The 57,671-nt window shown below is 42.3% G+C and carries 54 protein-coding genes and 1 pseudogene; 18 read left to right on the forward strand and 37 right to left on the reverse strand.

All coding sequences use genetic code 11. The features are described from left to right. Positions 1–761: 761 nt before the first annotated feature. From HUS62_RS13990 to HUS62_RS14005, 4 genes are all read right to left on the reverse strand, one after another. Positions 762–1,028 (reverse strand): hypothetical protein, encoded by a 267-nt coding sequence (locus tag HUS62_RS13990; protein ID WP_258536781.1) that lies wholly within the window; start codon positions 1,026–1,028, stop codon positions 762–764. Positions 1,029–1,221: 193 nt separating this feature from the next. Beyond that, positions 1,222–1,569 carry a hypothetical protein gene (locus HUS62_RS13995; protein WP_175080018.1) on the reverse strand — a complete coding sequence of 116 codons (348 nt, stop codon included), beginning with the start codon at positions 1,567–1,569 and terminating at the stop codon, positions 1,222–1,224. Between the two features lie 209 nt (positions 1,570–1,778). Then, positions 1,779–2,060: an Imm27 family immunity protein gene (locus tag HUS62_RS14000; protein WP_175080019.1), complete on the reverse strand. Its 282-nt coding sequence runs from the start codon at positions 2,058–2,060 to the stop codon at positions 1,779–1,781. A 222-nt stretch (positions 2,061–2,282) separates the two neighbouring features. Beyond that, entirely contained in the window at positions 2,283–3,467 is a 1,185-nt protein-coding gene (locus HUS62_RS14005) for an NAD(P)/FAD-dependent oxidoreductase (protein WP_175080020.1), read from the reverse strand. 323 nt (positions 3,468–3,790) lie between these two features. Between HUS62_RS14005 and HUS62_RS14010 the strand changes: the two genes are divergently transcribed. Further along, complete coding sequence (locus HUS62_RS14010) at positions 3,791–5,926, forward strand: S8 family peptidase (protein WP_175080021.1); 2,136 nt, start codon at positions 3,791–3,793, stop codon at positions 5,924–5,926. 88 nt (positions 5,927–6,014) lie between these two features. On the opposite strand, the gene HUS62_RS14015 is transcribed toward HUS62_RS14010, so the two are convergent. From HUS62_RS14015 to prlC, 5 genes are all read right to left on the reverse strand, one after another. Further along, positions 6,015–6,488 carry a peroxiredoxin gene (locus HUS62_RS14015; protein WP_063529354.1) on the reverse strand — a complete coding sequence of 158 codons (474 nt, stop codon included), beginning with the start codon at positions 6,486–6,488 and terminating at the stop codon, positions 6,015–6,017. A gap of 106 nt (positions 6,489–6,594) precedes the next feature. Beyond that, positions 6,595–8,520, reverse strand: a complete 1,926-nt coding sequence (locus HUS62_RS14020; protein ID WP_175080022.1) for a methyl-accepting chemotaxis protein — start codon at positions 8,518–8,520, stop codon at positions 6,595–6,597. A gap of 150 nt (positions 8,521–8,670) precedes the next feature. Then, positions 8,671–9,426: a class I SAM-dependent methyltransferase gene (locus HUS62_RS14025; protein WP_062565979.1), complete on the reverse strand. Its 756-nt coding sequence runs from the start codon at positions 9,424–9,426 to the stop codon at positions 8,671–8,673. A gap of 43 nt (positions 9,427–9,469) precedes the next feature. After that, positions 9,470–10,648 carry a two-component system response regulator gene (locus HUS62_RS14030; RefSeq protein WP_175080023.1) on the reverse strand — a complete coding sequence of 393 codons (1,179 nt, stop codon included), beginning with the start codon at positions 10,646–10,648 and terminating at the stop codon, positions 9,470–9,472. A gap of 109 nt (positions 10,649–10,757) precedes the next feature. Next, positions 10,758–12,809, reverse strand: a complete 2,052-nt coding sequence (gene prlC / locus HUS62_RS14035) for an oligopeptidase A (protein ID WP_058583821.1) — start codon at positions 12,807–12,809, stop codon at positions 10,758–10,760. Positions 12,810–12,960: 151 nt separating this feature from the next. On the opposite strand from prlC, the gene gorA reads away from it, so the two are divergent. Continuing rightward, the gene (gorA, locus tag HUS62_RS14040) at positions 12,961–14,322 is read left to right on the forward strand and encodes a glutathione-disulfide reductase (RefSeq protein WP_175080024.1); all 1,362 of its coding nucleotides are present in this window, start codon (positions 12,961–12,963) and stop codon (positions 14,320–14,322) included. Positions 14,323–14,505: 183 nt separating this feature from the next. Then, positions 14,506–15,237, forward strand: coding sequence for a glutaredoxin family protein (locus HUS62_RS14045; RefSeq protein ID WP_175080025.1), 732 nt, complete (start codon positions 14,506–14,508; stop codon positions 15,235–15,237). A gap of 54 nt (positions 15,238–15,291) precedes the next feature. On the opposite strand, the gene tldD is transcribed toward HUS62_RS14045, so the two are convergent. The 9 genes from tldD to HUS62_RS14090 form a co-directional block, all read right to left on the reverse strand. Further along, positions 15,292–16,731, reverse strand: a complete 1,440-nt coding sequence (tldD, locus tag HUS62_RS14050; protein ID WP_175080026.1) for a metalloprotease TldD — start codon at positions 16,729–16,731, stop codon at positions 15,292–15,294. Further along, positions 16,728–17,558, reverse strand: coding sequence for a carbon-nitrogen hydrolase family protein (locus tag HUS62_RS14055; protein ID WP_175080027.1), 831 nt, complete (start codon positions 17,556–17,558; stop codon positions 16,728–16,730). Before HUS62_RS14055 ends, tldD begins: the two co-directional genes overlap by 4 nt. Next, positions 17,548–21,414: a YhdP family protein gene (locus HUS62_RS14060; protein ID WP_175080028.1), complete on the reverse strand. Its 3,867-nt coding sequence runs from the start codon at positions 21,412–21,414 to the stop codon at positions 17,548–17,550. Before HUS62_RS14060 ends, HUS62_RS14055 begins: the two co-directional genes overlap by 11 nt. Then, complete coding sequence (rng, locus tag HUS62_RS14065; RefSeq protein WP_054563357.1) at positions 21,414–22,886, reverse strand: ribonuclease G; 1,473 nt, start codon at positions 22,884–22,886, stop codon at positions 21,414–21,416. The genes HUS62_RS14060 and rng overlap by 1 nt, the downstream gene beginning before the upstream one ends. Before the next feature lies 1 nt (position 22,887). After that, positions 22,888–23,457 carry a nucleoside triphosphate pyrophosphatase gene (locus HUS62_RS14070; RefSeq protein ID WP_054563356.1) on the reverse strand — a complete coding sequence of 190 codons (570 nt, stop codon included), beginning with the start codon at positions 23,455–23,457 and terminating at the stop codon, positions 22,888–22,890. Then, the gene (gene mreD / locus HUS62_RS14075; RefSeq protein ID WP_058583828.1) at positions 23,457–23,936 is read right to left on the reverse strand and encodes a rod shape-determining protein MreD; all 480 of its coding nucleotides are present in this window, start codon (positions 23,934–23,936) and stop codon (positions 23,457–23,459) included. Before mreD ends, HUS62_RS14070 begins: the two co-directional genes overlap by 1 nt. Continuing rightward, positions 23,929–24,771 carry a rod shape-determining protein MreC gene (gene mreC / locus HUS62_RS14080; protein WP_054552786.1) on the reverse strand — a complete coding sequence of 281 codons (843 nt, stop codon included), beginning with the start codon at positions 24,769–24,771 and terminating at the stop codon, positions 23,929–23,931. The genes mreD and mreC overlap by 8 nt, the downstream gene beginning before the upstream one ends. Continuing rightward, positions 24,771–25,814 carry a rod shape-determining protein gene (locus HUS62_RS14085; RefSeq protein ID WP_054552787.1) on the reverse strand — a complete coding sequence of 348 codons (1,044 nt, stop codon included), beginning with the start codon at positions 25,812–25,814 and terminating at the stop codon, positions 24,771–24,773. The genes mreC and HUS62_RS14085 overlap by 1 nt, the downstream gene beginning before the upstream one ends. 132 nt (positions 25,815–25,946) lie before the next feature. Then, entirely contained in the window at positions 25,947–27,974 is a 2,028-nt protein-coding gene (locus HUS62_RS14090) for a formylglycine-generating enzyme family protein (protein ID WP_054563353.1), read from the reverse strand. A gap of 238 nt (positions 27,975–28,212) precedes the next feature. Between HUS62_RS14090 and HUS62_RS14095 the strand changes: the two genes are divergently transcribed. After that, the gene (locus HUS62_RS14095) at positions 28,213–29,112 is read left to right on the forward strand and encodes a 1-aminocyclopropane-1-carboxylate deaminase/D-cysteine desulfhydrase (RefSeq protein ID WP_175080029.1); all 900 of its coding nucleotides are present in this window, start codon (positions 28,213–28,215) and stop codon (positions 29,110–29,112) included. On the opposite strand, the gene HUS62_RS14100 is transcribed toward HUS62_RS14095, so the two are convergent. The 9 genes and pseudogenes from HUS62_RS14100 to HUS62_RS14140 form a co-directional block, all read right to left on the reverse strand. Continuing rightward, complete coding sequence (locus HUS62_RS14100; RefSeq protein ID WP_175080030.1) at positions 29,109–30,809, reverse strand: EAL domain-containing protein; 1,701 nt, start codon at positions 30,807–30,809, stop codon at positions 29,109–29,111. The two genes, HUS62_RS14095 and HUS62_RS14100, sit on opposite strands and share 4 nt — an antisense overlap. 237 nt (positions 30,810–31,046) lie before the next feature. Beyond that, positions 31,047–31,563: pseudogene (locus HUS62_RS14105) on the reverse strand (methyl-accepting chemotaxis protein). Positions 31,564–31,688: 125 nt separating this feature from the next. After that, a complete protein-coding gene (gene murA / locus HUS62_RS14110) occupies positions 31,689–32,948 on the reverse strand; it encodes a UDP-N-acetylglucosamine 1-carboxyvinyltransferase (protein WP_055199193.1) in 1,260 nt (419 codons plus the stop codon). Positions 32,949–32,963: 15 nt separating this feature from the next. Further along, on the reverse strand, positions 32,964–33,221 hold the full coding sequence (locus HUS62_RS14115) for a BolA family protein (protein WP_054554171.1): 258 nt from the start codon (positions 33,219–33,221) through the stop codon (positions 32,964–32,966). A gap of 5 nt (positions 33,222–33,226) precedes the next feature. Then, positions 33,227–33,520: a lipid asymmetry maintenance protein MlaB gene (locus HUS62_RS14120; protein WP_054561094.1), complete on the reverse strand. Its 294-nt coding sequence runs from the start codon at positions 33,518–33,520 to the stop codon at positions 33,227–33,229. Beyond that, positions 33,513–34,190: a phospholipid-binding protein MlaC gene (locus HUS62_RS14125; RefSeq protein WP_175080031.1), complete on the reverse strand. Its 678-nt coding sequence runs from the start codon at positions 34,188–34,190 to the stop codon at positions 33,513–33,515. The genes HUS62_RS14120 and HUS62_RS14125 overlap by 8 nt, the downstream gene beginning before the upstream one ends. Positions 34,191–34,192: 2 nt before the next feature. Beyond that, positions 34,193–34,741, reverse strand: coding sequence for an outer membrane lipid asymmetry maintenance protein MlaD (gene mlaD / locus HUS62_RS14130; protein ID WP_054561096.1), 549 nt, complete (start codon positions 34,739–34,741; stop codon positions 34,193–34,195). Positions 34,742–34,754: 13 nt separating this feature from the next. Further along, complete coding sequence (gene mlaE, locus HUS62_RS14135; protein ID WP_054554167.1) at positions 34,755–35,534, reverse strand: lipid asymmetry maintenance ABC transporter permease subunit MlaE; 780 nt, start codon at positions 35,532–35,534, stop codon at positions 34,755–34,757. Further along, a complete protein-coding gene (locus tag HUS62_RS14140) occupies positions 35,527–36,345 on the reverse strand; it encodes an ATP-binding cassette domain-containing protein (RefSeq protein WP_082401555.1) in 819 nt (272 codons plus the stop codon). Before HUS62_RS14140 ends, mlaE begins: the two co-directional genes overlap by 8 nt. Before the next feature lie 248 nt (positions 36,346–36,593). Between HUS62_RS14140 and HUS62_RS14145 the strand changes: the two genes are divergently transcribed. The 12 genes from HUS62_RS14145 to mgtE all read left to right on the forward strand — a co-directional run bounded on the left by HUS62_RS14145 (position 36,594) and on the right by mgtE (position 45,954). Further along, on the forward strand, positions 36,594–37,562 hold the full coding sequence (locus HUS62_RS14145) for a calcium/sodium antiporter (protein ID WP_175080032.1): 969 nt from the start codon (positions 36,594–36,596) through the stop codon (positions 37,560–37,562). Positions 37,563–37,565: 3 nt separating this feature from the next. After that, positions 37,566–38,537 carry a KpsF/GutQ family sugar-phosphate isomerase gene (locus tag HUS62_RS14150; RefSeq protein ID WP_062566529.1) on the forward strand — a complete coding sequence of 324 codons (972 nt, stop codon included), beginning with the start codon at positions 37,566–37,568 and terminating at the stop codon, positions 38,535–38,537. A gap of 3 nt (positions 38,538–38,540) precedes the next feature. Further along, positions 38,541–39,092, forward strand: a complete 552-nt coding sequence (gene kdsC, locus HUS62_RS14155) for a 3-deoxy-manno-octulosonate-8-phosphatase KdsC (RefSeq protein ID WP_054561100.1) — start codon at positions 38,541–38,543, stop codon at positions 39,090–39,092. Then, a complete protein-coding gene (lptC, locus tag HUS62_RS14160; protein ID WP_062566531.1) occupies positions 39,089–39,643 on the forward strand; it encodes an LPS export ABC transporter periplasmic protein LptC in 555 nt (184 codons plus the stop codon). Before kdsC ends, lptC begins: the two co-directional genes overlap by 4 nt. Next, positions 39,633–40,154 (forward strand): lipopolysaccharide transport periplasmic protein LptA, encoded by a 522-nt coding sequence (gene lptA, locus HUS62_RS14165; protein WP_175080033.1) that lies wholly within the window; start codon positions 39,633–39,635, stop codon positions 40,152–40,154. The genes lptC and lptA overlap by 11 nt, the downstream gene beginning before the upstream one ends. Beyond that, positions 40,151–40,876, forward strand: coding sequence for an LPS export ABC transporter ATP-binding protein (lptB, locus tag HUS62_RS14170; protein ID WP_062566533.1), 726 nt, complete (start codon positions 40,151–40,153; stop codon positions 40,874–40,876). Before lptA ends, lptB begins: the two co-directional genes overlap by 4 nt. A gap of 107 nt (positions 40,877–40,983) precedes the next feature. Next, positions 40,984–42,480: an RNA polymerase factor sigma-54 gene (locus HUS62_RS14175; RefSeq protein ID WP_175080034.1), complete on the forward strand. Its 1,497-nt coding sequence runs from the start codon at positions 40,984–40,986 to the stop codon at positions 42,478–42,480. A gap of 27 nt (positions 42,481–42,507) precedes the next feature. Continuing rightward, the gene (hpf, locus tag HUS62_RS14180; protein WP_036971325.1) at positions 42,508–42,795 is read left to right on the forward strand and encodes a ribosome hibernation promoting factor; all 288 of its coding nucleotides are present in this window, start codon (positions 42,508–42,510) and stop codon (positions 42,793–42,795) included. Positions 42,796–42,798: 3 nt separating this feature from the next. Then, positions 42,799–43,251, forward strand: coding sequence for a PTS IIA-like nitrogen regulatory protein PtsN (ptsN, locus tag HUS62_RS14185; RefSeq protein ID WP_054561106.1), 453 nt, complete (start codon positions 42,799–42,801; stop codon positions 43,249–43,251). Continuing rightward, positions 43,252–44,097 (forward strand): RNase adapter RapZ, encoded by an 846-nt coding sequence (gene rapZ, locus HUS62_RS14190; protein ID WP_175080035.1) that lies wholly within the window; start codon positions 43,252–43,254, stop codon positions 44,095–44,097. A 13-nt stretch (positions 44,098–44,110) separates the two neighbouring features. Continuing rightward, entirely contained in the window at positions 44,111–44,383 is a 273-nt protein-coding gene (locus tag HUS62_RS14195; protein ID WP_054561108.1) for an HPr family phosphocarrier protein, read from the forward strand. A gap of 212 nt (positions 44,384–44,595) precedes the next feature. Further along, entirely contained in the window at positions 44,596–45,954 is a 1,359-nt protein-coding gene (gene mgtE, locus HUS62_RS14200) for a magnesium transporter (RefSeq protein ID WP_054561109.1), read from the forward strand. 37 nt (positions 45,955–45,991) lie between these two features. Here mgtE and HUS62_RS14205 read toward each other — a convergent pair whose 3' ends face one another. After that, positions 45,992–48,169, reverse strand: a complete 2,178-nt coding sequence (locus HUS62_RS14205; protein ID WP_175080036.1) for a YgiQ family radical SAM protein — start codon at positions 48,167–48,169, stop codon at positions 45,992–45,994. 121 nt (positions 48,170–48,290) lie between these two features. Next, a complete protein-coding gene (locus HUS62_RS14210) occupies positions 48,291–50,486 on the reverse strand; it encodes an EAL domain-containing protein (protein WP_175080037.1) in 2,196 nt (731 codons plus the stop codon). 259 nt (positions 50,487–50,745) lie between these two features. On the opposite strand from HUS62_RS14210, the gene HUS62_RS14215 reads away from it, so the two are divergent. Then, the gene (locus tag HUS62_RS14215) at positions 50,746–51,252 is read left to right on the forward strand and encodes an SRPBCC family protein (RefSeq protein ID WP_240701457.1); all 507 of its coding nucleotides are present in this window, start codon (positions 50,746–50,748) and stop codon (positions 51,250–51,252) included. After that, complete coding sequence (locus HUS62_RS14220) at positions 51,221–52,108, forward strand: TIGR03899 family protein (protein ID WP_058585939.1); 888 nt, start codon at positions 51,221–51,223, stop codon at positions 52,106–52,108. Before HUS62_RS14215 ends, HUS62_RS14220 begins: the two co-directional genes overlap by 32 nt. Before the next feature lie 33 nt (positions 52,109–52,141). On the opposite strand, the gene HUS62_RS14225 is transcribed toward HUS62_RS14220, so the two are convergent. The 8 genes from HUS62_RS14225 to HUS62_RS14260 form a co-directional block, all read right to left on the reverse strand. Next, the gene (locus HUS62_RS14225; protein WP_175080038.1) at positions 52,142–52,909 is read right to left on the reverse strand and encodes a TIGR04219 family outer membrane beta-barrel protein; all 768 of its coding nucleotides are present in this window, start codon (positions 52,907–52,909) and stop codon (positions 52,142–52,144) included. Between the two features lie 4 nt (positions 52,910–52,913). Further along, positions 52,914–53,900, reverse strand: coding sequence for a DUF2333 family protein (locus tag HUS62_RS14230; protein WP_062566536.1), 987 nt, complete (start codon positions 53,898–53,900; stop codon positions 52,914–52,916). A gap of 8 nt (positions 53,901–53,908) precedes the next feature. Next, positions 53,909–54,415 (reverse strand): copper chaperone PCu(A)C, encoded by a 507-nt coding sequence (locus tag HUS62_RS14235; RefSeq protein ID WP_054561116.1) that lies wholly within the window; start codon positions 54,413–54,415, stop codon positions 53,909–53,911. 80 nt (positions 54,416–54,495) lie between these two features. Further along, the gene (locus tag HUS62_RS14240; RefSeq protein WP_054554146.1) at positions 54,496–54,822 is read right to left on the reverse strand and encodes a hypothetical protein; all 327 of its coding nucleotides are present in this window, start codon (positions 54,820–54,822) and stop codon (positions 54,496–54,498) included. Positions 54,823–54,831: 9 nt separating this feature from the next. Next, a complete protein-coding gene (locus HUS62_RS14245; protein ID WP_175080068.1) occupies positions 54,832–55,038 on the reverse strand; it encodes a PspC domain-containing protein in 207 nt (68 codons plus the stop codon). Between the two features lie 10 nt (positions 55,039–55,048). Then, complete coding sequence (locus HUS62_RS14250) at positions 55,049–55,723, reverse strand: PspA/IM30 family protein (RefSeq protein ID WP_175080039.1); 675 nt, start codon at positions 55,721–55,723, stop codon at positions 55,049–55,051. A 236-nt stretch (positions 55,724–55,959) separates the two neighbouring features. After that, positions 55,960–56,937 carry a tRNA dihydrouridine(20/20a) synthase DusA gene (gene dusA / locus HUS62_RS14255; protein WP_082422939.1) on the reverse strand — a complete coding sequence of 326 codons (978 nt, stop codon included), beginning with the start codon at positions 56,935–56,937 and terminating at the stop codon, positions 55,960–55,962. A gap of 236 nt (positions 56,938–57,173) precedes the next feature. Then, positions 57,174–57,653: a hypothetical protein gene (locus HUS62_RS14260; RefSeq protein WP_054561118.1), complete on the reverse strand. Its 480-nt coding sequence runs from the start codon at positions 57,651–57,653 to the stop codon at positions 57,174–57,176. Positions 57,654–57,671 lie beyond the last annotated feature (18 nt).

Here is a 57,671-nt window from a genome sequence, read left to right on the forward strand (position 1 = left end):
GCTATCAGCTATCAGCTATCAGCTATCAGCTATCAGCTATCAGCTATCAGCTATCAGCTATCAGCTATCAGCTATCAAAACTATGTAGGGCGTCATTTGTGGTGGCAAGTATTGATTCTTGGTTTTAGGTGCTAGGTGCTAGGCGCAAATAAAAGACATCGAGTTTCTTCTTTGAGTCACTGTTTTTGAAAACAACCCCAGATTCCACTAAGAATATATTTGGATTCAAACTAAGGTAGAATCCTCTTAATTTTTAATCATCAATAAGGTCGTAAAATAATTCTGCTTTCTTAATCTCGAGTTCCAACTCTTTTGTGTATGGCAGCCTTACAATATTTCCCACAAGAATTTCATTCACAGTGGTCTTTGCCTCTACAATCGTCATTTTCAACTCTCGACGCAATACCTTATTAAAAGATATTTTTCTAAAACCCGTGGACCACTTCGTAATTTCAATAATCATTTTCTTCCAGCTTTATACTTACTTATCTAGGTTATTTACATACACATGGGCTTTTGCTTTTTGCCACTACCTCGCCCATGGCATCAGAAAATAATTTAGCTTAACCCCAATGGTTTTATTTAACTACTTACCACCTATCATATGCATGAAAAATAAATGGGTAACCTTATAGTTGTCTAGTTTAGTTACTAGGTGCTAGGCTTTAGGTGCAAATATAAGATATCGAGTTTCTTCTTTGAGCCATGTTTATTAAGAACAAAGCCCGAGAGTGCGAAGCTCTGAATTAAAAAGATATTATCTATTCGTCGTTTGCTACTCCTTCATCAAACCAAACATGTTCTTGCTCTCCACCCAGCATGAATCGATAACCAGGTGGCAAAGCCATATAAATAGCTACTTCAGGTCTATATTTTACAATATGAGTAAAGTGAACCGTTTTTAAACTCGAAATATCTCCATTATATTCGTCAGTGGTTAACCACCAACCGCTCATATGGTCCGGTGAAGGGTAACGAACTCCTTCTAAAGGCAGCCCCTCATATACACCGTCAGATATTACTACCATTTGCTCCTCGTCAACTGGTGTATATTTTGCACTATAGTGTTCACAACACTTCTGTTGAACTTCTAGCAGATGAGTTATTCCTTTCATCTTAAATTGGATACCACACAATTAATTAATCTATCGAGAATATCATCAAAGTTGAAAACAACAAAAAGCCCCCGCGAGTGTGAAGCTTAGAATTCAAACTATGTCGTCAAATATTTAATAAAGACTCATCAAACCAAACATCAACATAATCTCCTGCGATTAAAAACCTATAACCCGGAGGTAGCGCAAGAAATTTTTTGATATCAGGACACCACTCACCTAAATGAGCAACATGAAGAGGAACGAAAAAATCAGGTTCTTCAGAAAACTCATCTCCCCCCCAAATGTACCAACCTGTTGTATCTCCTTCAGAGGAGTGTCTTAGTCCATTAATAGGAATAACCCCTTGCTTGACGTTACGAGAAATCCCAACTTTCATATCTTCGGGAGATGATACAAAGTCAGCATTAAATTCATTACATACCAATCTTTGAATTTTTGTAATTTCAGTCATTAAAAATCATGCACCTTTTTCTGCGCTTTAAACACATGGGAGCAGGTTTTGCTTTTTGTCACTACCTCACCCATGCCAGCAAGCGGTTCTTTTCATTGAGCAGCTTAGCCAGTCTTGAAAACAAAATCCAAGCCACCACAGCTAGAAAAAACAAGGCCCCGCGAGTGCGAGGCTTTTGATTCGACAGCGTTAGCTGTTCATTAATTCTCTTACTTGAATTTGTATCTGTTTTTCGCATTATCCAGCGTTAAGTGAATCAAACTCGGTGCACCTGCGCCATGAGAGCCTGAGTCGTCGTATATTAGCTCCCAGAGTCGCCCATCATTAGGATCTCGCAGTAAAGTTGACCACCCATCATCGGAATATGCAACGACTAACATTACGTTATTTTTTAAATAATCAATTCGCTGTGCCACTTTATCCGCCACAACTTTACCGTTTAAAAAAACATGCTTACCGATTAATTTGTTTTCATCTTTCCTTAGATTCATGTCTTATCAACCTAAATACTGTTCTTCTGGTACTTTTCAGTTTCGGATTACAAATCCCTCCAGCGCGCTAAAGCACGACCTACAAGCAAGTGCTAACCTAGCTCCTAGAGCCTAGCTCCTATGACCTGACCACTAACCACTAACCACTAACCACTAACCACTAACCACTAACATCTTTCCCCTAGAAGCTAGCAACTCGCAACTAGCAACTAGCAACTCAAATCAACAATACTGCCCTGCTGCAAAGCCGCAGCTCCAGGCGTATTGGAAGTTGTAGCCGCCTAGCCAACCGGTGACGTCGGTGACTTCGCCGATGAAATACAGGCCCGGTGACTTTTTCACTTCGAAGGTTTTAGAGCTTAACTCGTCGGTGTCTACACCGCCAAGCGTTACTTCGGCCGTTCTGTAACCCTCGGTGCCGTTGGGTTTAATTTGCCAATTGTGAATGTAGTCATGTAATGCGTCGATTTGTGCATGGCTTAGCTGGTTTACATTGCAATCAGGGATCGCTTTCGTGTCGTGCAGCATTTCAACAAAACGCTTTGGTAAAATTGTCGCAAGGGTATTTTTTAGTGACTTTTGCCCTTGGCTTTGACGCCACTGCTCAAGCTGCTGTTTTAAATCGAGCTCGGGTAACAAGTTGATGTACACAGTTTGCCCTGCACGCCAAAAAGAGCTGATTTGCAGAATCGCTGGGCCTGAAAGGCCGCGGTGAGTAAACAAGATGTTTTCTTTAAACTGGGTGCCATCTTCACTGGTAACCAGACAAGGAATGCTGATCCCCGATAACCCATCAAAGCGATCTTTATCGTGCTGGTGCAACGTAAATGGCACTAATGCCGCCATGGTTGGTAGCACTGTTAAACCAAATTGCTCGGCAATTTTATAACCAATTGGTGATGCACCGAGCTTAGGCATGGTTAATCCGCCCGATGCGACAACTAACGATTCGCATTGATAGCTGTCTTGCTCAGTAATAACTTCATAGCCCGCATCGGTTTTTGTCACGCTGAGTACTTCGTTACGCAGCGCTATGTTAACCCCCGCCCACTCGCACTCAGTTAAAAGAATGTCGACGATATCTTGTGCGCTGTTATCACAAAATAACTGACCCAGCGTTTTATGGTGATACGCCAAGCCGTGACGGTCCACCAGCTCTATAAAGTCATGCTGGGTATAACGACTTAGGCACGATTTTACAAAGTGAGGGTTGCCACACAAGTAGTTGTCTGGGCTTGCGTTTTCATTGGTGAAGTTACAACGCCCGCCGCCGCTGATTAATATTTTACGGCCCGGCTTTTTGCCCATATCAAGCACAGTAACATTGCGACCACGGTAGCCTGCTTGTGCAGCACACATCAAACCTGCGGCACCGGCGCCAATCACAATTACATCTACTTGGGTCATTACTCATACTCACTAAAAAAATTTAGCTGATTATAACAAGTTATTGTCGCTGCTGTGTTAACACTGAGGTGTTTTTACAAAAAAGATAAAACCAAAAAACGAAATAAAGTAAAAACTCAAAACCACAAAATTATAACTTTATTATGAGAAAATCACTAAAAAGAACCACAAAAAGACTAGTTTAGACGTCTATACATTTAGTTATAACCAAAATAGAGACAACCATAATAAAACGATATTTTAACTAAATTTACATTTATTTTACCTTTGTCCCCCTTCGCGAAAAACATCGTGGAGATTTACATAACAATCTAGGGATCATTATGACAACTAACAACAACTTGAAGAAGTGCGCAATTGCACTGAGCTTGACTGCGTTGTTTGGGACGACGGCAGCAATGGCTACTCCAAACCAACTTATGTCACCATCTATGCAGGAAACTGCGGCGAAATTACAAGGCCAAGAAGGCTTTGGTACACAATTCATCATCAAGTATAAAAACAACAGTGATGAAATGATGACAATGTCGGCAGCAGAACAAACGCCGACTATGATGAACAAAAAAGCAAAAGGCTTTGTTAAAAACTTCACCAGCAAAAAAGGTAAAGTAAAAGCGCAATATGTTCGTGCAATGGCAATGAGTAATCACCACGTAATGCGTGCTGATAAAAAACTTTCTGCTCAAGAAGCACAAGAATTCATGCAAGAGATGGTTGCATCAGGTAACGTTGAATACATCGAAATCGACCAAATGTTAAAGCCATTTGCAACGCCTAACGACCCACGTTATGACGACCAATGGCACTACTACGAGCAAGCGGGTGGACTTAACCTTCCTACGGCTTGGGATACAGCAACGGGTAGCGGTGTAGTTGTTGCGGTACTTGATACAGGTTACCGCCCTCATGTTGATTTAAATGCCAACATCCTTCAAGGCTATGACATGATCTCTAATGTTTCTGTAGCTAACGATGGTGGTGGTCGTGATAGCGATGCACGCGATCCGGGTGATGCAATCAGCGCTAACGAATGTGGTTACACACATGGTGCGCAAAGCTCAAGCTGGCACGGTACGCACGTTGCGGGTACTGTTGCAGCAGTAACTAACAACGGTGAAGGTGTTGCCGGTGTTGCTTACAACTCAAAAGTTGTTCCTGTACGTGTACTTGGTAAATGTGGTGGTTTAACTTCTGATATCGCTGACGGTATTATCTGGGCTTCAGGTGGTTCAGTTTCTGGCGTACCTACAAATGCTAATCCTGCTGATGTTATTAACATGAGTTTAGGTGGTAGCGGTTCATGTAGCTCTACAACACAAAACGCTATCAACCAAGCGCGTAACAACGGCTCTGTAATTGTAATTGCAGCGGGTAACGATAACGATAACTCTGCAAACTACAACCCAGGTAACTGTAATGGCGTTGTAAACGTTGCATCTGTTGGTCGTAACGGTGGTCGTGCTTACTACTCAAACTACGGTAGCAATATTGACGTTGCAGCACCGGGTGGCGCACAAAGCTTTGCGAATGATTCTGAAGGTGTGTTATCAACACACAACTCAGGTTCTACAGGCCCAAGCAGCGATTCATATCACTACTCGCAAGGTACGTCGATGGCAGCACCACATGTTGCGGGTGTAGCAGCGCTAATCAAGCAAGCTAAACCATCTGCAACGCCTGATGAAATCGAAAGCATCTTAAAATCAACAACTCGTTCTTTCCCAGCAACATGTACAAGCTGTGGTACAGGTATTGTTGATGCAGCAGCCGCTGTTGCAGCTGCATCAGGCACAACACCGCCACCACCAACAGGTAACGTATTAGAAGATGGTCAAGCACTCACTGGTTTAAGTGGCTCTGCTAGCAGCCAAACTTTCTACACAATGGAAGTGCCAACAGGTGCAACTAACGTAACCTTCACAATGAGTGGCGGTACAGGTGATGCTGACCTTTACGTTCGTGCAGGTAGCGCACCAACAACGTCAACCTATGATTGTCGCCCGTATGAAGGCGGTAACAACGAAGTATGTTCTATCGATAACCCAACAGCAGGCACTTACCATGTAATGCTGAATGGTTACTCTGCATACTCAGGTGTTAGCCTTGTGGGTGATTTAACAACTTCTGGCGGTGGTTCAGGCTCAGGTTCACCACAAGCAGGTGGCGGTACAGTGACTGATATCTCTGCAAGTGCTGGTCAATGGAAACATTACACGCTAGAAGTACCAGCAGGTATGGCAAGCTTCACTGTTACGACGTCTGGTGGTTCGGGTGATGCTGACTTATTCGTTAAGTTTGGTAGCCAACCAACGTCATCTAGCTATGACTGTCGTCCGTACAAAAACGGTAACGCAGAAACATGTACATTCAGTAATCCACAAGCAGGTACGTGGCACTTAAGCTTAAATGCTTACCGTACTTTCTCTGGTGTAACATTGGATGCACAGTATCAACCTTAATAGTTGATCTCCCCAGTATCCCCCTGGGACTTTTCAGCCGGACTTACGTCCGGCTTTTTTATACTTACATTAATAAAACGAATTGCTATTAAAGCTTTTCAAGCACAGCTTCAGCGCGGCTCACTACAAACTCTTTGTCTTGTTCAACAAACAGCCCTGTCACCGTTTGGTTTTCAACGATCATCGCATAACGCTTTGAACGTACGCCACCAAAGCCAGCTGTGTCTTTATCTAGACCAAGTGCTTTAGTAAAGCTTGCATCACCATCAGCTAACATACGAATATGCTCAGCGTTATGAGCTTCACCCCATGCTTTCATTACAAATGCATCGTTCACCGATACGCAGTAAATTGCATCAACGCCTTTCGCGGTAATTTTATCGGCTAGCGTAATAAACTCTGGTAAGTGGGCATTTGAACAGGTTGGCGTAAATGCACCTGGCACCGCAAATAGCACCACTTTTTTATCTGCAAATAATGCCTCTGTTGATAGGGTTTGCATGCCCTCGCTGGTTAATTCGCTAAGGGTTGCTGCAGGTAAAGTTTGGCCTTGTTCAATCATCGTGATTCCTTGAAAGAAAATAAGAGTACAGAGTATATACCCAAAAAATTGAATACCGCATGATTTAAGGGCAAACAATGCAAACCATTGCTCGCCCCTTGAAGAGTTATAAACCTAAGCTGGTTTTAATGGTGTGCATTTGCTCTTGTAGGCGCTGTTGAATATCGCTCACAAGAACATTTGATTCGCTTACTTGGCCTTTCATGCTATGCATTGATTGGCTAAAGTTTTCGAGTAAGGCATTTTGCTGTTTAGCAAGCTCCATAGCATCAAACGCGACTTTATTAGCATCTTGCGCGTTATCGGCAACGCCTTCTGAATTCCGTTTAAGCTCTTGAGCATTTTGTGTTTGTAGCTCGGCATCGGTAGCCAGTGCACTAATTTGCTCTGATACCATGGTTGAGTTTTCACTTAGGCGGTTTAGCTGATTGTTGATATCATCAAGCGAGCCTTGCGTTTGTCTGGCAAGCTTTCGTACTTCGTCAGCGACAACCGCAAAGCCTCGACCATGCTCACCTGCACGTGCCGACTCAATCGCCGCATTCAATGCCAGTAGATTTGTTTGCTCAGCAATGTTTTTGATCACCTCAATAACTTGGCCAACATCATCAACGCCTTTTAATAGCTCTTTTAAGCTATCTAGACCTTGCTCAACGCGCTCTTCAGTGCGAGAGCTTGCGGTTAACATGCTCTCGGCAAAGCCTAAGCTCTGCTCCATCGCACCAAAGGTTTGTTTGGCGTTATCAGCAACTTGACCATTAATGTTATTGACCTGCTCACCAATGTGTTGAATATCAGTAAGTAAACCTTGGTTTTGTTCAACCTGAGAGTGACTGGCATCCGTTTGCTGAGCAATGGTATGTAAGTGCTCGCTCATTTCTAGCATAAAGTCATTAATAACCTTAAGCATTTGTGCTCGCTCTTCTGCCTCACCACGCTGGCGTTCAATTAATTGATTAAAGTAATGAGCAATTTCACCAACTTCGGTTTTCGGGTTTTTACTCTCAATGTTTTTAAGCTCATTACTTTCAATCAAGAAGGCAAAGCCATCACGCAATTGGCGCAGAGGGTTAAGCACTTGGTTACGCTGTACAAAATACACACCCGCCGCTAAAACCACCAGCATGCCAATAGCGACACAAAACACGATAAACACTTGTTGCTTAAGGTGACTTTGTTCATCTTTTAATTTTTGCTCTGCACCGAGCACCGTTGCAGACAACGCGCCGATTTGTTCGCGCAGTGCTTGCATGCCGGTTTGTCGTTGCTCAGCTTGCTCAAGTGTTGATGCTAAATCACGAGGGAAACGTTTAGGCCAGCTTGTTAGTTCAGCTTTAATATCACCGGCTAAATCTTCTGCTTCTTCACCAAAAAATAAAGCGTCTTCATCCACTTCACTCATTACACCTAGGTTTTCGAGTCTGTCGATTTTAGTAGCAAGGGCATTTAAGTTTTCAACACTTTGATTAAGGCTGTTTTTAGTGTCTTGATCAAAGTTGATCACTAACTTGTAAGTATATAAAGCAAGTGATGTCACTTCGCTGTAGTAGTCAGCAGCAAGTTGATAATATTCAAGCGCAAGCACTGTTTGTGGCTGTGCTTTACGTGCATAGCCAATTAATGATGAGGCAGAGCCTGCCATTTGTCTTAACGAGTTATCGAGCAGTGCCATTTCGTTACCCGATAGCTTACCTAAAGCGCGATACTTACCGTTAATGTCTTTATCGAGGGCCGTCAGTTGGCTATTTAGTTGACCCGCTAGATCTTTAGGTAGCTCAGCTAAATGCTGCTTTTTAACATCGCTTATCAGCGTTGAGGCTTTATTTAAGTGTTGGCTGTCACCTTGCTCTAAATAATCATCAAGGTAACTTTTTAAATCAATAATGATGGTGTTTTTCAGCTTATTATAAGCGTTATCTTGCTGCTCTAAGCCGAGTAAGGTTTGACTAGCCCAGAACAGAGTGGCTGCCAGTAAGATACTGGCGAGTGTGAGTAAAACGGCCAATAGCCGAGTAAATGATGACACGCGCATAAACGATATTCCCAAGTAACGTTACGCGCGTAGAATATTAACCTTTTATGACAATTTGATGTAAACCGTAAAAAATAACAGGTAAAAGCGAGAGCAACTAACCCAAAAGGGTTAAATAAATACCAATTCGCTTAATATTGCGGATTAGTATCAGACCATTGCAGCTTTTACGTATACATCAAAGCGGTTCTTCTTGGTTTTGATTTGCATACTCGGGGTTTTGTCATTTAGAAATGGGGCGTAATCAGGGCGCTTCACAACGACTCGCTTACTAGCAAGCGGATAAGCAAATTCTAATAGATCATCGGCATCGCTATCTCCGCCAACAAGCTCTTGGAATACTCGCATTTCTTTTTTAACGAGGGCTGATTTTTCACGATGAGGAAACATAGGATCTAAGTACACAACATCAGGAGTATCACTACACTGCGCCAGTAAAGTATGGCTTGAGCCAAACACTAGGCTCATGTTTTCTTTCATCCAAGGGCCGATTTCTGCATCGTTATAGGCGCGTTCTAGGCCGTCAAATAATAGTGCAGCTACCACTGGGTGGCGCTCATGCAAAATCACTTTACAACCTAGTGATGCCAGTACAAAGCCATCGCGGCCAAGGCCTGCAGTGGCATCAAGCACAACAGGCGTGGCACCTTTGTTTAAGCCAACCGCTTTTGCGATAGCCTGCCCTTTACCACCACCAAACTTGCGTCGATGGGCTGCAGCACCCGTTACAAAATCAACATGAATAGCACCAAGCTTTGGCTCGTCCTTTTTCTTCAGGCTAAGACCTTGGTCGTCATAATGAAGCGAAAAACCTGCATTTTGCTCAGCCCACTTAGCCAAACCAAAACGCTGTTCAATCGCATCTAAATAAGGACGCATTTCTTTAAAAGGACAATGAATTACCACGCAAAACTCCGAGCTATATTATTCGCCGCCAGTATAGCATGGCTTAAAATAGCTCGATATCCGTTTGTGAGGTCACATCTTCGGTCTCACTCGGCTCAGCCATTTTTTGTAAGCTCGCTAAAAGCTCACTACGCGATTCGATAATATGCTTTAGCTGAAACTTTATAAACGATAAGTCTTCATTGAGTGAGGTAAAAATCAGCTGAGTTTGCTTTAATTGCTGCAAGTGAAATGCGACTTCGTCGCTGCCCGATAAACCACTTTGCTCAATAGACTTATTTAGCTCATCAAGTTGGGCGGCAAGTTTCTCTACAGCATGTTCGCGCGAATCACTGTTTTGGTACATTTGATCAGATAACTCATTAAACGAGTTACCAATTTGCTGCGCCTGAGTCATTGCCCGCTCATTGTTTTCCATGTCTTGTACTTTGGCGTTAGTCACCTCAAGAATATGCGGGAATAGATCTTTATAACGACCATAAAGCTGGGCATCATCAAGTGGCATGTTTTTGATCAGCATCGACACTTTAGGGTAATTAATAATAGTGCGATGGCTAAAATCAACAAAGCGATTTGCATCACGATGTTTTTCGAGCAGCTCTTGCTCAAGTGGACACACCCCACCCTCAGCACTACAAAATATGCCTACATCTTGATACCAAAACGCCAGTACGACATCGAGCTCCATCGGATTAAAAAACTCAAACATATGCTCAGATAACGCTTTGATATCGTGTGCATGATAGCTTTGCCCAACATAGCGCATTATACGACCCATATCACCTGAATCTGTCATCGCGATTTCGGCAGTGATTTGCGCTCGCTCTACATCACTTTTAAGCTTTTTAGAGTGCTGACGATATTGATATAACACGCGAATACGTGCCATGAGTTCTTCAGCATTAAATGGTTTTACAATGTAATCAGCAGCACCTGCGTTATAGCCTTTTACACGGTCTGGTAGGTCAGCTTTACCCGATAAAAACATCACAGGTGTGTCTTTTGTTTGCGGGTTTGCTTTTAATTCGTTACATACCTCAAAACCTGTTTTACCCGGCATTTCGATATCAAGTAAAATGATGTCCGGGTTGTACTTTAACGCCTGTCTTAATCCTTCGTCGCCATTTTTAGCATGGATCAGTGTGCAAAAGCCCGATAGCGATTCCTCAATCACATGATGGATATATTTATCATCATCAATGGCTAATACAAGTTTTGACATGCTTAATTCCTATAAACTCTTTTTTAAGAAGGATAGTACGAGAGCGTGATTTTGCGAAGAAATATTAATAAAAAAAGCGCCTTACGGCGCTTTAGATCAACAAACTTTATTATGCAGCAATGCCGCTATGTCTAAGTAGTGCATCAACTTGTGGTTCGCGTCCGCGGAACTTTTTAAATAGCTCCATTGGCTCTTCACTGCCCCCTTTCTCTAAAATGTTCTTTAAGAAAGCTTCGCCCGTGGCTGGGTTAAAGATGCCTTCTTCTTCAAATTTAGAAAACGCATCAGCCGAAAGTACTTCAGCCCACTTGTAAGAGTAATAACCTGCGCTGTAACCGCCAGCAAAAATGTGGCTAAAGCCATGTTGAAAGCGGTTAAATGCTGGCGCTTTAACAACGGCCGTTTTACTGCGCACATCATCAAGAGTTGCTTGAATGTTACATGGCTCACCCGCTTTGTAAGTATGGTGAATAGTAAAGTCAAACAACGAGAACTCAAGCTGACGCAGCATTTGCATACCTGATTGGAAGTTCTTCGCCGCTAGGAGTTTATCTAATAACTCTTTTGGTAACGGCTCATCTGTTTCGTAATGACCCGAAATAAAGCTCAGCGCTTCTTCTTCGTAGCACCAGTTTTCAAGGAACTGGCTTGGTAACTCAACCGCATCCCATGCAACACCGTTAATACCTGCAACTGGTGCAGCATCAACTTGTGTCAACATATGGTGAATACCATGACCAAATTCATGGAATAACGTAGTCACTTCGTTATGCGTAAACAAAGCAGGCTTATCACCCACAGCTTTATTAAAGTTACACACTAAGTACGCAACAGGGGTTTGTAATTCGCCGTTAGCACGTACTTTACGACCCATACAGTCATCCATCCACGCGCCGCCGCGTTTGCGATCACGGGCGTATAAATCTAGATAAAAACGACCACGTAAAGTATTACTGCTATCGTAAATTTCGAAAAAACGTACATCAGGGTGGTAAGTATCAAACTCTGTGACTTCTTTTACGCTAATACCAAATAAACGATTTACAGTAGTGAATAAGCCACTTAAAACTTTATTGGCAGGGAAATATGGGCGCAGTACTTCATCAGAAATCGCGTACTTCTCTTGCTTAAGTTTTTCGCCGTAGTAAGCGTAGTCCCATGCAGCAAGCTCAGTCACACCGTGCTTGTCTTTTGCGTAGGCAGTTAGCTCAGCAAGCTCTTGCTCAGCTTGTGGTTTAGACTTAGCTGCTAAATCTTCTAAGAATGAGAAAACTTGCTCTGGCGTTTCTGCCATTTTAGTCGCCAATGACATATCCGCGTAGCTGTTAAAGCCAAGTAACTCGGCAAGTTCATGACGCAGGGCAAGCTCTTCGCTCATAATGGCAGAGTTATCAAACTCACCGGCATTAGGGCCTTGATCAGATGCACGCGTCACAAACGCAGTGTAAAACTCTTCACGTAACTCGCGGTTATCAGCATAAGTCATGATTGGTAAGTAAGATGGAAAATCTAACGTGAATACCCAGCCATCTAGCTCTTTGCTTTTAGCTGTATCAGCACCTAGGGCTAACGCAGACTCTGGTAAACCAGCCAGTTCGCTTTCATCTGTAATGTGCTTTTGCCAAGCGAGTGTGGCATCCATTACATTATTACCAAACTTAGAGGCCAGCTCAGATAAACGCGCACTGATTTCGCCATAACGCTTTTGTTGCTCAGGCTTTAAAGCAATACCAGATAGCTCAAAATCACGCAGTGCATTAGTAATGGTTTTTTGCTGGGCAATCGTTAGTGTTTTAAATTCGTCACTGTTGTGAAGCTCATTGTAAGCATCGTATAAACCTTGATGCTGACCAACAAACGTTGAATACTCAGATAACAACGGCAAACATTGCTCATAGGCTTCACGTAGCTCGTCGTTATTAACGACAGAATTCATATGTGATACCGGTGAAAATAAGCGTGATAACTTGTCATCAGCTTCTTCAAGCGGAAGCACCAAATCATTCCATGTGTATGATTTAGTTGCCAGTACCTCATCTATTTTGGTACGACACTCAGCAATCGCTGCTTTTAATGCTGGCACTACGTGTGCTGGTTTAATTTTAGAAAACGGCGGAAGCCCTTCTAAACCAATGAGTGGGTTATTTTCTGCAATTGTCATTTTCGTTCTCAAATTTTATGCGAAGATGATTTTGAAGTTGGGGCGAATTGATGAAATACAAGGGGCTTAACCTTGGTCTTTATTATGCTATTATCAACTTATTACTAAATCGATTAATTAATAAAGAATTATCTATTTTTGAGGACAAACTATGGCTCAGCATTTTGATTACATTGCAATTGGTGGTGGTAGTGGCGGTATTGCCTCTGCAAACCGTGCAGCAATGCGTGGCGCAAAAGTCGCTCTTATTGAAGCAAAACACATGGGTGGCACCTGTGTAAACGTGGGTTGTGTTCCAAAGAAAGTTATGTGGCACGGCGCACAAATTGCTGAAGCAATTAACGCATATGCACCTGACTACGGCTTTGATGTTGAATTAAAAAGCTTTAGCTGGGCTAAATTAGTTGAAAGCCGCGAAGCGTATATTGGCCGTATTCACCAAGGTTACAACAAGTACTTATCTAGCAATGGTGTAACTGTAATCAATGGCTTTGCTAAGTTTGTTGATAACAAAACAGTTGAAGTTAACGGTGAGCTATACACGGCAGACCATATCCTTGTTGCTGTTGGTGGTCGCCCTACTATTCCTAACATCCCAGGCGCTGAGCTTGGTATTGATTCAAATGGCTTCTTTGAGCTAGACGCACAGCCTAAGCGTGTTGCTGTGGTTGGTGCTGGTTACATTGCCGTTGAAATCGCAGGTGTACTTCATAGCCTTGGTACAGAAACACATCTGTTTGTTCGTAAAAACAAACCACTTCGTACTTTTGACCCATACATTGTTGATACACTTGTCGAGATTATGGCGAAAGAAGGCCCGACTCTTCACACTGATTGCACACCTAAAGAAGTAGTTAAAGAAAGCGATGGTAGCTTAACAATTCACTTTGAAAATGGTCACAGCCAAAACGTTGATCAAGTTATTTGGGCAATTGGCCGTACACCTACAACTGACAAGATCAATCTTGCAGCGGCAGGTGTTGAAGTAACTGAAGGCGGTTACGTTAAAGTAGACGAATTCCAAAACACCACAGCTGAAAACGTATATGCAGTTGGCGATATCATCGAAAACGGTATTGAACTTACGCCAGTAGCCGTTAAAGCAGGTCGTACTCTATCAGAGCGTTTATTCAATAAAGAATTACCTGATGATTTAAAAATGGATTACGAGCTAGTACCTACAGTGGTATTCAGCCATCCACCAATCGGCACAATTGGTTTAACAGAGCAGCAAGCGATTGATCAATACGGCAGCGATAACGTTAAAGTATATAAATCAAGCTTTGCAGCAATGTACACAGCAGTTACTCAGCACCGTCAAGCATGTAACATGATGCTAGTGTGTGCTGGCGAAGACGAAAAAGTTGTTGGCTTACACGGCATTGGCTTTACCGTCGATGAAATGATCCAAGGTTTTGCCGTTGCAATGAAGATGGGCGCAACCAAAGCAGACTTTGATGCAGTTGTGGCTATTCACCCAACTGGCTCAGAAGAGTTTGTAACGATGAGATAAACTCACGTTGCGAGTCAATTTTAAAACCTTGTGGTGCTGCCACAAGGTTTTTTGATGCTTAAAGCTGGCACAAACCTTGTAACTGTTAATAAAGTAACCAGTTATAGCAAGAATTTGCCCTTGTTTACTGTGTAATTAAGTAACTTTTACGCAGTACTCAAGGCATTTTTACAAGGAGGCACTGTGTCTAAGTCTGCAATTTTATATCGCATGGTGACCGATGAGCATATTTGCCCATTCGGTTTAAAATCAAAAGATTTATTAGAGCGTCATGGTTACGATGTTGATGATCGTCATTTAACCAGCCGTGAGCAAACCGACGAATTCAAACAGCAGCATGATGTAAAAACCACACCACAAACCTTTATCAATGATAAACGTATTGGCGGTTACGATGATTTGCGCGACTTTTTTAATCTACCTGAGGCAGGTCAGCAAGGTACTAGTTACACCCCTGTATTAGCGATTTTTGCAGTGACCATGTTACTAAGCTGCGGTTTTACTTATGCCAGCGGTGAAGCTTTATTTTCTATGCAAAATCTGATGCTGTTCGTGGCATTATCAATGGCGGTATTAGCGATACAAAAGCTGCAAGATTTATTCAGCTTTTCTAACTCATTTATTACCTATGACCTATTGGCCATGCGTGTCGTGCCCTACGCCTATGTTTATCCATTTATCGAGGCGTATGTAGCGATAGGTATGGTGGCTAAATTACCCGCCTTAGCTGTTGCACCATTTTCATTATTTATTGGTGGTATAGGTGCGATATCGGTTATTAAGGCTGTGTATATCGATAAACGAGAACTGAAATGTTCCTGTGTTGGTGGCGACAGTAATGTGCCGCTCGGCTTTATCTCTCTGAGTGAGAACCTATTTATGATTGCCGCAGGTATATGGATGCTATTTAGCTAATACAAAAACGCGAGGGATTACCCTCGCGTTCATTTTAACTATTAGTGAGGATTATTAAGCCGTACCACCCACAGTTAAGTTATCAATTTTAAGGCTAGGTTGGCCCACACCTACAGGAACGCTTTGGCCATCTTTACCACACACGCCAACGCCTTTATCAAGGGCTAAGTCGTTACCTACCATCGAAATTTGCTGCATCACTTCAGGGCCATTGCCAATCAGTGTTGCACCTTTGATAGGTTGTGTGATTTTACCGTTTTCAATTAAGTAGGCTTCAGAGGCACTAAATACAAACTTACCCGACGTAATATCCACTTGGCCGCCACCAAAATTAGGCGCGAAGATACCTTTTTTCACCGAGCTGATGATATCAGCTTGGCTGTGCTCACCACCTAACATATAGGTGTTGGTCATACGTGGCATAGGTAAGTGAGCGTAGGATTCGCGGCGCGCATTACCAGTAGGGTTAACACCCATCAAACGGGCATTTAGCTTATCTTGCATGTAGCCCTTTAAAATACCGTTTTCAATGAGCACGTTATACGCAGCTGGTGTCCCTTCATCATCCACGTTCAATGAACCACGGCGATCAGCAATAGTGCCATCATCCACGACTGTACACAGCTCAGATGCCACCTTTTGACCTACTTTACCGCTAAACGCTGATGCGCCTTTACGGTTAAAGTCACCTTCTAGACCATGGCCTACCGCTTCGTGTAGTAACACACCCGGCCAACCTGCGCCTAGTACGACTTCCATACTACCAGCAGGTGCATCGATTGCTTCTAGATTTACTTTTGCTTGGCGAACAGCTTCTTCGGCGTATTCCATCCAACGCGGTTTGCCATCAACTAATTCTTTAAAATAGCCATAATCTAAACGCGCACCGCCCCCTGCACCACCGCGCTCACGACGGCCGTTCTTCTCAAGTAACACTGAGCAGTTTAAGCGAATAAGCGGGCGAATATCGGTGGCAAAGGTGCCATCACTTGCAGCAATTAACACTTCTTCATAAACCGCCGACATCGAGCTGATCACTTGCTCAGCATCCGGTGCTAATTGACGAATATAGTTTTCAAGTTCGCGTAGCAGGCTTACTTTGTCATCGTTGCTCATGCTTTGAATTGGTTGATGCGGCGCATACTGCTCTTTAGCAGCTACATCACTTAACACCTGAATCGTTTTGTTTTCGCCAGCATTGGCAATACTTCGCGCTGCCGTTGCTGCTTTGTTTAACGCTTCAAGGTTAATCGCATCTGAGTATGAAAAACCGGTTTTTTCACCGCTAACAGCACGCACACCCACACCACGTTCAACGTTGTATGAGCCTTCTTTCACTAAGCCATCTTCAAGCACCCAAGATTCGTGGTGGCTTGATTGAAAATACAGATCGGCATAGTCAACTTGATGTTGATGAATAAAAGCGAGCGTTTTTTCTAATTCTTCTCTCGTTAGTTGGCTGTCATGTAATAAATGCTGTTCAACCGTGTTCATAATAAATGCTCTCTAAATCGTTGCTGAGACTGCACTGGCATGTCTTGGCGAATTGTATTCAAGCGGTTTAAATCAAGCTCATGGCTGATAAACCCGGTACCAGAGGCAAGCTCACTGAGCGTTTCTCCCCATGGTGAAATAATAATGCTGTGGCCATAAGTGTGGCGGCCATTCTCGTGCTCGCCCCACTGTGCTGCGGCAACCACATAGCATTGTGTTTCGATTGCACGCGCAGCTAATAAAATATGCCAATGAGCAGCGCCGGTGACTGTGGTAAAGGCACTGGGCACTAAAATAAGCTCAGCCCCTTGGCGCTGCATGGCGGTGAATAAGCCACTAAAACGTAGATCATAACATACTGCTAAGCCAATTTTACCAAATGGCGAGTCGACCACCACAATATCGTTGCCTGCTTGCGTCGCATCAGACTCTCGGTAACTGCGCGTAGTGTCGGCAACATCTACATCAAATAAGTGAATTTTATTGTACTGCGCAACCACATCGCCTTGGTTGTTAAATAAAAACGAGGCAGCTAAATACTTACCATTTTGCTGTGAAACAGGCAGGGTGCCAGCAGCTAACCAAATATCATGTTGCTTACATAAATCAGCAAGCTTCGCTTTATATGCCTCACTTTGCAGACCTAATTCATAACTTGCTTGGCTTTGCTTACTAAAGATCAAAAAGCTTTCGGGTAAACACACTAACAATGGCCGAGTTGCAGGTAACTGATTCAATGTCTCTGCCAAAAAAGTGAGGTTTTGCTCAGCATTCATGCGTGAGCACATTTGCACAGCAACAACCTGTGGGTGAGGATTAGCCTTCATTGTTATCTAAACTCGCTGAAGATGCGGCATCTTTTAATTTTAGTTGTGTCGACGACTGCGGCTGGCTTTGCGCGGCTTGCGGTAACGTCACTTCACGGCTCTTACGATCCACTTCTTTCACAACAGGGTCATTCATACTACCTGTTACTTTAAAGTTGATTTCTGAGATCACCCGCGCCGAATGAATCACTTTATCGATTGCCAGCGCTGCAAGACCACTTACCGGGTTAACCATCCATGCCACAATAACAGGAATACTCGACGTCACCTGCGGTGCAACCGCTAGGTCGTAATCAATTTCAAAGGTGTTTAAGTTTGTATGGCCTTTGATCGTCAAATCGGCAGGCACACCATCAAGCTTGGTATCTTGGGTGTAAGCTATGCCCTTTTCTAGCTGCATGGTGCCTTGCATACTGTTATAGAAAAAGCCTTTCGAGAATACATCTCTAAAATCCAGTTTCAGCTTACGCACTAACGAATCTAAACTCAGTAAAGAGAATACTCGCGCACCACCATCACTTATTTCTGCAAGGTGCCCTTCACCTAAACGCCAATCTAATTCACCAGCTAAACTTGGTACATCAAAGCTATAAGGTGCGCCTTGCCATGCAAGATCAAACTTAATATTGGCATCAGAGTCTTTTACTGTGGTGGTGATATCAAACTCATCAAATAACTCGCCAATGTCGTCACTTTGTAAGTTACCGCTAAAACGTGTTTGCCCATCAGCAAATTGCCCTTTACCACGTAATACGTGATCGCCTTTGTCGATGACCAGCTCAGTGAACAAGAGTTTATCGTTCTCCCCAACTAAGCTGCTTTTAATTTTATCGAGCTGATACTCAGCCACTTTACAATCTTCACAGTTAAACTCGATGGCTGGGACTCGGGTTAACCAGCTTAAATCTTCTGGTTCTGAGTCTTGCTCTGCTTGCTCTGCTTGCTCTGCGACTTCGTTAAAATTAATACGCAGGTAGTCAGTAAAAATTTGAATTGGTCTGCGTGTTTCACCGGTTGGAATAAGCGCGTCGGCACGTAACTCTTTAGCATTTAGCTTTAACTCTAAGTCTGATTGTTTTGGCGCTAAGCGAAATTCAAAATCATTAAAGTCGATATTGTGTAGTGCCAGTTTATTAAATTTACCCGTTACGTTATTGAACGCAGGCATCACACTTGGTGTATCAGACTTAACTTTGGTAAGCGCAATAATCTGATCAATTAGGCCAAACCAAGGCACTATTTCGGTTTCTGGTAAATCGATAGATACCGCAAAACCTTCACGATTAAGCCCTAAATCTTGCGCACCTAAAATTAAATGGGCGTTACTAAATTTCTTTTCGCCGTTATCTAAAATCGCATTAAAGAATAACTGCTCATCGATATTCGCGGTGATCAAATTAGAGATATGGTCACCCTGCACGACCGCAGTTAATGGCCATTTCTGCTCTGCGCTTTTGTTATAAGGTGCAGGCAGCTGGCTAGTCACACCGATTAAATTACCACTCACATCGGCGCGGTAATTAAAGTCATTCGGTAAAAAGTTAAGCGACACATTAATATCGACATTGCTTTGACCGCTTAAATAACCGGCCAATAAACCATGGGCTTGTTCAATCAAAGGTTCAGCTTCAAGGGCCAGCTTTATCGCAATTTCGGCGCGATAGGTATCAGCCACATTTTCACTGTTGTAGTTGGCAGTAAGTGGCATGCCCATCCAATCTGCTTTGGCATTTTTTAAGTCGATTTTATCGTTATTAAACTTAACTATGCCGGTCATGTGATTAAGAGTGATACCTGGCTGTGCAAGGTAAACCGGAATATTAGCCAATTCAACTTCACCTATCGCATCAACATGACCCGAACGTAAATTAACTAACAACTCAATATCGGCCGTTGCTTCGCCTTGTGGTTGCACAGCTTCAAAAACACTCGCCAAAGGCTTGGCAAGCGGAGTCGCTGTAAAGAACGGGTTAAGCTTGTCGCCATGGGCACGTTTATTAATGGCAACTTTTAGGATTTCTGCATTCATTAAATCAGCAATACTGACATGAACACCCTCCCCCAAAGCGAGGTTAACCAGTTTGCCCGACTTACTATAGATATCCATGCGTTCATTTTCGAAATGTAAAATGACGTTGGCATCTTCAACTTCAGGCCAGCTTGGTGAAAACTTATATTTAGCGTTTTCAACATTCGCTAACACTTCAAATTGACCTTGCTGCTCTTTAAACGGGAAACCTTTAAATGGCCCCGAGAACAGCACTTGAGCTTTATTAACTTCACCGCCCTTAATTGCGCCATTAAGGTAATTAACCAGCTTTTCGCTCATTACAGGTAACGGGAAATAATGCCCAGCGACATTGGCATCAGGGGCATAGGCTTCAGCATATAAATCTAACCGCGGTTCATCGGTCAGGCTTAGCATCATCTCTGCAGCCACAGTTACTTCGTCGTTATCAAGCCAGATATTATCGCTACTAATGCGCCAGCCATCATCGTAATGGTGAAGGTCGAGCTCTACATTTAATTGGTTATAGGCAATATCTTGGCTAAAGCTGCCGTTCGTTAGCAGTTGATTGTTCTCGCCATATAGCTGAATTCGCCCAGCTGATTGATTAATTAAGCCATCAACACGAATCGCCTGACCGCCAGGAATGCCCTGCAGCGACAGCCAATTAATTTGTTCGCCCTGAAACCAAAGTTGCCAGTTATCTTGCTGACCTAACTCAAGATAGGCATCACTTAACTGACCATTGGGTTGACGCGCTAAAAACGGGGCAAGTACTTCAAAGTTACTTAACTGCGATAACTTTGCCAGCAATGCAAAATCAAATTGCTTTAACCAAATTTGGCTTTTATCGCCAAGTTGAGCTTCAAACTGTAAGGTTGGCCATTGTTTTAAGTCACTTTCAAAGGTGAGTCCGGTGCTTTTTAAGCGCCAGCCATTTTGCTTTGGAAATAAATGAAAACCACCTTCACTTAAACTAATTTGGTGCGCTTCTTGGTTTTGTTGCCAGTTAATGAAACTCGGTAGCCACTGCACTTTTACATCGCTGATCAGACCTTTTTCAAGACTAAACCAGGTTTGTAAATTAATGTCGGAATTAAGCTGCTGCTTGTCGGTATTAATATATTGCGCCAGCCACTTAGATACATCAACGTTCGCTGCTTGCACATAGATATCGCCAGCCATGGTTTCGAGGGTCGAACCATTCAGCGCCATGCGGGCGTCAAAACTACCAACAGAAATTCCCGGTAAGGCTAACGTACCTGAACCTTGATGTTGCTCAGGGGTATTTTGCCAGACAATGTTTTCAAGGATCAGCTTGCGCTCTTTACCATCATTGAGGGTAAAATTGAGGCTACTGTCTTGCACCGCAAAGTGGCCCGTTTCACCAAGGAATAAGCCTTCAATTAGTTCTTTTTGCTCAAAGTTGCTGGTTTGCTGGTTATTCCCCAAATCAAGCATAGTGGGTAAATCAACATCAGCATGAAAGCCATTGATCACAAAATAGTTCGATTTAAGCTGACGAGTTTTTACTGACTCCCATAAATTAACTTCAAGGCTCGCTTTATCGATGGTGAGTGCAATCGGTGAGGTTTGGTTATCTTCAAAAGAAATATCTTCGATGACTAAGGCAGGGCCTTGGCCATGCCAACTGGCTGAGATTGAGCCTATTGCTAAATTTACATCAAAGCGTTCATACAAAAACGCTTCAATGTCATCTTTATAATCATTTGCGTATGGCAGTGAATACTTTACCACAGAGACAATAACGGCCAGCAGTACGAGAGTAATAGCAAATACTTGCCATAACTTACGTAAACAATAAAAGCAGACCGTTTTTGCCTTCATTACATCATTACCACATCAAACTGTTCTTGGTTATATAAACTCTCTGTTTGAATACTGACTTGCTTACCGATAAATAGTTCCAGCTCAGCAAGGTTGTGATACTCATCGTTGATCAATGCTTCGCTTACCGAAGGAGCTGCGTAAACCATAAACTTATCAGCTGCATAAGCACGGTTTACCCTAACAATTTCACGCAATATTTCGTAGCAAACCGTTTCTACTGTTTTTTGCGAGCCGCGCCCTGAACACGCAGGACACACATCACAAAGAATGTGCTCTAAGCTTTCGCGGGTCCGTTTGCGGGTCATCTCTACTAAGCCTAGTGCAGATAAGCCGTTTATGTTGGCTTTTGCACGATCTTTTGCAAGCGCAGACTCAAGTGAATGCAATACTCGACGTTTGTGCTCATCACTAACCATATCGATAAAGTCGATGATAATGATGCCGCCTAAATTACGTAAACGTAGCTGACGAGCAATTGCTGAGGTCGCTTCGATATTAGTATTAAAAATGGTTTCTTCTAGGTTACGATGGCCAACAAACGCACCGGTATTTACATCAACGGTTGTCATCGCTTCGGTTTGGTCGATAATTAAATAACCACCCGATTTAAGCTCAACTTTACGATGCAGCGCTTTTTGGATCTCGGTTTCAACATCGAATAAATCGAAAATAGGTCGCTCACCCGGGTAGTATTCTAGTGCTCCCGATAACAGCGGCACAAATTCTTCAGTAAACTCTTTAAGCTCTTGATAGGTTAATTTTGAGTCAACACGAATACGCTCCATGTCTTCACCTACGTAGTCACGTAGAGTTCGAAACGCCAGTGTTAAATCTTCATGCAAGATACTTTCTTTACTGGTTTTTTTGCGCTTAGTGACGATTTTTTGCCAGAGTTTTTTTAAGAATTCCGCATCATGACGTAGCTCAGCTTCCGATGCCCCTTCTGCTGCAGTACGAACAATAAAGCTGCCGTCATCATCACCATATTCGGCAACAATTTTCTTTAAACGCGAACGTTCTTCTTCGGTTTCAATACGCTGGCTTACACCTACGTGTGTTGCATCTGGCATAAACACTAAATAACGAGAAGGAATAGTGATATCAGTTGTTAAGCGTGCGCCCTTGGTTCCTAGCGGGTCTTTAACCACTTGCACCATGATATGTTGACCTTGGCGCACAAGCTCACGAATATCTTGTACTTTTTTGATTGGCTGCTCATCAACGCCTTCTACAATTGAGGCACTGTTTACAATGTCTGATGCATGTAAAAAAGCGGCTTTCTCTAAGCCAATATCGACAAACGCAGCCTGCATACCCGGTAATACTCGGCTGATTTTACCTAAGTAAATATTGCCCACAATCCCAAGGTTGCCAATTCGCTCTAGTTGGATTTCTTGCAGTACGCCATTTTCGATAAGCGCAACGCGACTTTCGCTCGGTGTAACGTTGATCAGTAATTCGGTGCTCATGTTACCCTCTTAAAAATTCGTTTAATAACTGCTCTGTCTCATATAAAGGTAAGCCGACAACCGCAAAATAGCTACCCGAAAGGTGACTAACAAAGCGACCACCTAAGCCTTGAATGCCATAACCACCGGCTTTATCTTGCGGCTCTCCACTATGCCAGTAAGCATCAATTTCAGCATCGCTGAGCGGTTTAAATGTAACATCGGTGACAACAAGGCAGCTTTTTACTTGCTCACTATCAGCAATTGCCACAGCCGTCATCACTTGATGAGTACGGCCAGATAAGCGCTTCATGGTAGCGGTAAAATCAGCTTGGTCTAGCGGCTTACCAAGTGCGGTATCATCAATGACAACCACAGTATCGCTGCCAAGTACTGGGCGGTCAGTGTAACCCATAGCAACGCCTGATTGTGCCTTAAGTCTGGCAAGACGCTCTACATAGTCGCGCGGGGCTTCGTTTGGGAATTGGCTTTCATCTGCATCAACGCTAAATTGAGAAAACTCAACGCCAAGTTGGCTGAGCAACTCTTTTCGACGCGGTGATGCAGACGCCAAATAAATTGCGGTTTGCATTATCTAATCCTGAAATGACGGCGATATTTACGCAAAATTAAGAATATCCACCACCAACAAAGCATGCCGGTTAGTACTGGCCACATATAATGCGGGCTAAAATAAACGCCCATTAAAAAGTGGTTAAGCCAAAACTGCATGAGGTGGTAAAGCGTTAAAAACAAAGCAATTAAAATGCTTTGCTGCCATAAAGAAAAGTTTCTAATTTTTTGGAAGTTACTTGCTGTGATAAATATACACACCGAGTAAGTCAGTGAGTTCACACCGAGTGGCGAGCCTGATGCAAGGTCCATTAATAAACCAACGACCCAAGCTGTGCCAATATTTAAACGGTGTGGCACCGCTAACGACCAATACATTAATACCATTAACACCCAGTCTGGGCGGTATGGTTCAAACGAAATCGGCAACGGCATTAATGCCATTACCAATGCAAAGAAGATACTGATAGCAATCAGCAAAAAGTGACGACTATTCATTGCTGATGCTCTCCTGCTGATTACGCCACAGCACAACCAATAAGCGAATACGGTCAAGTTGCGCAATTGGCTCAGCATAAACCTGCGCAAAAGGACGCCCTTCATCACGATTAATTTCGGTCACCACTGCAACCGGATAACCTTCAGGGAAAGTGCCACCTAGGCCAGACGTAACCAAGATATCGCCAATGCGAACATCAAGGCTATGTGGTACATGCGAAAGTTTTACCACGTTGATTTTGCCAATCCCCTCAACCACGGTACGCACATCGTTACGTAAAATACGCACAGGTGTTGCGTGGGTTGTATCAGTCATCAGTAGTACGCGCGAAGTAGTTGAACCCACTTGAGTGATTTGCCCCACTACACCCATTTCGTCAATCACAGCTTGGCCTTCGCTTAGGCCATCCGTTGTACCTCGGTTAATAACCACTTGGTGGCTATACGGGTTTGAGTGAACAGAGAGGACTTGTGCAATAATTTTACGATTTGATTGCTTAGCCGATGAACCTAACAAGGCGCGTAACTTATCGTTTTCACGAGATAAAAATTGCAGTTGTTGTAGTTGTTCGCTTTGTAGTAACTGCTTCTTTTTAAGTGCTTCGTTTTCAGTTAAAAGCTGTTCGCGGGTATGGAGGTTCTTCGCGCCAATACTAAATAGCTCATAGGGCAAGTTGGCAAGGTAAATAAGTGGGCTAACTAAAGTGTTTAGGCTGGTGCGGATTGTTGTACCACCTTGAGTGTAGCGATCGCCCACTATCAGCACGACACTCAAAAGCACTGCGACAAAAAGTCGCAGTTGCAAAGAGATGGTACGACCAAAAAGTAACTTCATTAGTCGTAACTAAATACGTCACCACCGTGCATATCAATCATTTCTAGTGCCTTACCGCCGCCACGTGCAACACACGTTAATGGATCATCAGCAACCACAACTGGAATACCGGTTTCTTCCATTAATAAACGGTCTAGGTCTTTTAATAATGCACCACCACCGGTTAATACCATACCGTGAGCAGAGATATCAGACGCAAGCTCTGGTGGAGATTGCTCTAATGCAACCATTACCGCGCTCACAATACCCATTAATGGCTCTTGCAGTGCTTCTAAGATTTCGTGTGAGTTAAGCGTGAATGAACGCGGTACACCTTCAGCAAGGTTACGACCACGTACTTCAATTTCAATTGGCTCGTCTGTTTTGAAAGCAGAACCGATTTGGTGCTTGATGTTTTCAGCTGTCGCTTCACCAATTAAGCTACCGAAGTTACGACGTACATAGTTGATGATAGCTTCATCAAATTTGTCACCACCAATGCGTACAGATGAAGAGTAAACCACACCATTTAATGAAATAATGGCAACTTCAGTTGTACCACCACCGATATCAACAACCATTGAACCGGTTGCTTCAGACACTGGTAAGCCAGCACCGATAGCCGCAGCCATTGGCTCTTCGATTAGGTACACTTCACGAGCACCAGCACCCATTGCAGACTCACGAATAGCACGCTTTTCTACTTGCGTTGCACCACAAGGCACACAAATAAGAACACGTGGGCTTGGGCGCATAAAGTTGTTGTTATGCACTTGCTTTATGAAGTGTTGCAGCATTTTTTCAGTCACATAGAAATCAGCAATAACGCCGTCTTTCATTGGACGAATTGCTTTAATGTTACCCGGAGTACGACCTAACATTTGCTTAGCTTCGGTACCTACAGATGCTACGCTCTTAGGGCCACCAGCACGCTCTTGACGAATAGCAACAACTGAAGGTTCGTTTAATACGATACCTTCTTCTTTTACATAAATTAGGGTATTGGCTGTACCCAAGTCGATCGATAGATCGTTTGAAAAAATACCACGGAGTTTTTTAAACATGAGGCTGGATGACCTTTGAAAATTCGTTCTTATACTAGCTGCTCTCACTCTATCATGCTAATCATGAGAAAGCGCAACTGCTTTAATTAAAATGCTAAAAAAGGAAGCATCCATTGCTTCCTTTTTAAATTCTTATCGTTCGCGTACTAAACGGAAACCGATATAGTTTGCACGAAAATCTGGCGCTAAGATTAAGCGCGTTGATACGCGTGCTAGGCTAGGAGCAAAATTCCATGCACCGCCTCGAACAGCCACATCAGACTGTCCTGACTTTTTGTTTGTCCATTCCCACACATTACCTACTGTATCGTATAGGCCAAATGCGTTAGGAGAAAACGACCCTGTTGGTGCAGCGCTCTTGTTTGACCATTCGCTACCACACCAGCCACAGTTCGCTAAATTTTTACCAATTTCGTTACCCCAAGGGTATTCAGTTTCTTTACCTGCACGTGCAGCGTATTCCCACTCAACCTCATTTGGTAAACGAAACAGCTGGCCTGTTTGACCCGATAACCAATCAGCATACGCTTTGGCATCGTTATAAGTTAAACAAACCGCCGGAAAATCACTTTCTTGATCAAAGCCTGGGTTGCGCCAGTTTAAGGTTGCTTCCCACACTGGTTCGCCATTTAAGTAATACGCACAGCCGCGATCTTTTTCTGCTTCTGTTTTATAGCCGGTATTCGCAACGAATTGCTCATACTCACCAACGCTTACTTCTTTGCTTTGCATTGCAAATGAGTTAGCAATGGTTTTTTCTACCACTGGGCGTTCATTCGCTAACCCATTGCCGTTAATGTCACCCATCTTAAATTTACCAGCGGGAATAACTACAATGCTGGCAGAACTGGTTTTATTAACAATACTTGCAACAGGTGCTGTTACAGGTTGCTCTGGTGCCGCAGTCACTTCAGCAACAACAGGCTCTGGCACTTTAACTAGGTTTGCATTAATGGTTTGTGCTTTACGCAGATCAATTCGCGCTTTATAGCTTTTGTAGCCACGTTTGCGAATTTCAATATCATGAAAACCTTTTGGTAATGATGTCGTTAACCTAGTTGCACCATAGCTAACACCATCAATAAACACTTCGTCGTCATAAACATTTGAACGCAGTGTTAATTCAACCATTTTAGATTTTTTTAGATCAGGTAATGGTTCAACCTTTATTGGCTTTTTTACAGAATAATCGCTTACTGGTTGCTCACTCATACGTGAAACCGATACCACCTGCCCATTATCCTGAGAGTCACTGAATGTTAACTGACTATCTGAATAGGTAGTGCCGTAGCTTGGCTGAAAGTTACCAGCCAGTGGCGTGCCATAGTCAGCACAAAAACGATTATCTAAATTAAGTAGGCTACATAAACGGCTGCTGTTTACATCACCGCGCATCGTCACACTTAAGTTAACGTTATAGTTACCTTGGCCACTGAACGCGCTGTTCACGACATGGCTACTTAAAATCTTAACTTGTGCACCGGCAAGGTTACGTTTTGGCTCAACTAAACGCTCTTCAGTTAAGTTAGCAAAAATCTGGTCTACAAAACGTTTAGTGGCTTTTTGTAAGCCCATTTGTTGGCCACGTTGTTCACAGGCAGCAAGTGTTTCGGTGCGCTTACAGTTAATCGTGTGATTAACCTCTAATGTGCCTTCCCGAGTGAATTCGTTACGTAAACGCTCAACACGTGCCGTTGCTAACTGCTCTTTTAAACTTTCTAAGGTGTTTAACTGGGTGTGCTTTGATACACGAATTTGCTCAATGTCTTTTCTATGTGAAGCAATTGCCGCCAATTGCATCGAAATATCATCTTTGTTTTGTTTGTGATCAACCACAGCTTTTTGATAGCGCGACTGCGCATTGCTGATATCAAGAGTTGGGTCATCAATAAGTCGGCGGTACATCTCGTTCATTGCATCTAGCGCTTGGTTTTTTTCTTTATCTAGCTCAGTTGAGCGGGCGCGCAATAATTCGAGTTGTTTTTGTAACTGACTTTCTTCTTTTAGGTGTTTTTCGAGGATTAAGGTCGAGTTATCGTATTCGGCTTGTTTTTTACTGATCTCTGATTCAATGCCAGTTACCGTAGCAGTATCTTGTGCAAATGCACTAGTTGCTAGCAAACTAACTGAAATTAACAGAGATAAAGGAGCAATTCGCATATATTCCATTCCCAAAAAGCGGCAATTATTTGGTCATTATTATTTTTTTATAATTAAACTCTTATGCTATGTACTTGCAAGGCAAAACACAAGCTTTGTTCAATTATTATCTGAGTTTACATCTATTACCTTAGTTGATGCCAGTAAATAACAAAATCATTTGAGTTTAATTGACTAATTTCTATCTGTAAGACGACTTTGCTACAATAAGACGTGTTTTTTTACGAAAATTAATGCCGTGAATAGTTCTTTTGAATCACCAGTACAAACAATTCATCACCCCTTATTAGCTGCACGTAAAATTCAGCTAAGCATCAAGCGAGATGATCTTATTCATCCGCAAATTAGTGGCAACAAATGGCGTAAGCTAAAGTTTAACTTAGATGTTATGCAGCAACAGGGTAAATCTGAACTACTCACTTTTGGTGGCGCATTTTCAAATCATATTCATGCCACGGCAACTGCAGGTAAGTTATTTGGCTTTAAAACCCACGGTATTATTCGCGGCCCTGAGCTAGACGAAGCAAATCCAACACTCAACTACGCAAAGCAATGCGGTATGAGCTTACACCCAGTAAATCGAATTACTTACCGCTTAAGGCACGACCAAACGTATTCAGCACAGTTACAAGCGCAGTTTCCGAATGCCTACATATTGCCAGAAGGCGGCACTAACACAGCCGCACTTTTAGGCTGTAAAGAATTAGCGCAAAGCCTACCAAGCTCTGATGTGATTGTTTGCCCAACTGGTAGTGGCGGCACACTAGCAGGTTTAATCGAAGGTGCACCACAACACACAAAACTGTTAGGTGTCGCAGTACTAAAGCAAGCGCACTACTTAATTGATGAGATAAAGCAGCTAAGTAATAAAGCAAATCAGCAACAAAACTGGCAGCTGCTTTGCGACTTTCATGATGGTGGTTACGGAAAGTTTAGCGATGACTTGTGGCTATTTTGCCAAACCTTTAGTGAGCAACACGCAATCCCGCTTGAGCCAATCTACAGCGGCAAAATGCTCTATGCCGTTTGGCAATTAATAGAGCAAGGTTACTTTAGTCAAGGAACGCATATCATTGCAGTTCATACTGGTGGGCTACAAGGTTTAGACGGCCTTAAGTACCGAGGGCTAATTGACTAGCTGTAAGGTGTAATATCCGCCAGTTTTTGCAATGGCTCAGCAAAGTAAAAGCCTTGAGCTGCAATGACACCTAGATTTTTTAAGGTCGCAAGTTCGTTCTGTGTTTCTACTCCAACCGCATAAACAGGAAAGTTTAGCTCAGTACCCTTAGAAATTATTTGCTTTACAATTTTTTGCTGTTGGGTGTTGGTATCTATATTGTGTATCAGTTCAAATGCTAACTTAATACTGCATACATTTTTGATATTTCTATAAGTTGCTATATGTTCTGCACTACGCACGTTATCAATAACAATACCAGCAGACAGTTTCTCTAAACATTCAAACTGTTCACTGAGCTTTTTATGCTGTTTTAGATAATCGTCTTCGCTTAGTTCAAATTGCAATTTGTCTGCGCTATTAAACCCTTCCATTTGCTGTTTAAACCACAGCCAAAACTCGTCATTAAACCAGTTCATTGCGTGTAAGTTTATACTCACCGTTAATGAGCCCGTTTCGTTCAGCAGCATTTTCTTCACTTGAGAAATCACAGTTTGATCCAATAACAAGACATCTTTTTTACTACTCATATGAGGAATAAAATGCCGAGCCGCAAGCAAGCCTAAACTCTTGTGGCGAATACGGATCAACGCCTCATGCTGTAAAATATCGCCTGTTTGTAAGTCGAACAAAGGCTGAAAAAACAACATAAAATGTTTTTTCTTAATGTACTCAAATAGGTGTTCTTTACTATCAGCAAGCATGCTTGACTGCGTATGACCAAAGGGTAAGCGATGAATGTGCTGCCAAGCACTTTGTTTCGCCAGCGCTAATGCTGATTTAGTAAGCTGATAAACCACGGCCTGATCAGCCCCTGTGCGGTAATTACACACACCAATTTTTATATCAGCGCGAGATAAGTCACTACGATAATTTAAACAAGCTTGATATATAACCTGATGTAATCGCTTAGTGTATTTATCAACTTCGGTGGCAGGCACACTGTTTAAGGTCACGGCAATACCACCCGATGGCAATAATTTCACAGATCGATTTACAAGTTCACCAAACCCTTTTGCAATGACTAACTTAAAGTAATTATCAACGTCGAGATTAGCAGGGAAAGGGTTCTTCCAAAAGAATAGCGCAAATAAATGGTTATAGTTTGTTGGCACACCATACAAAATATTTAAATCCTGATGACCTAATGGTTTAGGTGATGCAACTTTCTTGGCTGTAACCTGAGTGTTTAATTGTTCAAATGGTTTGCTCAGCGGTTTTTCTGTTATTGCCAATTGCTTGAACATTTTTTTCCACCAGCGGAAACCCCAATACCCAGTGCCAAGCAATATTAAATTTAGGAAAATAAATAAGTGACTTTCGACCAACCAAGAAGGCCAATGAAATAAACGCAAATTAACCGTTTTATAGCTAAACACCTCTTGCTCTAAGTCGATAAAGTTTGCAAAGTTATGTGGTACATCACTAGCGCTCATTGCAAAGCCTTGGCTTTTAACTAAGGTAGCAATAATATCTTGCGAGGCAATCGGGTCGAGGTTTAATTCATACACTTGCTTGGCAAGCTCAGTACCGGTGCGATGAACTTTGTCGTGCAACACATCACTTAAGAAAATATTAAAAACAACTAATAGCAAAAAAGCGGCTGCCACATAGATGACCACCGGTTGATTTATTTGTGAAGTTAAGTTTCGTTTCATTTCACAGGTTAGTTGCTCAAACATATACAAAGTGTTGTTCAAGAACCCCATAAATACAAGGCTGCAGGGCGATTTAAAGCAATATCAGAAATATACTAGAACCAGCGCTGTCAAAAGTTTTGTAATTTTAATCACCTAGCCAACACAGTTAATGAGAATTATTTTGTAACCGGCAAACGGCTCAAAGAGTAGTAAGAAAGTTTGCAGTTCTAAAACTTCTCCAAATCAACATAGTCGTTAATTAACTTTAAACACATTTAAGGCATCGGATGTTTTTTGCTGTGCATTTTCTAAATCTGTAATTAACTTCTCAAGTAACGCTAATTCGTTTTGAACATCATGTATGTTGGAAGTGATATTTTGACTTGCTTTGCTCGCTTCTTCAGCGAGCTGGCTTTGCGATTCAATTGCATCGGATACAGTATTTTTTTGGCTACTCACATCAGCAATATTAGCTGTTAAGGTATCTATATTCGATAACGCTTGTTCACTATTATCACTAACCATTTGCGTTGAGTCAGAGGTATTTTCCATATATACCTGAAACTGCTGAACCTGCTGTTTTATATCATCAAGGACTGAAGAGATTTCAAATGTTGAGTCTTGACTACATGTAGCTGAACCACGAACCTCATCGACTACAACAGTAAAGCCACGATTTTTTCCCTGCCCGAGCAGCTTCTATTGCAGTATTGAGGGCAAGTAAATTAGTTTGTTCTGCAATGCTCGAAATCGTATCGAGTACAGATTGAATGGTATTTGTTCAATTTGGCTATACAGCCTAGTGAAGTTATCATGCAATGTTTACGTTATTGATTAACCTTCCGTTTATAAAAAAGGCCTAACAAGTGTTAGGCCTTTTTCATAAGTATTTAGCGATTAGCTTGAGCGACGTTTAATATTGGCACCCAACGCACTTAATTTATCTTCAATACGTTGATAACCGCGGTCTACATGATAGATGCGGTCAACAATGGTCTCACCTTGAGCAACAATGCCAGTAAGAATTAGACTTGCAGAAGCACGTAAATCAGTCGCCATTACCTGTGCGCCCGATAAGCTTTCGGTATCCCCACAAATTGCCGTATTACCTTCTAAGCGAATGTTTGCGCCCATACGCTGTAACTCAGGTACGTGCATGAAACGGTTTTCGAAAATCGTTTCTGTGATGGTTGCACTGCCCTTCGCGACCACATTTAAAGCTGTAAATTGCGCCTGCATATCGGTAGGGAAACCCGGGTGTGGCATAGTCTTAATGTTAACCGCTTTTAGTTCTCGGCCACGCATATCAAGGTAAATGCTATTATCAGTGACTTCAACCAAGGCATTGGTAGCACGCAACTTTTCAATTACAGGATCAAGACTATGGTGGTCTGTATTTTTACAAAGTACTTCACCGCCAGCCATTGCCGCCGCAACCAAGAAAGTGCCTGTTTCAATGCGATCAGGAAGAATGCTGTACTCACAACCCGATAGTGACTCAACCCCTTCAATTTCGATACGGCTAGTGCCTGCACCGCTGATCTTCGCCCCCATCGCAATTAAGCAATTAGCAAGATCAGTAATTTCAGGTTCACGAGCTGCATTTTCAAGTACTGTTTTACCATCAGCCAGCGTTGCTGCCATTAGTAAGTTTTCTGTTGCGCCAACACTGACCATCTCCATAAAGATTTCAGCGCCTTTTAAGCGACCATCAACCTTGGCGTTGATGTAACCATTTTCAACCTTGATGATAGCGCCCATGCGCTCAAGGCCTTGAATATGGATATCAACTGGGCGGGCACCAATTGCACAACCACCTGGCAGTGATACTTGCGCTTCACCAAAGCGGGCAACTAAAGGGCCTAATGCAAGCACTGAGGCACGCATTTGCTTTACCAGCTCGTACGGTGCAAGCGTTTTATCAACCGTCGCACCATCAATGATTAGTTTGTCTTGCTGCCACTCGACATTTGCACCCAGTGTTTTTAACAAGGCTTCTGTTGTGCCGATATCGCGTAAACGAGGAACATTACTAAAGGTACTTTTGCCCTGCCCTAAAAGCGCAGCAAAAAGAATTGGAAGAGCGGCATTTTTAGCGCCAGAAATAGTGACTTCACCTGCCAGCGAGGTGCCACCTTGAATAACAAATTGATCCATTAGGAGGCCCTGCGACTATTGAGGTAAAATAAATTTTTGTTCGCGTTTCCATTCAGTCGGTGTGAACGCTTTGATAGATACAGCGTGGATTGTACCGTCTGAGATTGTTGACATTAACGGAGCATAAACCAACTGTTGCTTCTTCACGCGAGATAAACCATCAAAACACTCACCAACAGCAATCACTTCGTAGTGGCTACCATTTGCTTTAACAATCACTTCATCTAGTTTTAGTTCGTCGCGTAATAACGTTTCGACTTGGCTTGTTTCCATAAATCTCACTCAAATAGGTTTGTGACCTGACCCAACTGCATTAAATTTTGCAATTGTTCAGGGCTATTTTGCAGTTCAAGGTGAATACCTTGCTGCTTTAATTCTGCGAAAGAGTGAATTAACCAAGCTAAGCCCGCCGTGTCAACCCTAGATAGCCCAGAAAGGTCAAAATACCATGTTTTATGGCTAGAATCTGGCTTGGCATTCAGAAGGCGTTCACGGCCAATTGAATTTCGAGTCAGTTCGCCACTGACTCGAAACTGGTTATCTTCAAGTTGAGTAATCTCGACTTTACTCATCACCACCATCACCTCTAAATTGCACTGGCAGTTGGCTCTTCTGCTCTAGTAAGTCACTTACATAATCTAGACCATGTTGGCGTAAAATACCTTGTAATTCACTTTGTTTAGCATCAAGCAAACTAATACCTTCTGCAATCATATCGTACGCGCCCCAGTTACCACTGCGGTCTTCACGTACTTTAAAGTCGATTCTGATATCAGGTTTACCGGCTTCAACAATCTTAGTTTTAACAACCACCACATCTTGGCCTTTGAAAGGCTGTGGTGGTGCAAACTCAACGCTTTGGTTAGTGTATTGAGTAAACACACCTGCGTAAGTTGCAATTAAATACTTTTGGAAAACGTCAATGAAGCGTTGTAACTCTTTAATTGCCTTTGCTTTTTCCTCTTTATCTTCGATAGCACGCACCTTTGACACGTGATTACCTAATACGCGCAGTGCAGCATACTTGTAGTCAATGTAAGGCATTAGCTCTTCTTCTACGATAACGCGAAGATGCTCTTTGTCTTTCGCAATAAGAGGTTGGTCTTTGGTAATACGTGCAAAAGTATTATCTGACACTGTACGAACCATTTTGTACGGGTCTTTTAAATCAACCTTAGGTTCAGCGGCTTGTGCGTTTAGGCTAAACAGCACAGCAATACATAATAAAAACTTCTTAAGCATAATTATTCACCACCCTGGTTGAATAAGAACTGACCGATTAACTCTTCTAAAACAAGCGCTGATTTTGTATCAGTAATGTAGTCACCATCTGCAAGCGCTTTGCTTTCAACACCAAATAGATCATCTAGATCTGTATCATGCTCACTTGCTGTTACATCTTCACCCATACAGCGTTGCTCAGCAGATTCAGGGGCAATAACAGGGTTAATGCCTAAGTACTGTTCACCTAAAATACCTGATGTCAAAATAGAGATTGATGTTGTGTCTGAAAACTTACATAAGTAATTTGCATCAATCGCCATATTTACCACAGGCACAAACTCTTTTGGGTGAATAAAGATTGATTCAACTCGGCCAACAACTACACCACCTACTTTAATCGGCGCACGTGCTTTTAAAGAACCAATGTTTTCAAACTTTGCGTTCAGTTGGTAAGTCTCACCACTACCACTAATGCCGGCATTCGCAACTTTAAATGCTAATAATGCAAATGCAGCGATACCAAGGGCTACAAAAAAGCCAACTAATATTTCTAATTTCCGTGAATTCATCTTTATACCCTAATTAGCTGGTAAACATTACCGCTGTTAAAATAAAGTCAAAACCTAATACTGCCAATGACGAGTGCACAACGGTTTCTGTTGTCGCTTTACTGATCCCCTCTGAAGTAGGAACACAGTCATAGCCTTTGTAAAGTGCAATCCAAGTCACAATCATGGCGAATACAAAACTCTTAATCATGCCGTTCACAATATCTTGTTGAAACGACACTTGCGCTTGCATGATTGACCAGAAGCTTCCTGAGTCAACACCAAGCCAATCAACACCCACTAAATGAGCGCCGATAATAGCAACCGCAGAAAAGATCAATGCAAGCAATGGCATACTGATAAAACCAGCCCAAAAACGCGGTGCAATAATGCGTTTAAGTGGATCAATCGCCATCATTTCTAAACTTGATAATTGCTCAGTTGCTTTCATTAAACCAATTTCAGCAGTAAGTGCACTACCCGCGCGGCCTGCAAACAATAACGCTGTTACTACAGGGCCTAACTCCCGTAATAAGCTCAATGCCACTAAAGGCCCTAAGCTATCTTCGGCACCATAGCCTACTAATACGGTGTAACCCTGCAGGGCGAGCACCATACCGATGAATAAGCCTGACACCATAATGATTAAAAGAGATTGCGAGCCCACCATATATAATTGGCGAACAAGTAAAGGCGTGCCTTTTTTGAAGTTCGGCACATTAACGAGTGCACCAAACAGCATCTGAGTTGAACGGCCAAGCGCGGCAAAGCGCCCTAATGTTTTGTGACCTAACTTCTGGAATAGATCAAGCATTATGCACTCCTAGTAATTCATCATCATACGCAGGAGCTGGGAAATGGAATGGTACTGGGCCATCCGATAAACCATTTAAGAACTGTTGTACAAGTTCAGATTCATGGTTTTGCATTTGCTCTGGTGAACCTTCGCCTATCACCCCTTGATCTGCAATAATGATCACGTGATCAGCAATACTCATAACCTCTGTAACATCATGGGTCACGATAAGTGATGATAAACCTAGCACCTCATTCAGTGATTTTATTAGCTTAACTAACACACCCATAGAGATAGGATCTTGGCCAGCAAATGGCTCATCGTACATGATAAGCTCTGGATCAAGAGCAATTGAACGCGCTAAAGCAGCACGGCGAGCCATACCACCAGAAAGCTCAGACGGCATTAAGTCTTGTGCACCACGTAAGCCGACAGCTTGTAATTTCATTAAAACGACAAGACGAATTAAATCTTCGCTGAGTTGAGTATGCTCACGCAAAGGAAAGGCGATATTGTCAAACACTGACATATCGGTAAATAAAGCGCCACTTTGAAACAGCATACTCATTTTGGTGCGGGCAGCATAAAGTTCCTTGCGAGTCATGCCAGGAATGCTGTTGCCTTCAAATAAAATGTCACCTGAATCAGGTTTAAGCTGACCGCCAATTAAGCGCAACATGGTGGTTTTACCAATGCCGCTTGGTCCCATGATAGCGGTAATCTTGCCTTTCGGAATGTTAAAACTCATATTTTTATATATGATTCTATCGCCCCGTGAAAAGGTTACATCCTTGATTTCTACTATTGATTGCGACAAGTCGCTCTCCATAACGTTTTTCACTAGTTTTGCCATTTTAAGGGTTTTTTAGTCAAGATGGAAAAAACAAATCGTAAAATTTTGTAATATTTTCTATCAATAAATTCTAAAGCTAGCTGCAAAGAGCTTAACGACACCTGAAATTTAGTTTCCTTGCTAAGCACGCTTTATGCTAGCCAGCCCATTCTTTTACTTATACTTTCAGGTTCGCTTTTGTTACTATTTGCAGTCATCTGTATAAGTAATGTTGGCGTATCACAATGGTGACTTCTTTTGTCATTTTAATTATTGGTTTTGCTGCACTCGTTTGGAGTGCCGATCGGTTTGTTTATGGGGCGGCTGCACTCGCGAAAAATATGGGGATCCCCACCCTAATCATTGGTTTAACCGTTGTTGCTATGGGCTCTTCAGCCCCTGAAATGATGGTATCTGCATCGGCAGCACTTGCTGATAAAACAGATACTGCGGTAGGTAATGCGGTCGGCTCTAACATTACTAATATCTTACTTGTACTTGGTGTCACAGCTTTACTACGCCCTCTTTCAGTATCTTCAATGACACTTAAACGTGAAATGCCGCTGGTATTGTTAATCTCAGTAGCCGCTTGGTATGTGTTCTCAGATAACTATTTTTCATTCGCTGAAGGCATTGCCTTGATGATTGCTTTTGCTGTGTTTATTGGTGGTTTAGTTATTGTTTCTCTGCGTGCTAAAAACCAAGATGACCCATTTGTTAGCGAAGCATGTGAAGACGTTCCGAACGATGTCAGTACCAAATCAGCCTTGTTTTGGTTAATAATCGGCATGATTTTATTACCAGTTAGTTCACACTTTTTAGTTGAATCAGCCGTCGATATTGCGAAATATTTTGGTCTATCAGACCTTGTAATAGGCTTAACCATTATTGCTATTGGTACCAGCTTACCAGAGCTGGCGGCCTGTATTGCAGGGGTATTAAAAAACGAAGACGATTTAGCGCTTGGTAATATCGTTGGCTCAAACATTTTCAATTTACTCGCCGTATTACCACTTGCGGGCATTATCAACCCATCAATTATTGACCCTTCTGCGGCAAACCGCGATGCACTTATCATGATTGCAGCAACCGTTGTATTGATTGCCATGTCATTGAACTTTAAAGGTGCTCGTCGTATCAATAGAGTAGAAGGTGGCTTCTTGTTAGTCGCATTTATTGCATATCAGGGCTATATTTTCAGCCAAGTAGGATAATTAATGACACAACCTAGCTTTATCGCGCAGGGTAAGCGCGTACTCGAAATTGAAGCACAAGCTTTACAAGAAATTGAGCAATATATAAATCAAGATTTCGATAACGCTTGCCAATTAATGTTCCAATGTACAGGTCGTATTATTGTGATTGGTATGGGCAAGTCTGGCCACGTTGGTAATAAAATTGCGGCGACCCTTGCAAGTACTGGCACACCGGCATTTTTTGTTCATCCTGGCGAAGCAAGCCACGGTGATTTAGGCATGATCACCCGTGATGATGTGGTGATGTGTATTTCGAACTCAGGCGAAACCAGCGAAGTACTTAGCATTATCCCTGTTATCAAGCGCATTGGCGCAAAAATGATTTCACTAACAGGCAACCCAGACTCAACCATGGCCAAACTGTCTGATGTACATGTGTGCATTAAAGTAAGCCAAGAGGCATGTCCATTAGGCCTTGCGCCAACTGCAAGTACCACAGCGACCTTGGTTATGGGTGATGCAATGGCGGTTGCGTTACTTGAAACCCGTGGTTTCACAGCCGATGATTTTGCGCTTTCGCACCCGGGTGGCAGCTTAGGTAAACGTTTATTACTTACATTAGATGATGTGATGCACGCAGGCGACGCCACGCCAATCGTTAGCGAAACCCAAAGCATTAAAGACGCACTAATCGAAATGTCAGCCAAGGGCCTTGGTATGACCGCGGTGATTGGTGCAGATGAAAAGTTAGCCGGATTATTCACTGATGGTGACTTACGCCGTATTTTAGAACAGCGCATCGATATCCATAATACGGCAATTAGCCAAGTAATGACCCGTTCATGTACAACTGCTCGCCCTGATATGCTTGCAGCTGAAGCTTTAAATATTATGGAACGTAAACGTATCAATGGTTTAATTGTGGTAGATCAAAGTAATACGCCAATTGGTGCCCTTAATATGCAAGACCTATTAAAAGCAGGAGTTCTTTAAGCAATGACATTCGCCGAGCTATACCAGCCTCTTAGCCCTGATGTGAGTCAGCGCGCACAAAAAGTAAAATTGCTAATCTGTGATATAGATGGCGTTTTTTCTGATGGCCGAATTTATTTAGGTAATGATGGCGAAGAGCTTAAAGCATTTAATACTAAAGATGGCTTTGGTATTAAAGCGCTCATTAATAGTGGCTTTGAAGTGGCAGTGATTACTGGCCGCCATTCACAAATAGTTCAGCAGCGAATGACTAGCCTAACAGTTCAGCACATTTATCAGGGACAAGAAGATAAGCTGATTGCTTATCAAGAGTTAAAAGATAAACTGGGGCTGACTGATGAACAAATTGCCTATATTGGTGATGATGGTCCAGACTTACCAGTAATGGAAAAAGTAGGGTTTGCTGTTGCAGTAAACGACGCACACCCACTGATTAAAAAGCTGGCTCATTACACCACATTATTACCAGGTGGCTTTGGAGCTGTGCGTGAATTAACTGATTTACTGATGTTAGAAAACGGTAAGCCGTTAACTAGCGATGGAACCAGCGCATGAATATAGCCCGTATTTTACTGAGTATTGTTTTTGTTTGTTGCATGGTGTGGTTATGGTACCCGTACTTTAACCAATCAACAGACACAATAACTAGTGAAGACGAGATTATCGCAACACCTGATTACACCGCAGTGGCGTTAAAGCAAACAGCGTATGACGAGCAAGGCAAAATTAGTCATAAAGTGGCTGCTGCTAAAATGGAGTTGTATCAACAATTAGGGTTTACCTTTTTTGAGCAACCTATTTTTACTATTTATGGCGACCAGCAGGTTTGGCAAGTAAAAGCCAAAGAAGCCACATTGTATGAAAACGATCAGCTGATTTTTGAAGGGGATGTAGTTGCTAAAAACTTAACCCATAACGGCATGATCGAAGATATAAAAGCAGAAAACATTAATGTCGACATTGATAAAATGACCATGTTTTCTAAGCAACCTGTGACACTAACAGGACCGAATTTAAAGATTACCGGGAAAGGCTTAAAAGCCGATTTAAAAACCGAAATTGTTGAGTTAACTAACCATACACGAACCATATACTATGACCAATAAACTGAAGAAATTACTCCTGCTCCCTAGCTTATTGATTGCCTTTTCGGGCGCAGCTGCCGAGCAAACTGGCGCTCAAATTAGCATTAGCTCAGATCGCCAAGTAGGTAAACTAAAAGATGGCGTTGGCATATTTGAAGGTAACGTAGAGATCGTGCATGGTAATCGTCGTATTACCGCAGAGCGCCTTGAAGCACACGGCGGTGATACCGAAGGTACAGTAGAGTTGATTATTGCCACAGGTAAGCCTGCTTACTTCGAAGAAAAGCAAGCTGATGGCACCGTGATGAGCGCAAGCGCAGAAGAAGTACGTTATGATGTTGCAAAACGCTTCTTAACCTTAAATGGTGAAGCTGAAGTTACTCAAGCAGGTCAAAAAGTAACAGCAAAAAGCATTACCTATGATATGGCACAGCAGCTGATCAGTGCTGAAAAAGACGAAAACTCAACAGATCGTGTACACACTATTTTAGTGCCTGTTGAAAATAAAAAAGATAATAAAGGCCAACCATGAGCACATTAAAAGCAGAGCTTTTAGCTAAAAGCTACAAAGGCCGCCAAGTGGTTAAAAATGTCGGTCTTGAAGTTGAAGCTGGCAGTATTGTTGGCTTGCTTGGTCCAAATGGCGCAGGTAAAACAACGACCTTCTATATGATTGTAGGCCTAGTACCTAGCGACAAAGGTAAAATCAGTATTGATGATAACGATATCACCCTTTTACCAATGCATAGCCGTGCGCGTTTAGGTATTGGCTATCTGCCACAAGAATCGTCAATTTTTCGAAAGTTGACGGTTTACCAAAACTTGATGGCCATTTTAGAAACTCGTAAAGATCTAAATAAAACCACCCGCGAAGAAACACTCAATAGCTTACTCGATGAGTTTAGTATTCAACACATTCGTGACAGCCAAGGTATGGCGCTGTCAGGTGGTGAGCGACGCCGTGTAGAAATTGCTCGCGCATTAGCCGCTAATCCTAAATTTATCCTTTTAGATGAGCCTTTTGCTGGTGTTGATCCAATTTCAGTGTTAGATATAAAGAAAATTATTGAGCACCTAAAAAATCGTGGTATCGGTGTACTAATTACTGACCATAATGTTCGAGAAACCCTTGATGTTTGTGAAAAAGCCTACATTGTTTCTCATGGGGAGCTAATTGCATCAGGCACACCTGAGCACGTATTAGCAGACCAAACTGTACGCGATGTATATCTAGGCGAGCAATTCAGGCTGTAACCATTACGCCAGCGACTAGAGCATCTGCTAGACTTATAACAATGACAATAAATCGATAACTGTGTTTATACAGTTATCGATAACTTAAAAAGGATTGTTAGGGATACATGAGGCAATCATTACAGCTGCGCATGGGCCAGCAACTTACAATGACTCCACAACTGCAACAAGCGATTCGTTTGTTGCAGCTCAGTACATTGGATCTCCAGCAAGAAATTCAAGAAGCGCTTGATAGTAATCCCCTGCTTGAAGTGGAAGAAGCGGATTACAATGAAGAAAGCACCGGCAAGAATGAGCAAAAAGCGGAGCCTGACGATGTGCAAGTCAGCGCGTCTGCCGAAGAAGCACCTAGCGAGTACGAGCAAGAAAGTAGTGATGCTCTCAATAAAGACACCGTAAGCGATGACTTAGCAATGGACGTCACGTGGGATGAGTACATGAGTGCCGCCCCTTCAACATCGTCAGGGCCAATGCCTGAAGATGAATCTATCTATCAGGGAGCATCAACCGAAACCCTTCATGAATACCTAATGTGGCAATTACAGCTCACGCCATTTAGCCCTACTGATGAAGCGATTGCTGTGGCAATTGTAGAAGCTATCGATGACTCAGGTATATTAACGGTAAGCTGTGAAGATATCGTCGAAAGCTTTAATCAAAATAACGATGAAGAAGAAATCGAACTTGATGAAGTCGAAGCGGTCTTAAAAAGAATTCAGTTATTTGATCCTGTGGGTATTGGTGCGCGCAGTTTACAAGAATGTCTGTGCATTCAGTTACGCCAATTCGATGCTAATACGCCATATTTAGCTGAAACTAAAATGGTTTTATCTGAGCATATCGAATTATTAGCGAGTCGCGACTATCGAACTTTGATGAAAAAGACTAAGCTTAAAGAAAACGAGCTTAAAGAAGTGATGACGCTCATCCACAGCTTAAATCCTAAGCCTGCGGATAGCATAGTGCGCGAAGAATCTGAGTACGTCATACCTGATGTATCAGTAAAAAAAGTAAAAGGTCGCTGGGTAGTCGAGTTAAACCCAGACTGTATGCCAAAGATTAGAGTGAACAGCCAATATGCGGCGATGTCTCGCTCTGTTAAATCAAGTAGCGACAGCCAATTTATTCGTTCTCACTTACAAGAAGCTAAGTGGTTTATTAAAAGCTTAGAAAGCCGTAACGATACGCTATTAAAAGTGACCAACTGTATCGTTCAACAACAACAAGCTTTCTTTGAGCATGGCCCTGAAGCAATGAAGCCGATGGTGCTAAATGATGTTGCTGAAATGGTCGAAATGCATGAATCGACGATTTCACGGGTAACAACGCAAAAATATATGCATACCCCACGGGGTATTTTTGAGTTGAAATATTTCTTCTCAAGCCATGTCAGCACCGAAAATGGTGGTGAGTGTTCTTCTACAGCAATACGCGCTTTAATCAAGAAGTTAGTCGCTGCAGAAAACTCAGCTAAACCATTGAGTGATAGCAAAATTGCAGATATATTGGCTGAGCAAGGAATTAAAGTAGCTAGACGTACAATTGCAAAATATCGTGAGTCTCTAGCAATACCTCCGTCTAATCAGCGTAAGAGTCTGATTTAGGCGTTTTACATAGAAGGAAAAATGCTTATGCAACTAAATTTAACTGGTCGTCATGTAGAAATCACAGATTCATTAAGAGACTATGTAAACACCAAGTTTGCAAAACTAGAAAGGCATTTTGACCATATTAATAATGTTCATGTCATTCTAGATGTAGAAAAATTAAGCCAAAAAGCAGAAGCAACTTTACATGTAAACGGAGGCGAATTGTTCGCTTCTACAGAACATCAAGATATGTACGCAGCCATTGACTCACTGATCGATAAACTTGATCGCCAAGTCATTAAACACAAAGAGAAATTAGCTCGACATTAAATTATGAAACTAAGTTCACTTACTAACCAGGACTGCAGCAAAGCTGCGGTCCTTTTTAATAGCAAAAAAAGAATTCTTGAATATATCAGCGAACTGGCCCACCAGCAGCTTCCTCATTTATCGCAACAAGATATCCTAGATGCTTTACTCAACCGAGAAAAACTAGGTAGCACCGGCATTGGCCGAGGTATTGCTATTCCACATGGCCGAATGAGCGGCGCAGATGAGCCTCATGCATTTGTGATAGTGAGTGAATCCCCTATTAATTTTGATGCAATTGATAATCGTCCAGTTGATATTTTTGTGGCACTCATCGTACCAGATGGTGACTGTCAGCTTCACCTAAAGACCTTATCAACAATTGCTGATAGACTTAAAGATAAAGAGTTTTGTAAACAGCTGCGTAGTGCTACTACCGATCAGCAACTGTTTCAGGTCATATCAGCAGAGGCATAAATGGAATTAATAATTATCAGCGGTCGCTCAGGCTCAGGTAAATCGGTCGCTTTACGTGTACTTGAAGACTTAGGCTATTATTGCGTTGATAATATTCCGGTTAATTTACTGCCATCGCTCGTACGAAGTGTGTCTGATAACTACGATAAAATAGCGGTCAGCATCGACGTGCGTAACTTACCGAAAGAGCAGCAAGAATTTAATGATATTCTTGAGTACCTGCCAGGTTTCGCAAACCCAACACTATTCTATTTAGACAGTGATGACAAAACACTGATCAAGCGCTTTTCAGAAACACGCCGCTTGCATCCACTATCTATTGATTCTTTGCCGCTTGATCTGGCCATTAAACAAGAAAAAATCCTGCTTGATGTGTTGATCACTCGCGCTGACTTTATGATTGATACCACTGATCTGAGTGTTCATCAATTAGCAGAATCAATTCGCGAAAAGATTTTAGGTAAAAAAGATAAAAAGCTGATTATTACTTTTATGTCGTTTGGCTTTAAGCATGGTATTCCAAAAGAAGCTGACTACGTTTTTGATGCACGCTTTTTACCTAACCCACACTGGGAACCTGATTTAAAGCCACTAACAGGCCTTGATCAACCAGTAAAAGATTACCTAGCTAGCCACAGCATAGTGCAAAAGTTCACGTGGCAAATACAAACCTTTGTGCAAACTTGGTTGCCACATTTAGAGCGTAATAACCGCAGTTACCTGACCATTGCTATTGGTTGCACCGGCGGCCAGCATCGCTCTGTTTACTTAGCGCAAACAATTGGTGAGAGCTTTTCTAAAACTCATGCTAATGTAAAAATTCGCCACCGCGAACAAGACATTTAATTAGGCACCAACAATGCACGCTGAAGATACCTTTTTAATTCAAAATAAACTTGGCTTACATGCTCGTGCTGCTACTGTTTTAGCGCAATTAGCACTGCAATTTGATGCCAAAATTACGCTTTATCAAGATGATAAAGAAGCTGAAGGCGACAGCGTGTTAGCATTAATGCTACTTGAAAGTAGTCAGGGTAAAGAAGTTCGCGTTGTGTGCGAAGGCCCTGACGCCGATGCTGCATTAACGGCAATCGGCGAATTAATTGCACAACGCTTCCACGAGCAAGAATAGCATTTGCTAAGACTTCAAGGTTTACGGTAAACTTAATTCGGATATTTAAAATTCCCTTTAAATATCCTACTTTTATATCGCTCGCTTTTCTAAATTACAAAACTCTTAATAAATTTATCGCAGTGCGACGATATCTCTGCAAATACACTACAAAGCAACTATGCTGTATTTGCTTAGCCTATTTAAACTTTTTTTCAGTTGTAAGGACGCCAATGCCAGAAGCCTTTGAACAAGATTACCCACTACAACAACTCAAACAAGTGACCAAGTCACTCAATAGTGGTCAATTTGTTCAAGTGCGCGGTATGTTAGCCAAAACGGCACCTTGTGATACAGCCCTTTTACTTGAATCTTCTCCCCATAAAATTCGTCGTATGCTTTGGCAGCTGGTTGATCCAGATGTCCGTGGTGATGTTCTAGAAGAACTCTCTGAAGATGTACGTCTTGGCATTATTGCCCAGATGGAGCCTGAGCACATTGCTGCTGCCACTGAAGATATGGACGACGATGACTTAGGTGAGGTTTTACGTAGTCTTCCTGATACCGTATATCAAGACGTTGTCAGTGCCATGGATTCGCAAGATAGAGAGAGAGCAACTCAAGCACTTTCTTATCAAGAGCGCTCAGCCGGTGCCTTGATGAACAGCGATACGGTCACCATTCGTCCTGACGTTACTCTCGATGTTGTACTGCGCTATTTACGCTTACGAGGTGAGCTACCAGAGGGTACCGATGACTTATATGTAGTTGACAAGCATAACTGCTTTTTAGGCGCGCTTTCATTAACTACATTGCTGACCAGTCCTTCAGATAAAATTGTTCGTGATTTAATGGATGAAGACTGTGAGTCAATCCTAATCTCTATGGATGAAAGTGATGTAGCGCAACTGTTCGAGCGTCACAACTGGATTTCAGCGCCTGTTGTGGATGATAACGCTCACTTGCTTGGTCGTATTACCATCGATGATATCGTTGACGTAATCCGTGAAGATGCAGAGCACAGCATGCTAAGCCTCGCGGGTCTTGACGACGAAGAAGATACCTTTGCGCCAGTGCTAAAAAGTTCGCAGCGTCGCTCTATTTGGCTTGGGGTTAACTTATTAACCGCATTGTTAGCAGCAATTGTGGCAAGCTTTTTCGAAAACACCTTAGCAATCTTGCCTATTTTAGCGGTACTCAATGGTATCGTCCCTTCAATGGGGGGTGTTGCGGGTAGCCAAACCCTAACTCTGGTTATTCGTGGTATAGCGGTTGGTCATATCAACCAAACCAACCAACGCTTCTTATTACTTAAGGAGTTAGCGATTGGCGCACTGAATGGCATTATTTGGTCGATATTAATTGCTGGTGTGGTTGCCCTATGGCAGTGGGACTTTAAGCTCGGCGCAGTGCTGGCCTTTGCAATGTTTATGAACCTTGTTGCCGCTGGTATTGCGGGTGCGAGCATTCCATTAATTCTTAAGAAAATGAAAATTGACCCAGCCCTTGCAGGGAGCGTAGTGCTGACAACCGTCACTGATATTGTTGGTATCTTTGCCTTTTTAGGCACCGCGACTTGGTTATTGATCTAATATAAAAACGGCCCTTTAAGGGCCGTATTTATACCTTTTACTTTGCGCGCTGCTTATTTTTACCTACTCTAGGTTTGGTATTGGCCTTTTTAAACTGGCTAAAACCGGTGTGACGAGTCAGTGCCGCACGGCCTTTACCGCCCTTTCCTCTAGCAGCTTTCTCGTTGCGACCTTCTTCAGGTACCAAACAGTTCGGTCCTTTACCGATTAGATTCGCTTTGCCCATTTTTCTTAGAGCTTCACGGATCATCGGCCAACCAGCCGGATCGTGGTAACGTAAAATTGCTTTGTGTAAGCGACGCTGACGCGCACCTTTTGGAACTGACACTTGTTCAGTATTGTTTTTAATATTGCGCAGCGAGTTCATCTCTGTGTGATAAATCGTGGTTGCATTAGCCATCGGCGATGGATAAAAGTTTTGTACTTGATCAAGTTTAAAGTCATGAGCCTTTAGCCACAACGCCATGTTCACCATGTCTTCGTCTTTCGTTCCTGGGTGAGCAGAAATAAAATACGGGATCAAATACTGCTTTTTACCCGCTTCTTTTGAGTATTTATCAAATAACTCTTTAAACTTATCGTAAGCCCCCATGCCCGGCTTCATCATCTTAGACAATGGACCATCTTCAGTATGCTCAGGGGCAATTTTTAAGTACCCGCCTACGTGATGGGTAACTAACTCTTTTACGTAGCGCGGATCTTCAACGGCTAAGTCATAGCGTACACCAGACGCAATTAAGATTTTCTTGACACCTTTTACATCACGGGCTTTTTTATAAAGCTCAATAGTTGGGGTGTGATCCGTGTCCATGTGCTTACAGATATCAGGATAAACACATGATAAACGTCGGCACGTACTCTCTGCCTTTTTGCTCTTACAACGTAACTTGTACATATTCGCTGTCGGTCCGCCTAAGTCAGAAATAACCCCTGTAAATCCTGGCACTCTGTCACGAATTTGCTCAATTTCATCAATAATTGATTGTTCAGAACGGCTTTGAATAATACGTCCTTCGTGCTCTGTAATCGAACAAAAAGAACAACCACCAAAGCAACCACGCATGATGTTCACCGAGGTTTTAATCATTTCATAGGCTGGGATTTTTTCATCGCCGTAGCTTGGGTGTGGAATACGCTGATATGGCAAACCAAATACGCCATCCATTTCTTCAGTTTCAAGTGGGAATGCTGGCGGGTTAACCCAAATAGAACGATCGCCATGGCGTTGAAATAACGCACGTGCACAACCTGGGTTGGTTTCTTGGTGCAAAATACGCGAGGCATGGGCATAAAGCGGTTTATTTACGCTTACTTGCTCATACGCTGGCAGCTTAACGTAGGTCTTTTCCCAAGGCTTAGGACGAGCTGGCTGAACAGTGATTGGCTTAGCCGCCTCGGCACTTAAATCAATACCTGCTTTTTTAAATTCAGATTTACTACAACCCACATCATCTGCGCCATACGGGTTTGGAATTGGATCAATCTTACCGATTTTATCAATTGCAGTTGAGTCACTACCACGCCAACCCGGTAATGGTTCTTTACGAATAACCGCAGTACCACGAATATCTTGAATTGTCTCAACCGACTCACCCGCAGCAATACGGTGGGCAACTTCAACAAGTGGGCGCTCAGCATTACCGTAAATTAGAATGTCAGCTTTGGCATCAAACAATACGCTACGGCGTACTTTTTCTTGCCAATAATCATAATGAGCAATACGGCGTAAACTCGCCTCAATACCACCAATGATCAGCGGCACATCTTTATAAGCTTCGCGACAGCGTTGGCTGTAAACAACTACCGCACGGTCAGGACGTTTACCGCCTATGTTACCCGGCGTATAAGCATCATCATGACGCATACGCTTTTCAGCAGTATAACGGTTGATCATCGAGTCCATATTACCCGCTGTAACACCAAAGAATAAATTAGGCTTACCTAACGCCATAAAGGCATCTTTTGAGTTCCAATCAGGTTGTGCAATTATACCCACACGAAAACCCTGTGACTCAAGCATACGCCCAATCACAGCCATACCGAAACTTGGGTGATCTACATACGCATCACCACTGACAATGATCACGTCACAGCTATCCCAGCCTAACGCGTCCATTTCTGCACGAGTGGTTGGTAAAAATGGCGCCGTGCCATAGCATTCAGCCCAATACTTAGGGTAAGAAAACAGGCCTCGCTCGGCTTTTAATGCGCTCATAAAGTGTACTCTGCTAACAAAAGGGGCGAATTATACCCCACTCTTATGGATTATTATAGAAAACAAAACGCCCTTCACATGGGAGGGCGCTGTTTAATTAATATGCTTTTGTTGAAACTTTCTATTGTTTAGCTTGCAGGTAGGTAATTAACTCTTTTTCTGGCATAGGCTTAGCATACATGAAGCCTTGCACTTCATCACAGCCAAGCTGGGCTAAATAATCCGCTTGCGCTTGTGTCTCGACCCCTTCTGCTATGGTTTTTAAACCCAGCCTTGCACCTAAAGAAATAATTAACGCAGCAATCGCCTGACAATCTTGACCTGGCAAGTCTTTAATAAAATCGCGATCAATTTTGAGTCTGTCTAGCGGAAGTTTTTGCAAGTAACTTAACGATGAAAACCCTGTACCGAAGTCGTCGATCGCAATCTCGATACCAAACTCTTTGAGCTCTTTTAAAGTTGTGATCACATTCGTAAGCTCATCCATAACCACGCTTTCGGTTACTTCAAGTTCAATATATTGCGGTTCTACATCGTATTTAATAAGCGTGTCTTTTACTTGCTGAGCATAGCCTTTAACTTTAAATTGTGGCACTGAGACGTTTACTGCAATGCTAATTGCAAATCCCATCGCTTCTAGGCGCTTTTGCTGCATACATGCTTGCTCCAGCACCCACTGCCCTATATCGACAATTAAACCGGCATCTTCAGCCATTGGAACGAAAATCGCTGGCGAAATATACTGACCATTTCCTGAGGGCCAACGCAGCAGCGCTTCACAACCTATAATTTCGAGGGTATTTAAATCAAGTTGCGGTTGAAACCACACTTCTAATTTACGTTGCTCAAAATCTTGACGAAGCTGCCTGATGATCCCCAAACGCCATGCCATCTGCTCTTCCATATCTGGGGTATACGTCACCACCATTTCAGAAGATTGTTTTTTAGCTTGGTTTAACGCAATGTAACCGAGTTTTAAGGTCTCGATCCCGGCTTGTTGGAAATCACCTTGGTAACATAAACCAATTTTAAAGTTGATTGGTAAAATGTGTTCACCAGCATTGAACGGCAAACTTAAATGCTCGCGTAGTAGCTCAACATCACATTCACCAACGGGTAACAGTAAGCCAAACACATCTGCACCAATACGCGAGAGCAGCTTTGCATTTGGGTATTCTTGATGTAGCCTATCAACAATGGCATTTAGTAATAAGTTACCAATCTCTTGGCCTAAGCCATTATTAATATCTGAGAATTGCGCAACATCAATTAATAAAAAGACATAGTCACTTTTACCCGGCTGGTAGTAACGCTCCACTTTATTCATGAAATCGTTACGATTCGATAAGCCAGTTAAAACATCTTTATAAGCTGCATCACGTAAACGGTTAAACAATCTAACATTATCAAGACCAACACTGACATTGGTTAAAAATATCTCTGCAAATTGTAGTTGTGAAGGACTTGGAGTGTGCTCGGTTTCTAAGTAAATAGCTGCTTGGCGGTTTTTGCTTTTTAATAAATACGTACTGTCTACATCGGTGTGCTGATGCTCACCTTGGGCTAGGCAGTTGTTAACTTGCATGATAATACGGCCATCATCAAGCTGCTCAATACCCTGGCCAATAAACTCATTATATTCAGCACAACCACCTAAAACATAAACCTGATTGTCATCTTCAATAGAACCACACAGTAAACCTTGCGGTTCGCAATCTAAAATAATTGAGAGCTGCTTAATCACTGCCATCGAAAAAGCTTTGATATCAGTAAAACCAAGAATAGCCTTAGATGCATACAAAATATTATTTAACGCGCGGCTTTGAAATTCGAGCTGACATACTTGCTCATAAGAGCGAATAGCAGTAACCAGGGCGGTGATAAGTTTACTACGTGTTAGCTCTGTTTTTGTTTTGTAGTCGTTAATATCGTATTCGCGGATCACTTTTTCTTCAGGTGCATAGCCTGGTTGTCCGGTACGTAAAATAATGCGCACATTGTGATTATTGAGGCACTCTCTAACCTGCTTTACAACTTGCAAGCCAGCATCATCTGACTCCATAACCACATCAAGGAGTATTACCGAAATCGAATGGTCATTTTTAAGTAATTCGAGCGCTTCTGCACCTGAGTAGGCATGGTGGAATCGCAGCCCTTTATCCCAAAACTCAACGCCTGAAAGAGCAAGCTTAGTAACTGAATGTATTTCTGGATCATCATCGACAATTAATACGTCCCAAAAATCAGAGACAGTTTCATCCACTAACTGTTCGTCATCTTGGTCACTAAACAAAAAGTCGTTACTCTCTGATGCCATTAATAATTCCTTAAAGTGATCCCCGTAATACTGTAACTATGGCGCCACTCCATTTTACAGCGATGCTCAAAATTCTATCACTTATTTAACTATGATACATTAGTGATAGCTTATATAGTATCAAACAAATTATAGTCTATGTTACGTATAATGTTATGAAAGTTATAAAACAATTGCCTGAGGTGAGATTATTAAAATACTCATTTTTACCCTAAAAGCGATTTTTATCAGCATTCTGATCTCACTTGTGATTGGGCTCATGCTTTCACCGCAATATACTGTTCACAAATCAATTAAAGTGAATGCGAGCAGTGCTGAAGTTGCGAGCCTTGTTGGTGACTTTAATCAATGGCCTAAATGGCAACCATGGCAGGCTGTCGACCCGAGTATCGAATTTACCATTGCAGAGCCTAGCCAAGGAGTAGGTGCACATCAATTTTGGCAAAGTCGCTTTGGCGAAGGTGAAATGACCATCACCCAACTCGACAACAGCCAGCTTTCATTTAATATCTTATTTAATAAAGAACACATTGCCCAAGGCACAATTCGCTATTTACCTGAGGGTGATAACGTTAACATTGAGTGTTCATTAAAAGGTGAGGTCAACACCCCTATTATTGGTGGCTACCTTGCTTTACTAAGCCAGTATATTCTCAATAACACAGTAAAACTGGCGCTCAATAACATCAAAACTCATGCGCAGTTAGCAACAACAGGTAAGGACAGTGTGACCGATGACAGTGAAAGCAGCTCAGGCGAGAGTTAATCTTGCTAATATCATAGAAAACCAGCTTGGCTACCCTATTCATAAGGCATCATCGGCTAGGATCAACCATGCTGGTGATGACAGCTACTCAGCACAAGGTCAACAGCAGTTAGCTTATCAAATTAAAGCGCAAGCAAGCCTTTTAGAGCGCGCCCAAACTCGCCAAGAAATTCAATTCATTAAGCGCCAAGAAAATATCGAAACCATTATGGCGATGGCTATGGCGTTTTGCCCCGATGTCACGGGCCAACAACAACCAGATTTTGATTGGATAGAGCGCTTTATTAGTTTATGTGAAGACACAGCTAATTCTTCAATGCAAAAGCTATGGGCAAAAATACTCGCAGGTGAGACCGTGTCACCGGGCACCTTTTCGATTAAAAGCTTACAAACACTTAAACACATGACACAGCGCGAAGCAGATGCCCTTCAGCGCTGTACATCACTGTGTGGCTTCAATGAAAAAGATAACAGCCACTTAATTTTACTTGGCTTTTACAAGAAGCCTTCGCTGTTTGATTTACTTAGAAAAGGTAACAAGGTGTCATTTAATTTAGGGAAAACCCCTGTTAGCTTTCCTGACATTCTTACCCTAATGGATATTAACTTGCTGTATCGAAAAGAAATCGAGTCAGCTGTTTTAAAAGCTGGCCAAGAACTGGTGCTGAGCTTTATGAATCAACGCTTGGTTTTAAAAGCAAAAAGTAATGACTTAGTACTCAGTTATTATAAATTTACACAAACGGGCGACGAGTTAAGAAAGCTAATCGCATCGCCAATAAATAAGGCTTATAAGCAGATACTTTCAACATCATTAGAAGATGAATTTGAAGTTAGCTGGCAAGCTTTAAAATAAAGCTGCCAGCTAAATATAAACCGAAAAACTCGATTAGAAGTGGATTTGAATACCCGCAAATGGGCCTGATGCATCTAAATCTGTGTAGATATCATCAATATCATCAAGCTCTAAAGTCATTGAGCGGTAACCCGCTTTAATGTCCATATCAATTGCTAAGTTATCAAGTAAAGCGTATGCAACACCCGCTTGGTAGTCTTGAACTTTGCTATCGTCGATAGCCAGTAAGCTACCTTCAAAGAATACGCTTAAACCTGTTAACGGCAAGCCAACTTCAGCACGACCATACACTAAAGGTACGAAACCAGAAAAATCAACGCGCTCAGTTGTACTTGGGCCACCTTCTTGCGAAGTACCCGTTACCGTAATTTCACCGTCAAATTGTTTAGCGTTTACACCTAAATCAATTGAAACCAAATCATTATCAAAGATTTCGTAATATAGGATGTAGTCAACATGTGATAAATCACTCACTGTGCCTACTTGTGTGCCTACAACGTAATCAGAACCACCAAAACTAAATGTTTCATCAAGTGTTGTATCACCATTTAACTCAAGTTCAGTGTATTTTAGTTTAATGTTTGGTACTAACGGCACTGGGTGCTCAAGTGCTGCGTAGTAGCTCGTAAACGTTTCATCATCAAATTTAAAGCTTTGTAGATTTCCGTCTTGAGCAAAACTACCGCTGTTATCTGATTGCCAGCCATCAACACCTAGGTATAAACCTAATAATGTATCAGCTTGCGCTGTTGGAGCTAAACAGGCCATTGAAAGGGCAGCTGCTAAACAGTACTTTTTCATCATTTTATCCTTGCGCTAAAAGTTCGCTAAGTTCAATTAGAGCCGCATTGGCTCGAGAAATATAATTCGCCATGACCAGTGAGTGGTTAGCAACAAAACCAAAACCACTGCCATTTAAGATCATTGGGCTCCACACAGTTTCTTGCGTGGCCTCTAATTCACGAATAATTTGTTGCAGACTAACACGAGCATTTTTCTTTTCTAAGACATCAGCAAAATCATATTCAACCGCTTGTAAAAAGTGCAGTAATGCCCACGTTGCACCACGCGATTCATAAAATACATCATCAATTTGCCACCAAGATGTTTTTACTTGGCTTTGCAAAGGGGTGTATGTTGCTTGATGAGCCGCAGTATCGCCAGCTAAATCAGTATTCAAACGATCTTGACCAACACTTGCACTTAAACGCTGGCTTAAACTACCTAAACGCTTTTCAGCTTCTTTTAACCAGCCACGTAAGTTATCGGCACGGGCATAAAACTGGCTATCTCGATCGTTCTGATCCGCAATTTGGGTACGGTATACAATAAGTAAATCAATACCCTTTTGATATTCAGTTTCTGCGCTAGGCCATGCCCATGCTACCGAGCTTATATTAAATTGCGGCTGTGCTTTTTTAAGAGCTTCGTGCTCAGTTGATTGAGACTGTGAACGACTGAAGTCTTTACGCATCGACAACACTAAATCTCGGGTCATCTCAAGCGCGCCGTATTCCCACGCCGGCATGTTATCCATCATTACACTTGGTGGCATCATATCGTTAGATAAGTAGCCGCCAGGCTTATTTAATAATGTACTTGCCACATTGATCAACGTAGTTGTTGTTGTGTAGCCGGTGACAAACTTTTCACCGCGCATTTGCGCTTCCTGTTTTGCCTTGCTAACAACATCCATACGAGCTGGTTCACTACTCCAGTAAACAGCAATCGCGTAAAAAATAATTAGTATAATAAGTAATGCACTGGCTATTTTTCCTTTATGCTCAGACATAATACCTCCTAGTGATGTGAGTGCTCTTTACTTTTTTTTGATGCCTGCTCAGACATTTCTTGTAAAGACACAACCTTGGCTTGAGTAAAAACTCGATTGCCATCATTAAAATATAGCGTGAGTTTTCGTTCTTGCCCTGCTTTTAGTTGATCTTCAGGTTCAAACACCATTAAGTGATAACCACCCGGTTTAAACTCAACACTGCTGTGCCCATCAATCTTTAATGATAAAACCTGTTCCATTTTCATCATGCCATCAACATGAGTATGCTGATGAATTTCAACACGTCCTAAACCATCAAGCTCGGCTTTAGTTAATACCGTTGCATGCTCACTTGGGTTAGTAATAGTTAAATAAGCCACGCTGGCTTTACTGGCTGGTAAAAATTCACGTACCTGCGCATTGCTTACGGTTACTTCGGCAACATCGCTATGATCATGACCACTATGGGCAGATGAAAAAGTACTAAAGAATAAACTTGCGGTAAGAAAAGAGAGTGCGGGCCACAGTTTCATTATGTTTTAATCCTTGTTAAGACATTAACTTACCCGCTAAATTTAGCATATTTTATGTATTAAGGCAGTTTATTAGTACCTTAAGCTGGCGATTTTTTGTTATCGGCAATCAACCAGCATAATGCTGCGATTAGTAAAAGTGGCCATGCAATCATGACTGAGCCAAATAAAAACGCAAGCACAACACCAATCAAAGCAACAACACCTGCGCCTAGCAGCCCAATAGTGAATAGCGCAACACCTGCAACGACGGCAATGACTGCCACTATTGCACCGATGACCTCAAGCCCAGCCCAACTCATATCAGCAATTGATAAAGGTAATTGCCATGAGTCAAACGATACAAATGAAACCGCATCAGTGCATAGTAATAACATTGCCAAAATGATGATAGCTAACGTTTTCATGCTCTACTCCTAGTAACCTTTCACTGGTAAAGTGCAATGAGCCACTAAATAACCCACGCCTATTAACAGGGGCATTTGAATAAGTAATATGATCATGACCAAACGTGTTGACCATACAGGGAAGCCCAAGCGCGCAGCGAGTCCGCTACATACACCCGAGATCTTTTTATTACTCAGATCACGGTACCAGCGTGTCGATGTGCGATAAGTATTCATCATTAACCTCCTAAGCCGACTGCTTCATCGTTGCTTTCAAGTCAGCAAGCTCTTTATCGATTGCTTCATCTTTCTCAAGGGCAGCGAATTGTGCTGCGGTTGAATTTGCGGCATCACTTTGTGTCAGTTCATACGCCTCAACTTGCGACTCAATGCTTTCAACGCGCTGCTCTAAGTAGTCAAAACGCGCTAATGCATCTTCAACTTTACTGCTATGCAGCTGCTCTTTTACTTTTAAGCGTGCTGTAACAACGCGTTCTTTTTGCATGTAAATCAGCTGTTTGGCCTTTGCATCTGCAAGCTTGTTTTGTAAACGCTGACAATCTTCTGTCAATTTAGCGAGTGACTCTGCCACTTTATCCATTTCAGCTTGTTGTGCTTCGATTTCTGTCGTTAAACACTGCTTTTCAACTAATGCTGCTTTGGCAAGATCATCACGATCTTTACTCAACGCTTTTTCTGCTTTCGCTTGCCAATCAGCTACTTTCGCTTCTTTTGCAGCAATTTCACGCTTCATTTGCTTTTCTTGCGTTAAGAATGTCGCAGCAGTTGCACGGCATTCAGTCAGTGCATCCTGCATTTCTTGCACGAGTAGATTAAGTAACTTTTCAGGAACTTCAGCTTTGTCTAATGCTGCAGAAAGGTTTGCCTGAATAATGTCATTTACGCGATTTAATACACCCATGTGACTCTCCTGTTGATTATTGGGTTAATACAGCTAGGAGATTCCAATTCTTGTGCCAACTAACGAATAAATTAAAATTATCATTTATATACAATAAGTTGAGTCAATTAAATTTAGATTTAGGCTGACTAGTGACTGAATGAAAAATAACTAATTTGACTAAAAAATTAACTTTTTCACTAAATTTTAGGATCAAAAAAAGCCACAAAATGTGGCTTTTTTAATAGGGTAAATGATTAGGCTTCTGGGACAAAACTTAAGGCTTTATCCATAACAGATAAATCGGCCGCTTTGCCATGGCCTTTTTCTGAAAGGTGGCGTCTAAAACCACGCGCACCAGGTTGGCCTTGAAAAATTCCCAACATATGGCGAGCTATATGCCAAAAGTTAGCGCCTTTACTCATTTCGTCTTCAATATAGTCGTACATCGAGCGTACAACCTGATGACGACTTAGCGTAAAGGCTTCATCACCATAAATGTTTTCGTCAACCTCAGACAAAATAAACGGATTACTATACGCCTCACGACCAATCATAATGCCATCAACATACTCAAGGTGAGCTACGCTATCAGCAATTGTTTTCACGCCACCATTTAAGCTTAAGTGAAGTTGCGGATAATCTTTTTTCAACTGGTAAACCCGCGGGTAATCAAGAGGTGGGATCTCACGATTCTCTTTTGGGCTTAAGCCATTTAACCACGCTTTACGCGCATGAATAATAAAGTCATCACAGCCAACATCATGACTTGCTTCGATTAAAGCACATAAAAACTCATACGAGTCTTGCTCATCAATACCAATGCGAGTTTTAACAGTAACAGGAATAGTCACTTCGGCCTTCATTGCAGCAACGCAATCAGCAACCAGTTTAGGCTCAGCCATTAAACAAGCACCAAAACGACCATTTTGCACACGATCAGACGGACAGCCAACATTTAAATTTACTTCATGATAGCCGCGCTCCGCCGCTAACTTTGCACACTTAGCCAACGCTTCAGGATCTGAGCCACCAAGTTGCAATGCCACTGGCCCTTCATGCTCATTAAAGTGTAAGTAATCGCCTTTACCAAATAAAATAGCGCCGGTTGTCACCATCTCAGTGTAAAGCACAGCATGCTTAGTCATTTTGCGGTGAAAGGTTCGACAGTGACGATCAGTCCAATCTAACATGGGTGCCACGGAAAAACGGCGGTTTAATGTCGTTGTGCTCATAACATGGCCCCTTTAAAGATCAATGCATTTACTTGCAACTTAAATTACCTAATACGATTAACGCTTAATATAGCGATGACACATACCCTTTAGGTATGCACCGAAATGAAAAATTGCGACCATTATACCACCGAAGCTGGCTCGCGGCATGGCTTAATCAAAGATCAGATAATGAAAAGAGGCGAAGAAGTGTACTGCAATCTCACTTCTTTGATGAATAAGGTAAAATGCTAAGTCTACATTTTTACTTTACTTAGGAGATGTTCAAGGTTTTGGCCCGTAAGCTCCAAAATCGTAATTTCAAGCTCTTTGTAGTCCTCGTTTTTCAGGTTAACTAACTTAGCACCCACTGCAATTCGCGCTACTTTCTCAACGGGGTCCATTTCGACAATTTCAATTGATGCACGCGTATCATGATCTTTTGATTGCACATAATATTCACTAAAGAAGGTACCATCTGCACGTACATTTGGATTACTGTCAGACACAGACTGCAGGAGCGTGCCTTTCTTTAAATCACTTTTACGAAGTGAAAAGCTGTATTCCGCCACATTGGCATGACCAACAATTACGGTTACTGCGCTTTCACCATTAATTTTAAAATCATGATCTGTTACTTCAATGACTTTTAGCTTACCACTATCATAGGTCGGCTCCATGCAAGCACCTAAACTAAAAATCAGAAAAACAGATAAGACGACATTTTTGATTAGCATTCTTTGTTCCTTAAATTT

The organism is Pseudoalteromonas sp. 0303 (assembly GCF_013349995.1).
Lineage (GTDB): Bacteria > Pseudomonadota > Gammaproteobacteria > Enterobacterales > Alteromonadaceae > Pseudoalteromonas.

What these genes read in the sequence shown, in the direction of transcription:
- HUS62_RS13990 (WP_258536781.1), bottom strand. Translation starts at nt 1,028, where the DNA reads ATGGTAGTAATATCTGACGGTGTATATGAGGGGCTGCCTTTAGAAGGA.
- HUS62_RS13995 (WP_175080018.1), bottom strand. Translation starts at nt 1,569, where the DNA reads ATGACTGAAATTACAAAAATTCAAAGATTGGTATGTAATGAATTTAAT.
- HUS62_RS14000 (WP_175080019.1), bottom strand. Translation starts at nt 2,060, where the DNA reads ATGAATCTAAGGAAAGATGAAAACAAATTAATCGGTAAGCATGTTTTT.
- HUS62_RS14005 (WP_175080020.1), bottom strand. Translation starts at nt 3,467, where the DNA reads ATGACCCAAGTAGATGTAATTGTGATTGGCGCCGGTGCCGCAGGTTTG.
- HUS62_RS14010 (WP_175080021.1), top strand. Translation starts at nt 3,791, where the DNA reads ATGACAACTAACAACAACTTGAAGAAGTGCGCAATTGCACTGAGCTTG.
- HUS62_RS14015 (WP_063529354.1), bottom strand. Translation starts at nt 6,488, where the DNA reads ATGATTGAACAAGGCCAAACTTTACCTGCAGCAACCCTTAGCGAATTA.
- HUS62_RS14020 (WP_175080022.1), bottom strand. Translation starts at nt 8,520, where the DNA reads ATGCGCGTGTCATCATTTACTCGGCTATTGGCCGTTTTACTCACACTC.
- HUS62_RS14030 (WP_175080023.1), bottom strand. Translation starts at nt 10,648, where the DNA reads ATGTCAAAACTTGTATTAGCCATTGATGATGATAAATATATCCATCAT.
- prlC (WP_058583821.1), bottom strand. Translation starts at nt 12,809, where the DNA reads ATGACAATTGCAGAAAATAACCCACTCATTGGTTTAGAAGGGCTTCCG.
- gorA (WP_175080024.1), top strand. Translation starts at nt 12,961, where the DNA reads ATGGCTCAGCATTTTGATTACATTGCAATTGGTGGTGGTAGTGGCGGT.
- tldD (WP_175080026.1), bottom strand. Translation starts at nt 16,731, where the DNA reads ATGAACACGGTTGAACAGCATTTATTACATGACAGCCAACTAACGAGA.
- HUS62_RS14055 (WP_175080027.1), bottom strand. Translation starts at nt 17,558, where the DNA reads ATGAAGGCTAATCCTCACCCACAGGTTGTTGCTGTGCAAATGTGCTCA.
- HUS62_RS14060 (WP_175080028.1), bottom strand. Translation starts at nt 21,414, where the DNA reads ATGAAGGCAAAAACGGTCTGCTTTTATTGTTTACGTAAGTTATGGCAA.
- rng (WP_054563357.1), bottom strand. Translation starts at nt 22,886, where the DNA reads ATGAGCACCGAATTACTGATCAACGTTACACCGAGCGAAAGTCGCGTT.
- HUS62_RS14070 (WP_054563356.1), bottom strand. Translation starts at nt 23,457, where the DNA reads ATGCAAACCGCAATTTATTTGGCGTCTGCATCACCGCGTCGAAAAGAG.
- mreD (WP_058583828.1), bottom strand. Translation starts at nt 23,936, where the DNA reads ATGAATAGTCGTCACTTTTTGCTGATTGCTATCAGTATCTTCTTTGCA.
- mreC (WP_054552786.1), bottom strand. Translation starts at nt 24,771, where the DNA reads ATGAAGTTACTTTTTGGTCGTACCATCTCTTTGCAACTGCGACTTTTT.
- HUS62_RS14085 (WP_054552787.1), bottom strand. Translation starts at nt 25,814, where the DNA reads ATGTTTAAAAAACTCCGTGGTATTTTTTCAAACGATCTATCGATCGAC.
- HUS62_RS14090 (WP_054563353.1), bottom strand. Translation starts at nt 27,974, where the DNA reads ATGCGAATTGCTCCTTTATCTCTGTTAATTTCAGTTAGTTTGCTAGCA.
- HUS62_RS14100 (WP_175080030.1), bottom strand. Translation starts at nt 30,809, where the DNA reads ATGAAACGAAACTTAACTTCACAAATAAATCAACCGGTGGTCATCTAT.
- murA (WP_055199193.1), bottom strand. Translation starts at nt 32,948, where the DNA reads ATGGATCAATTTGTTATTCAAGGTGGCACCTCGCTGGCAGGTGAAGTC.
- HUS62_RS14115 (WP_054554171.1), bottom strand. Translation starts at nt 33,221, where the DNA reads ATGGAAACAAGCCAAGTCGAAACGTTATTACGCGACGAACTAAAACTA.
- HUS62_RS14120 (WP_054561094.1), bottom strand. Translation starts at nt 33,520, where the DNA reads ATGAGTAAAGTCGAGATTACTCAACTTGAAGATAACCAGTTTCGAGTC.
- HUS62_RS14125 (WP_175080031.1), bottom strand. Translation starts at nt 34,190, where the DNA reads ATGCTTAAGAAGTTTTTATTATGTATTGCTGTGCTGTTTAGCCTAAAC.
- mlaD (WP_054561096.1), bottom strand. Translation starts at nt 34,741, where the DNA reads ATGAATTCACGGAAATTAGAAATATTAGTTGGCTTTTTTGTAGCCCTT.
- mlaE (WP_054554167.1), bottom strand. Translation starts at nt 35,534, where the DNA reads ATGCTTGATCTATTCCAGAAGTTAGGTCACAAAACATTAGGGCGCTTT.
- HUS62_RS14140 (WP_082401555.1), bottom strand. Translation starts at nt 36,345, where the DNA reads ATGGAGAGCGACTTGTCGCAATCAATAGTAGAAATCAAGGATGTAACC.
- HUS62_RS14145 (WP_175080032.1), top strand. Translation starts at nt 36,594, where the DNA reads ATGGTGACTTCTTTTGTCATTTTAATTATTGGTTTTGCTGCACTCGTT.
- HUS62_RS14150 (WP_062566529.1), top strand. Translation starts at nt 37,566, where the DNA reads ATGACACAACCTAGCTTTATCGCGCAGGGTAAGCGCGTACTCGAAATT.
- kdsC (WP_054561100.1), top strand. Translation starts at nt 38,541, where the DNA reads ATGACATTCGCCGAGCTATACCAGCCTCTTAGCCCTGATGTGAGTCAG.
- lptC (WP_062566531.1), top strand. Translation starts at nt 39,089, where the DNA reads ATGAATATAGCCCGTATTTTACTGAGTATTGTTTTTGTTTGTTGCATG.
- lptA (WP_175080033.1), top strand. Translation starts at nt 39,633, where the DNA reads ATGACCAATAAACTGAAGAAATTACTCCTGCTCCCTAGCTTATTGATT.
- lptB (WP_062566533.1), top strand. Translation starts at nt 40,151, where the DNA reads ATGAGCACATTAAAAGCAGAGCTTTTAGCTAAAAGCTACAAAGGCCGC.
- HUS62_RS14175 (WP_175080034.1), top strand. Translation starts at nt 40,984, where the DNA reads ATGAGGCAATCATTACAGCTGCGCATGGGCCAGCAACTTACAATGACT.
- hpf (WP_036971325.1), top strand. Translation starts at nt 42,508, where the DNA reads ATGCAACTAAATTTAACTGGTCGTCATGTAGAAATCACAGATTCATTA.
- ptsN (WP_054561106.1), top strand. Translation starts at nt 42,799, where the DNA reads ATGAAACTAAGTTCACTTACTAACCAGGACTGCAGCAAAGCTGCGGTC.
- rapZ (WP_175080035.1), top strand. Translation starts at nt 43,252, where the DNA reads ATGGAATTAATAATTATCAGCGGTCGCTCAGGCTCAGGTAAATCGGTC.
- HUS62_RS14195 (WP_054561108.1), top strand. Translation starts at nt 44,111, where the DNA reads ATGCACGCTGAAGATACCTTTTTAATTCAAAATAAACTTGGCTTACAT.
- mgtE (WP_054561109.1), top strand. Translation starts at nt 44,596, where the DNA reads ATGCCAGAAGCCTTTGAACAAGATTACCCACTACAACAACTCAAACAA.
- HUS62_RS14205 (WP_175080036.1), bottom strand. Translation starts at nt 48,169, where the DNA reads ATGAGCGCATTAAAAGCCGAGCGAGGCCTGTTTTCTTACCCTAAGTAT.
- HUS62_RS14210 (WP_175080037.1), bottom strand. Translation starts at nt 50,486, where the DNA reads ATGGCATCAGAGAGTAACGACTTTTTGTTTAGTGACCAAGATGACGAA.
- HUS62_RS14215 (WP_240701457.1), top strand. Translation starts at nt 50,746, where the DNA reads ATGCTTTCACCGCAATATACTGTTCACAAATCAATTAAAGTGAATGCG.
- HUS62_RS14220 (WP_058585939.1), top strand. Translation starts at nt 51,221, where the DNA reads ATGACAGTGAAAGCAGCTCAGGCGAGAGTTAATCTTGCTAATATCATA.
- HUS62_RS14225 (WP_175080038.1), bottom strand. Translation starts at nt 52,909, where the DNA reads ATGAAAAAGTACTGTTTAGCAGCTGCCCTTTCAATGGCCTGTTTAGCT.
- HUS62_RS14230 (WP_062566536.1), bottom strand. Translation starts at nt 53,900, where the DNA reads ATGTCTGAGCATAAAGGAAAAATAGCCAGTGCATTACTTATTATACTA.
- HUS62_RS14235 (WP_054561116.1), bottom strand. Translation starts at nt 54,415, where the DNA reads ATGAAACTGTGGCCCGCACTCTCTTTTCTTACCGCAAGTTTATTCTTT.
- HUS62_RS14240 (WP_054554146.1), bottom strand. Translation starts at nt 54,822, where the DNA reads ATGAAAACGTTAGCTATCATCATTTTGGCAATGTTATTACTATGCACT.
- HUS62_RS14245 (WP_175080068.1), bottom strand. Translation starts at nt 55,038, where the DNA reads ATGAATACTTATCGCACATCGACACGCTGGTACCGTGATCTGAGTAAT.
- HUS62_RS14250 (WP_175080039.1), bottom strand. Translation starts at nt 55,723, where the DNA reads ATGGGTGTATTAAATCGCGTAAATGACATTATTCAGGCAAACCTTTCT.
- dusA (WP_082422939.1), bottom strand. Translation starts at nt 56,937, where the DNA reads ATGAGCACAACGACATTAAACCGCCGTTTTTCCGTGGCACCCATGTTA.
- HUS62_RS14260 (WP_054561118.1), bottom strand. Translation starts at nt 57,653, where the DNA reads ATGCTAATCAAAAATGTCGTCTTATCTGTTTTTCTGATTTTTAGTTTA.